The sequence below is a fragment of the Shewanella electrodiphila genome, from assembly GCF_023283985.1.
Classification (GTDB): domain Bacteria; phylum Pseudomonadota; class Gammaproteobacteria; order Enterobacterales; family Shewanellaceae; genus Shewanella; species Shewanella electrodiphila.
Genome location: NZ_JAKIKU010000005.1, coordinates 230,687 through 288,357 on the forward strand (window position 1 = coordinate 230,687; position 57,671 = coordinate 288,357).

Annotated in this window: 47 protein-coding genes (2 of these 47 running past the window's edge); 14 read left to right on the top strand and 33 right to left on the bottom strand. The window is 39.5% G+C overall.

What is annotated here, in order from left to right:
• Positions 1-588: the 5' portion of a sodium/proton antiporter NhaB gene (gene nhaB, locus L2737_RS11475; protein WP_248955783.1), read on the bottom strand. The gene continues 999 nt to the left of window position 1, outside the view; the window shows 588 of its 1,587 coding nt (coding positions 1-588); the start codon lies at positions 586-588; its stop codon lies beyond the left edge, outside the window.
• Positions 589-1,034: 446 nt separating this feature from the next.
• Here nhaB and fadR point away from each other — a divergent pair, with 446 nt between their 5' ends.
• Positions 1,035-1,766 carry a fatty acid metabolism transcriptional regulator FadR gene (gene fadR / locus L2737_RS11480; protein WP_102526276.1) on the top strand — a complete coding sequence of 244 codons (732 nt, stop codon included), beginning with the start codon at positions 1,035-1,037 and terminating at the stop codon, positions 1,764-1,766.
• Positions 1,767-1,862: 96 nt separating this feature from the next.
• Here the strand turns inward: fadR and L2737_RS11485 are convergent, their stop codons facing one another.
• The 4 genes from L2737_RS11485 to sodB form a co-directional block, all read right to left on the bottom strand.
• The gene (locus tag L2737_RS11485) at positions 1,863-3,425 is read right to left on the bottom strand and encodes a SpoVR family protein (RefSeq protein ID WP_248955784.1); all 1,563 of its coding nucleotides are present in this window, start codon (positions 3,423-3,425) and stop codon (positions 1,863-1,865) included.
• 10 nt (positions 3,426-3,435) lie between these two features.
• Positions 3,436-4,707, bottom strand: coding sequence for a YeaH/YhbH family protein (locus L2737_RS11490; protein WP_102526238.1), 1,272 nt, complete (start codon positions 4,705-4,707; stop codon positions 3,436-3,438).
• A 65-nt stretch (positions 4,708-4,772) separates the two neighbouring features.
• The gene (locus tag L2737_RS11495) at positions 4,773-6,707 is read right to left on the bottom strand and encodes a PrkA family serine protein kinase (protein WP_248955785.1); all 1,935 of its coding nucleotides are present in this window, start codon (positions 6,705-6,707) and stop codon (positions 4,773-4,775) included.
• A gap of 332 nt (positions 6,708-7,039) precedes the next feature.
• On the bottom strand, positions 7,040-7,624 hold the full coding sequence (gene sodB / locus L2737_RS11500; RefSeq protein ID WP_102526236.1) for a superoxide dismutase [Fe]: 585 nt from the start codon (positions 7,622-7,624) through the stop codon (positions 7,040-7,042).
• 235 nt (positions 7,625-7,859) lie between these two features.
• On the opposite strand from sodB, the gene L2737_RS11505 reads away from it, so the two are divergent.
• Positions 7,860-8,201: a Grx4 family monothiol glutaredoxin gene (locus L2737_RS11505; protein ID WP_102526235.1), complete on the top strand. Its 342-nt coding sequence runs from the start codon at positions 7,860-7,862 to the stop codon at positions 8,199-8,201.
• Between the two features lie 128 nt (positions 8,202-8,329).
• Here L2737_RS11505 and L2737_RS11510 read toward each other — a convergent pair whose 3' ends face one another.
• Entirely contained in the window at positions 8,330-9,565 is a 1,236-nt protein-coding gene (locus L2737_RS11510) for a uracil-xanthine permease family protein (RefSeq protein ID WP_102526234.1), read from the bottom strand.
• A 207-nt stretch (positions 9,566-9,772) separates the two neighbouring features.
• On the opposite strand from L2737_RS11510, the gene L2737_RS11515 reads away from it, so the two are divergent.
• Positions 9,773-10,867, top strand: a complete 1,095-nt coding sequence (locus L2737_RS11515) for a DUF2066 domain-containing protein (RefSeq protein ID WP_248955786.1) — start codon at positions 9,773-9,775, stop codon at positions 10,865-10,867.
• Positions 10,868-11,010: 143 nt separating this feature from the next.
• Positions 11,011-11,721 (top strand): DnaA inactivator Hda, encoded by a 711-nt coding sequence (hda, locus tag L2737_RS11520; RefSeq protein ID WP_102526232.1) that lies wholly within the window; start codon positions 11,011-11,013, stop codon positions 11,719-11,721.
• A gap of 86 nt (positions 11,722-11,807) precedes the next feature.
• Here the strand turns inward: hda and L2737_RS11525 are convergent, their stop codons facing one another.
• From L2737_RS11525 to bepA, 4 genes are all read right to left on the bottom strand, one after another.
• On the bottom strand, positions 11,808-13,808 hold the full coding sequence (locus L2737_RS11525) for a PKD domain-containing protein (RefSeq protein ID WP_248955787.1): 2,001 nt from the start codon (positions 13,806-13,808) through the stop codon (positions 11,808-11,810).
• A gap of 181 nt (positions 13,809-13,989) precedes the next feature.
• Positions 13,990-14,367 (bottom strand): DUF2069 domain-containing protein, encoded by a 378-nt coding sequence (locus tag L2737_RS11530; RefSeq protein WP_102526274.1) that lies wholly within the window; start codon positions 14,365-14,367, stop codon positions 13,990-13,992.
• An 8-nt stretch (positions 14,368-14,375) separates the two neighbouring features.
• The gene (gene arsC, locus L2737_RS11535) at positions 14,376-14,726 is read right to left on the bottom strand and encodes an arsenate reductase (glutaredoxin) (RefSeq protein WP_102526231.1); all 351 of its coding nucleotides are present in this window, start codon (positions 14,724-14,726) and stop codon (positions 14,376-14,378) included.
• A gap of 107 nt (positions 14,727-14,833) precedes the next feature.
• Positions 14,834-16,303, bottom strand: coding sequence for a beta-barrel assembly-enhancing protease (gene bepA, locus L2737_RS11540; RefSeq protein WP_248955788.1), 1,470 nt, complete (start codon positions 16,301-16,303; stop codon positions 14,834-14,836).
• Between the two features lie 128 nt (positions 16,304-16,431).
• Here bepA and L2737_RS11545 point away from each other — a divergent pair, with 128 nt between their 5' ends.
• From L2737_RS11545 to L2737_RS11555, 3 genes are all read left to right on the top strand, one after another.
• Positions 16,432-16,659 (top strand): sulfurtransferase TusA family protein, encoded by a 228-nt coding sequence (locus L2737_RS11545; protein ID WP_102526229.1) that lies wholly within the window; start codon positions 16,432-16,434, stop codon positions 16,657-16,659.
• A gap of 75 nt (positions 16,660-16,734) precedes the next feature.
• Positions 16,735-17,829, top strand: a complete 1,095-nt coding sequence (locus L2737_RS11550; protein WP_248955789.1) for an AI-2E family transporter — start codon at positions 16,735-16,737, stop codon at positions 17,827-17,829.
• 93 nt (positions 17,830-17,922) lie between these two features.
• A complete protein-coding gene (locus tag L2737_RS11555; RefSeq protein ID WP_248955790.1) occupies positions 17,923-18,957 on the top strand; it encodes a glycerophosphodiester phosphodiesterase in 1,035 nt (344 codons plus the stop codon).
• 75 nt (positions 18,958-19,032) lie between these two features.
• Here the strand turns inward: L2737_RS11555 and L2737_RS11560 are convergent, their stop codons facing one another.
• From L2737_RS11560 to L2737_RS11620, 13 genes are all read right to left on the bottom strand, one after another.
• Positions 19,033-19,242: a DUF2897 family protein gene (locus tag L2737_RS11560; protein ID WP_248955791.1), complete on the bottom strand. Its 210-nt coding sequence runs from the start codon at positions 19,240-19,242 to the stop codon at positions 19,033-19,035.
• A 27-nt stretch (positions 19,243-19,269) separates the two neighbouring features.
• On the bottom strand, positions 19,270-20,007 hold the full coding sequence (gene kdsB, locus L2737_RS11565) for an 8-amino-3,8-dideoxy-manno-octulosonate cytidylyltransferase KdsB (RefSeq protein ID WP_248955792.1): 738 nt from the start codon (positions 20,005-20,007) through the stop codon (positions 19,270-19,272).
• 75 nt (positions 20,008-20,082) lie between these two features.
• Entirely contained in the window at positions 20,083-21,153 is a 1,071-nt protein-coding gene (gene kdnB / locus L2737_RS11570) for a 3-deoxy-alpha-D-manno-octulosonate 8-oxidase KdnB (protein ID WP_248955793.1), read from the bottom strand.
• Positions 21,154-21,237: 84 nt separating this feature from the next.
• Entirely contained in the window at positions 21,238-22,422 is a 1,185-nt protein-coding gene (gene kdnA / locus L2737_RS11575) for an 8-amino-3,8-dideoxy-alpha-D-manno-octulosonate transaminase KdnA (protein ID WP_102526223.1), read from the bottom strand.
• A 289-nt stretch (positions 22,423-22,711) separates the two neighbouring features.
• Positions 22,712-23,341 carry a carbonate dehydratase gene (can, locus tag L2737_RS11580; protein ID WP_248955794.1) on the bottom strand — a complete coding sequence of 210 codons (630 nt, stop codon included), beginning with the start codon at positions 23,339-23,341 and terminating at the stop codon, positions 22,712-22,714.
• Between the two features lie 148 nt (positions 23,342-23,489).
• A complete protein-coding gene (locus tag L2737_RS11585; RefSeq protein WP_248955795.1) occupies positions 23,490-24,299 on the bottom strand; it encodes an alpha/beta fold hydrolase in 810 nt (269 codons plus the stop codon).
• 102 nt (positions 24,300-24,401) lie between these two features.
• Entirely contained in the window at positions 24,402-25,169 is a 768-nt protein-coding gene (locus L2737_RS11590; RefSeq protein WP_248955796.1) for a M15 family metallopeptidase, read from the bottom strand.
• Positions 25,160-26,293 (bottom strand): succinyl-diaminopimelate desuccinylase, encoded by a 1,134-nt coding sequence (dapE, locus tag L2737_RS11595; protein WP_102526220.1) that lies wholly within the window; start codon positions 26,291-26,293, stop codon positions 25,160-25,162. The genes L2737_RS11590 and dapE overlap by 10 nt, the downstream gene beginning before the upstream one ends.
• Positions 26,293-26,643: an arsenate reductase gene (locus L2737_RS11600; RefSeq protein WP_248955797.1), complete on the bottom strand. Its 351-nt coding sequence runs from the start codon at positions 26,641-26,643 to the stop codon at positions 26,293-26,295. Before L2737_RS11600 ends, dapE begins: the two co-directional genes overlap by 1 nt.
• Before the next feature lie 170 nt (positions 26,644-26,813).
• Positions 26,814-27,323 (bottom strand): PTS glucose transporter subunit IIA, encoded by a 510-nt coding sequence (gene crr / locus L2737_RS11605; RefSeq protein WP_248955798.1) that lies wholly within the window; start codon positions 27,321-27,323, stop codon positions 26,814-26,816.
• 100 nt (positions 27,324-27,423) lie between these two features.
• Positions 27,424-29,118: a phosphoenolpyruvate--protein phosphotransferase gene (ptsP, locus tag L2737_RS11610; protein WP_229369563.1), complete on the bottom strand. Its 1,695-nt coding sequence runs from the start codon at positions 29,116-29,118 to the stop codon at positions 27,424-27,426.
• An 11-nt stretch (positions 29,119-29,129) separates the two neighbouring features.
• Positions 29,130-29,387: an HPr family phosphocarrier protein gene (locus L2737_RS11615; protein ID WP_248955799.1), complete on the bottom strand. Its 258-nt coding sequence runs from the start codon at positions 29,385-29,387 to the stop codon at positions 29,130-29,132.
• A 175-nt stretch (positions 29,388-29,562) separates the two neighbouring features.
• Positions 29,563-31,200: a methyl-accepting chemotaxis protein gene (locus L2737_RS11620; protein ID WP_248955800.1), complete on the bottom strand. Its 1,638-nt coding sequence runs from the start codon at positions 31,198-31,200 to the stop codon at positions 29,563-29,565.
• Between the two features lie 293 nt (positions 31,201-31,493).
• Here L2737_RS11620 and L2737_RS11625 point away from each other — a divergent pair, with 293 nt between their 5' ends.
• From L2737_RS11625 to L2737_RS11640, 4 genes are all read left to right on the top strand, one after another.
• Positions 31,494-32,186 carry a DUF3334 family protein gene (locus L2737_RS11625; protein ID WP_102526214.1) on the top strand — a complete coding sequence of 231 codons (693 nt, stop codon included), beginning with the start codon at positions 31,494-31,496 and terminating at the stop codon, positions 32,184-32,186.
• Between the two features lie 84 nt (positions 32,187-32,270).
• Positions 32,271-33,311 (top strand): LacI family DNA-binding transcriptional regulator, encoded by a 1,041-nt coding sequence (locus L2737_RS11630; protein ID WP_248955801.1) that lies wholly within the window; start codon positions 32,271-32,273, stop codon positions 33,309-33,311.
• A 190-nt stretch (positions 33,312-33,501) separates the two neighbouring features.
• On the top strand, positions 33,502-34,482 hold the full coding sequence (locus tag L2737_RS11635) for a transporter (protein WP_248955802.1): 981 nt from the start codon (positions 33,502-33,504) through the stop codon (positions 34,480-34,482).
• A gap of 58 nt (positions 34,483-34,540) precedes the next feature.
• On the top strand, positions 34,541-35,473 hold the full coding sequence (locus L2737_RS11640) for a DUF808 domain-containing protein (RefSeq protein WP_248955803.1): 933 nt from the start codon (positions 34,541-34,543) through the stop codon (positions 35,471-35,473).
• A 27-nt stretch (positions 35,474-35,500) separates the two neighbouring features.
• Here the strand turns inward: L2737_RS11640 and L2737_RS11645 are convergent, their stop codons facing one another.
• The 5 genes from L2737_RS11645 to L2737_RS11665 form a co-directional block, all read right to left on the bottom strand.
• Positions 35,501-36,835, bottom strand: a complete 1,335-nt coding sequence (locus tag L2737_RS11645) for a GGDEF domain-containing protein (protein WP_248955804.1) — start codon at positions 36,833-36,835, stop codon at positions 35,501-35,503.
• The gene (locus tag L2737_RS11650) at positions 36,829-37,914 is read right to left on the bottom strand and encodes an ABC transporter substrate-binding protein (protein WP_248955805.1); all 1,086 of its coding nucleotides are present in this window, start codon (positions 37,912-37,914) and stop codon (positions 36,829-36,831) included. Before L2737_RS11650 ends, L2737_RS11645 begins: the two co-directional genes overlap by 7 nt.
• A gap of 224 nt (positions 37,915-38,138) precedes the next feature.
• The gene (locus L2737_RS11655; RefSeq protein WP_248955806.1) at positions 38,139-40,631 is read right to left on the bottom strand and encodes a glucan 1,4-alpha-glucosidase; all 2,493 of its coding nucleotides are present in this window, start codon (positions 40,629-40,631) and stop codon (positions 38,139-38,141) included.
• A gap of 130 nt (positions 40,632-40,761) precedes the next feature.
• Positions 40,762-42,345, bottom strand: a complete 1,584-nt coding sequence (locus tag L2737_RS11660; RefSeq protein ID WP_248955807.1) for an MFS transporter — start codon at positions 42,343-42,345, stop codon at positions 40,762-40,764.
• A gap of 628 nt (positions 42,346-42,973) precedes the next feature.
• On the bottom strand, positions 42,974-45,067 hold the full coding sequence (locus L2737_RS11665; RefSeq protein WP_248955808.1) for a glycoside hydrolase family 97 protein: 2,094 nt from the start codon (positions 45,065-45,067) through the stop codon (positions 42,974-42,976).
• A 463-nt stretch (positions 45,068-45,530) separates the two neighbouring features.
• Here L2737_RS11665 and L2737_RS11670 point away from each other — a divergent pair, with 463 nt between their 5' ends.
• Together L2737_RS11670 and L2737_RS11675 are read left to right on the top strand one after the other, a co-directional pair.
• On the top strand, positions 45,531-47,810 hold the full coding sequence (locus L2737_RS11670) for a molybdopterin-containing oxidoreductase family protein (RefSeq protein WP_248955809.1): 2,280 nt from the start codon (positions 45,531-45,533) through the stop codon (positions 47,808-47,810).
• A 24-nt stretch (positions 47,811-47,834) separates the two neighbouring features.
• Positions 47,835-48,377: a 4Fe-4S dicluster domain-containing protein gene (locus tag L2737_RS11675; RefSeq protein ID WP_248955810.1), complete on the top strand. Its 543-nt coding sequence runs from the start codon at positions 47,835-47,837 to the stop codon at positions 48,375-48,377.
• A 188-nt stretch (positions 48,378-48,565) separates the two neighbouring features.
• Here L2737_RS11675 and L2737_RS11680 read toward each other — a convergent pair whose 3' ends face one another.
• Complete coding sequence (locus L2737_RS11680) at positions 48,566-49,009, bottom strand: hypothetical protein (protein ID WP_248955811.1); 444 nt, start codon at positions 49,007-49,009, stop codon at positions 48,566-48,568.
• 181 nt (positions 49,010-49,190) lie between these two features.
• Between L2737_RS11680 and L2737_RS11685 the strand changes: the two genes are divergently transcribed.
• Positions 49,191-49,871, top strand: a complete 681-nt coding sequence (locus tag L2737_RS11685; RefSeq protein ID WP_248955812.1) for a TorD/DmsD family molecular chaperone — start codon at positions 49,191-49,193, stop codon at positions 49,869-49,871.
• A 155-nt stretch (positions 49,872-50,026) separates the two neighbouring features.
• On the opposite strand, the gene L2737_RS11690 is transcribed toward L2737_RS11685, so the two are convergent.
• From L2737_RS11690 to L2737_RS11705, 4 genes are all read right to left on the bottom strand, one after another.
• The gene (locus L2737_RS11690; RefSeq protein WP_248955813.1) at positions 50,027-52,096 is read right to left on the bottom strand and encodes an alpha-amylase family protein; all 2,070 of its coding nucleotides are present in this window, start codon (positions 52,094-52,096) and stop codon (positions 50,027-50,029) included.
• 62 nt (positions 52,097-52,158) lie between these two features.
• A complete protein-coding gene (locus tag L2737_RS11695) occupies positions 52,159-54,057 on the bottom strand; it encodes a glycoside hydrolase family 13 protein (protein WP_248955814.1) in 1,899 nt (632 codons plus the stop codon).
• 71 nt (positions 54,058-54,128) lie between these two features.
• The gene (locus L2737_RS11700; protein ID WP_248955815.1) at positions 54,129-55,625 is read right to left on the bottom strand and encodes a tryptophan halogenase family protein; all 1,497 of its coding nucleotides are present in this window, start codon (positions 55,623-55,625) and stop codon (positions 54,129-54,131) included.
• Between the two features lie 116 nt (positions 55,626-55,741).
• On the bottom strand, positions 55,742-57,671 hold the 3' portion of the coding sequence (locus L2737_RS11705) for a TonB-dependent receptor (protein WP_229369522.1). The gene runs 791 nt beyond the window's last position; the window shows 1,930 of its 2,721 coding nt (coding positions 792-2,721); its start codon lies beyond the right edge, outside the window; it ends in the stop codon at positions 55,742-55,744.

Sequence of the window (57,671 nt, forward strand, 5' to 3'; positions counted from 1 at the left end):
AGCTTCTAGCTCTTCGTCATTCAATTGTTCGCGAGTTTCAGAGGTATGGTCATGATCGCTGCTAAAGTCTTTACCTGAAGCGACTTTGTGGTATATCGAGTAAAAGCCAATAGCGACAGCGATAATAACTGCAATAACCGTTAGTGCATCTAAGAAAGCGGATAAAAATGCAGACGAGATACAAAACATCAACGAAACAACAATTTTAGAGCGCACCTTTGTGATCATTTTAGTGAACACAAACAGGAGTAATTGCTTCATGAAGTAAATACCGGCGACCATAAAGATCAGTAGTAGTAATACTTCTAGATTTGCTTCAATTTCATGTAAGACTTGTGCAGGCGAAGTCATGCCGATAATGACAGCTTGTATCGCTAACAGGCCACCAGGTTGAAGTGGGTAACACTTTAACGCCATTGCGAGCGTAAAAATAAATTCAATGACAAGTACCCATCCTGCGATGAATGGACTGACAAAGAAAAATAAAAGTGGATTGATTACAAGAAACGATAATATTGCATATTTGTACCATCTTGGGGAATTGCCCAAGAAGTTACTAAATAATGCAGCACCAGGGGTTGACGGCATAATAGCCTCTCCAGTTGTGAATTTGATAAGTGAACTTTTGAGGAAGGAATCTGACAGACAAATCGTAGCCGAAATGAGAGTTTGTAAGATAAAACCGATTCGACAGTGCTTAAACTATGTTGTTTATTAGCTACTTATCATCAGTTTAATCAAGTTGATACAATTATTTCTTAGCGCTTATTATTTGTATTTTCAAAATTCGTTAGTTGTGCCACTAACTTACATCCATTTTGTTTGGCGCGTAGTTTAGCGCAAACTTTTTATATTGTAATGCGATAAAACTTATCCTTCGACAAAAAGGTAACCAATATAACTATTGGCTCACAAAGTTTTTGCGACTTGTATAATTAATCGCCGTTGGCGCATCTAAATCGATTGTTTAACGACTCACAATGGTGTGAAATGACATGACCTCTGGTATGATCAGTTCATTGGGTAACCACGGGATGTTCAAGTTGACAATTATCAATGCAAAAGGTCCTGCAAGTTTTGCAGAGAAGTATATCGTTCGTTCGATATGGGAAAATAAGTTTCCACCAGGTTCAATTTTGCCTGCAGAACGCGAACTTTCAGAATTAATTGGTGTAACAAGAACCACGTTACGCGAAGTACTACAGCGTTTAGCTCGTGACGGTTGGTTGAAAATACAACACGGTAAACCAACTCAAGTTAATAACTTTTGGGAAACCTCAGGACTTAATATTCTTGAGACAATAGCGGATTTAAATCCAGATGGATTTCCGTTGCTTGTCGATCAGCTATTATCAGCAAGAGCAAATGTTAGCGCGATATATTTTCGCGGTGCGGTGCGCAATAACCCTGAAAAAGCACAAGAAGTATTAGCAAAAATACACCAACTAGAAGACAGTGCTGAAGCTTATGCTGAATATGATTATGAGCTGCACCATGCTTTGGCATTTTCGTCGGGAAATCCACTGTATGTCTTAATTCTTAATGGATTTAAAGGTTTATACAGCCGAGTAGGACGTTATTACTTCTCGAGTCAAGAAGCCCGTTCTATCGCATTAGATTTTTATAAAGCATTAGAGAAATTGGCGATTGATGGTAAGTACACTGATGTTCCTGCGTTAATGAAGACGAATGGTATTAATAGCGGCATTATGTGGCAAAAACTGCGTGATGATATGCCTGCAGAAATCGCACAAAATGATAAATAAATGCGATTAATATAGCCGTTACATCTTTGATATTGATATAAAAAACCAACCTGACGGTTGGTTTTTTTATGCTACAAACTTACGTAAGTACAACAACTACAGAGTGGTCATTTTTCCTTCTTCGTTAGGAGCAGGGCATTGGGCTAGTTTTACGATCTTTCCATTCGCATCAAGTTGCTCAAGGCTAACATCAAATCCCCATAGACGATGTAGATGCTTCAAGACTTGCTCATTACTTTCCCCTAAAGGGATCCGTTTATTAGGCACATAGCGTAATGTTAATGAACGGTCACCATTAATATCCACCCGTTGAACTTGGATGTTGGGCTCAAGATTAGAGAGATTATACTGTTGTGACAGTTTCTCGCGGATCAAATAATAGCCACGGTCGTCATGAATGGCAGATACCGACAATCTGTTACAGCTGTCGTCATCGAGAATACTGAATAATTTAAAGTCCCGAATAACTTTTGGTGACAGGTATTGGCTAATGAAACTTTCGTCTTTAAAGTTTTCCATGGCAAAGGTCACCGTGGTAAGCCAATCACTTCCTGCAATATCAGGAAACCACTTTTTATCTTCTTCAGTTGGGTTTTCACAAATGCGTCTAATATCGATAAACATATTAAAACCTAATGCATAAGGATTAATGCCACTGTAATAGGGACTGTTATAGGCTGGTTGCGCGACAACGCCGGTGTGGCTTTGTAAAAACTCTAACATAAACCTATCAGTCACGGTTCCTTCATCGAACATGTGATTGAGTATGGTGTAATGCCAGAATGTGGCCCAACCCTCATTCATCACTTGGGTTTGTTTCTGAGGGTAAAAATATTGCGCCATTTTTCTCACTATGCGGACGATTTCTCGCTGCCATGGCTCTAATAATGGCGCGTTTTTTTCGATGAAATATAAAATATTTTCTTGTGGCTCATCGGGGAAATTAATGCCTTCGTCTTGCTTGTGTTCATCAGGATTCTTAGGAACCGTACGCCATAAATCATTCACTTGGCTTTGTAAGTAACTTTCACGATCTTTTTGGCGCATCTTTTCTTCTTTAAATGACACTTCAGCAGGGCGCTTGTATCTATCAACGCCGTAGTTCATTAATGCATGACAAGAATCGAGAGTTAGTTCAACTTGCTCAACACCAAACCTTAACTCACATTCATGAATATAGTTCTTGGCGAAAACTAAATAGTCGATGATTGAACTGGCGTCAGTCCAAGTTTTAAAGAGGTAATTATTTTTAAAGAAGCTATTATGCCCAAAACTTGCGTGGGCCATCACTAACGCTTGCATTGTGATGGTGTTTTCTTCCATTAAATAGGCGATACATGGATCGGAGTTAATTACGATTTCATAGGCTAAACCCATTTGACCGCGACGATATCCTTGCTCGGTTTCAATGAAACGTTTACCGAAAGACCAATGTGTATAGCCGATAGGCATGCCGATCCCCGCATAAGCATCCATCATCTGCTCAGCTGTAATCACTTCGATTTGATTGGGGTAACTGTCTAGCTTATAAAAAGCTGCGACTTTTTCAATTTCTTCCATGTAGGTTTCAAGTAATGGAAAACTCCAATCAGGGCCGTCATCTAGTGGCATTTTTTTATTATCGTCAGCTTCGGTTGAATCAATATTTTCTGCTGTCATTGTGTTCTCCTTAGCTTGGCTGCTTTTTGAATAATTCACGGAACACGGGGTAGATATCATTAACCTCTTTAATATGTTGTACAGCGATATTGCCAAACTGCTCTTGTAAGGCTTCGTATTCTCGCCAAAGCGTTTGATGCGCGCGTCGGGTGATTTCGATATAACTGAAATAACGCGATACCGGTAAGATTTTATCCGCTAATAACTGTCTACACGCTGGGGAATCATCAGCCCAATTATCGCCATCAGATGCCTGTGCAGCATAGATATTCCACTCTTCGGCAGGGTAGCGTTCCTGTTGAATTTCATGCATTAAATTTAGTGCACTTGAAACAATGGTACCGCCTGTTTCTTGGGAGTAGAAAAACTCATGTTCGTCAACTTCTTTAGCTTGAGTATGATGACGAATATAAACCACTTCTAAATTCTTATAGGTTTGAGTTAAAAACAAATACAACAGAATGTAGAAACGTTTTGCCATATCTTTAGTGGCTTGATCCATCGAACCTGACACATCCATTAAACAAAACATCACGGCTTGGCTTGATGGCTTTTCACGTTTGGCAAAATTATTAAAACGTAAGTCAAAGCTATCTATAAAAGGCACACTGTCGATTTTTTTCTGTAAATCTTCTATTTGTTGTTTCAAATCCATGATGATTTCAGCTTGCGTACCAGGGGTATTTTCAAGCTCATTTAATGTGGATTTAAGCGCTTTCAGTTGCTTCTTTTTTCCGGCCGTCATGGCGATACGGCGGGCGTGAGACGAGCGAAGCGACCGAACAATATTAATGTTGGCGGGTACACCAACATTAGTAAAACCAGCACGATAGGTTTCAAATTCAACCATTTGCTTCGCATTTGTTTGCTGAAGATCTGGTAGGGCTAAGTCTTCAAATAATAATTCTAAGTATTCATCATTTGAAATTTCAAATAGAAATTCATCTTTGCCTTCACCAGAATTTGAAGCTTCACCTTCACCACTGCCATCACCAGCGCCGCCACCTTTAGGACGTTCAATTTGATCACCTTGATTAAATTGGTCGTTTCCAGGGTGAACACGCTCACGGATCCCACCTTGTCCTTGGTGAAAAATAGGCTCGCTGATATCCCGAGTGGGGATACTAATTTTTTCGCCTTTGTCGATGTCTGTAACACTTCGGCGGGTAACAGCGTCGCTTACTGACTTTTTAATTTGTTTTTTATAACGTTCAATAAAACGTTGTCTGTTAACCGTGCTTTTGCCCTTTGCATTGAGGCGTCTATCTATAAAATTTGCCATACACAACTCCTAATGGACTTTGACCTATACCGATTTATCGTAATACAGGTCAAAGTGAGCAAGATTTATGACGATTTACGCACTCTCAAGTACCATTCAGACAGTAACCTAACTTGCTTTTGGGTATAGCCTTTTTCCATCATTCGATTGATAAAGTCATCGTGTTTTCGCTGATCATCAGCAGATGTTTTAGCGTTAAATGAAATTACGGGTAGCAAGTCTTCGGTGTTGGAGAACATCTTCTTCTCGATCACAACGCGTAGTTTTTCGTAACTGGTCCATAATGGGTTGTTACCTTCATTATTGGCCCTAGCACGTAATACGAAGTTAACGATTTCATTACGGAAATCCTTGGGATTACTGATCCCCGCAGGTTTTTCAATTTTTTCAAGTTCTGCATTAAGTGCTGATCTATCAAATAATTGTCCTGTTTCAGGGTCACGGAATTCTTGATCTTGGATCCAGAAGTCTGCGTAGGTGACATATCTATCAAAGATATTTTGTCCGTATTCAGAGTAGGACTCTAAGTAAGCTGTTTGAATTTCTTTCCCGATAAATTCAACATATTTAGGGATGAGGTATCCTTTCAGGAATTCTAAATAGCGTTCACTCATTTCACTTGGAAATTGTTCTTGTTCAATTTGTTTTTCTAAGACATAGAATAAATGGACGGGGTTAGCAGCAATCTCTGTGTCATCAAAATTAAATACCCGCGATAAAATCTTAAACGCAAAACGAGTGGATAATCCTTGCATGCCTTCATCTACCCCAGCGTAATCTCGGTACTCTTGAAATGACTTAGCTTTGGGATCCGTGTCTTTCAGTGTTTCACCGTTATAAACACGCATTTTTGAATATATTGATGAATTTTCAGGTGCTTTTAAACGTGACAAGATACTAAACTGAGCAAGGGTTTCAAGGGTACCTGGTGCACAAGGCGCCGAAGACAGTTCAGAATTACTTAATAGCTTTTGATATATTTCAATTTCTTCTGATACACGTAAACAATAAGGCACTTTGACGATATACACTCGGTCTAAGAAAGCTTCATTGTTCTTATTATTTCTAAAGGTCGTCCACTCAGACTCATTCGAGTGGGCGAGGATCATGCCATTGTAAGGCAGTGCAGATAACCCTTCTGTGCCGTTGTAGTTGCCTTCTTGAGTTGCAGTTAATAGTGGATGAAGCACTTTAATCGGCGCTTTAAACATTTCCACAAACTCCATCACGCCCTGGTTTGCACGACATAACGCGCCAGAGTATGCATAAGCATCTGCGTCATCTTGTGAAAAATGCTCAAGTTGTCGTATATCGACTTTACCTACTAAAGCAGAAATATCTTGGTTGTTTTCATCACCTGGCTCGGTTTTCGCAATAGCTGTTTGATCTAAAATTGAGGGGTAGACTTTAACCACTTTGAATTTGCTTATATCACCACCAAATTTATGCAAACGCTTCACTGCCCATGGAGACATGATAGTTTTAATGTAGCGAGTGGGAATATTATATTCATTAGTTAATAGCTCACCGTCTTCATCTGCATCGAATAGGCACAGAGGACTATCATTTACAGGGCTACGGACGCCATTAGCAGTTAAGATGAAGATCGGTACTTTTTGCATCAATGATTTGAGTTTTTCAGCAAGCGAAGACTTACCACCACCTACAGGCCCAAGTAGATACAAGATCTGTTTCGATTCCTCTAAGCCTTGTGCTGAATGTTTGAGATAAGACACAATTTGCTCAATTGATTCTTCCATACCGTAAAAGTCTTTAAAGCTAGGGTAGTGGGTAATAAGACGATTTGAGAAAATACGACTCAACACCGGATCTTTCGAAGTGTCGATGGTTTCAGATTCACCGATGGCCAGTAGCATTCTTTCAGCTGCAGACACATATGCACTTCTATCTTCTTTACAGATTTCGAGAAATTGCTGTAATGAATATTCTTCATCTAGCTTTTGTTCATAACGTTGTTGGTAATGTTCGAATATGCCCATAAGAAACCCCTTGAAACTTAGCTGAAAGAAAGTGATTGATAGCGCATTTTTAATGACTAAAACTGAAAATAATTTCCATCATTTCTTGTGTGTAAAAACCATTTACTAGGTTAAGTCTAGGTCAGAGATTTGATATTTGCGAGGTGGGATAAATAAAAACTTCAATAAAAACAAAGATAAACAGTTGCATTTGCAACTGTTGCAAAAGTGGAGTTATAAATAAACGGATATTGCGAACAATTTTGAGAGTTAGAAGCTATCCCAATTTGAGTAATAAAAAAGGAGCCATAAGGCTCCTTTTGTCTCATCTCTTTTGTACCTAAATAGGTAGATTAACCAGCGAAGTTCGCGTTAACGAAATCCCAGTTAACTAATTCCCAGAACGCTGCCATGTAGTTAGGACGAACGTTACGGTAATCAATGTAATAAGCGTGTTCCCAAACATCAACAGTTAACAATGAAGTCACTGATTCGTCAGTTAAAGGAGTTGCTGCATTGCTTGTGTTCACGATTGAAACTGAACCGTCAGCATTTTTTACTAACCAAGTCCAAGCGCTACCAAAGTTGTTAACTGCAGAATCAGTGAACTTAGCTTTGAATTCTTCAAAAGAGCCGAATGCTGCATTGATTGCATCAGCAATGGCACCAGTAGGCGCGCCGCCAGCGTTTGGTGCTAGACAGTTCCAGTAAAAAGTGTGGTTCCAGATTTGAGCTGCGTTGTTGAACATGCCGCCAGTTGAAGTTTTAACAACTTCTTCTAATGTTTTGTTCGCAAATTCAGTACCTTCAACAAGACCATTAAGCTTAACAACGTAAGTGTTGTGATGCTTACCGTAGTGATATTCGATAGTCTCTTCAGAAATGTGTGGTGCTAGTGCGTTCTTAGCATATGGTAATGCTGGTAATTCGAAAGCCATTATTATCTCTCCATGGACATAGGTTATCGTTTTTATGAGTACCACTTAGGCATCATTGCTCTGCCGACATTGTACTTAAAATTTTTGTGATGTGAATCATTGTTTGATGAATAATGTCGATAGACGCAATCTAAAAAAGCTATTTTTATTATAACCCTACAAACTGTGGGATTTTGTTATTGCCCTAGCTCTTGTACAATGGGTGTAGATTATTAAGTTGCACTTAGGAATTACAATGGAAACAGTAGACAAGATCAAACAGCAAATCAGTGAAAACCCAATCATCGTATACATGAAAGGGTCACCAAAGTTACCAAGCTGTGGTTTTTCATCGCAAGTTGCACAAGTCATGATTAACTGTGGTGAGCAGTTTGCATTTGTTGATATTTTACAGCATCCAGATATTCGTGCTGAATTACCAAAATTTGCTAATTGGCCAACTTTCCCACAATTGTGGGTTGAAGGTGAGCTAATTGGCGGTTGTGACATCATCACTGAAATGTACCAAAAAGGTGAATTACAACCAATTATCAAAGAAACTGCTGATAAGTTTCGTACAGAAGAAGACGCTGAATAAGCCCTTTTTTATCGCCAATGATGAATAGCAACAGAGCCTGATGCTAATACGATTAAAGCGTATTAAAAAGCCCTAACAATTCGTTAGGGCTTTTTTATTGTGTAGAATATTTTTAATTGGATAAATAATTAATGAGCACTTTCCTCAGTGTCTTTAATTGTCTTTGGCAGAATAAGATTCATTAAAATAGCCACTAACCCACATAAACTGATACCAGTTAAACTAAACTCACCAATACCGAACGCCATCCCGCCAATACCAAAGACTAATGTAACCCCAACAATACTTAAATTTCTTGGTTCATTTAAATCGACTTGATTACGGATAAGAGCATTAAGACCTACGGCTGCTATAGAGCCAAACAGTAAGCACATAATGCCACCCATTACAGGTAGGGGAATGGTTTGCATTAACGCGCCTAACTTGCCAATGAAGGCTAGCGTAATGGCTGTTATTGCAGTCCATGTCATTATCCGAGGATCGAAGCTTTTAGTAAGCGTGACAGCGCCAGTAACTTCAGAATATGTCGTATTAGGTGGGCCGCCAAAAGCTGATGCGGCCATTGTGGCTATCCCATCACCTGTTAAGGTGCGGTGTAATCCTGGCTTTTTAAGATAATCTTTACCGGTAACATTGGAAATGGCGAGAAGGTCGCCGATGTGCTCAACTGCTGGCGCAATCGCGACAGGGATCATAAATAATATGGCTTGCCAATGAAATTCAGGTGCAACAAAGTTTGGCACTGCTAACCATGGCGCTTGGTTAACTGCTGTAAAATCAACAATACCGAACGCCATACTAAGGCCATAGCCAACGAGTATCCCAGCCAGAATCGGCATGACTTTTAAAATGCCTTTTGCAAAAACAGCAATTGCTACAGTGGTCGATAAAGACATAAGTGCAATAAAGAGCGCGATATTTTGATCGACTAAAACGGCGCTGCCGTCCCCAGTTTTACCCAGTGCCATATTAACTGCCATGGGAGCGAGTCCTAGACCAATAATGATGATGACGGGGCCAACGACTACTGGCGGCAGTAATTTATGGATAAAGCCACTGCCGTTAATTTTAACTAACGCACCCAAAATGACATAAACAAAGCCTGCGACCATTAATCCGCCCATCGTGGCGGGTATTCCCCAAGTTTGAACCCCGTACATTATGGGGGCAATGAAAGCAAAGGATGAAGCCAAAAAAATGGGCACTTGTCTTTTAGTGATAACTTGAAATAACAGTGTGCCAATACCTGCAGTAAACAATGCCACGCTGGTATCTAAACCACTCAGTAAAGGCATCAATACTAATGCACCAAATGCGACAAATAACATTTGCGCACCTTGCAATGGGATGAATAAACGTTTCATGTGTAGATAATTTTCCATTCAGGTATAAATTAAGCTGTAAGATAGGCCAATAATCGTTAAATGTCTGTAATGTAAATCAAGTTTAAGTCTAGATTTAGCATTATTAGTGGCAAATCTTGCTTGAAAATTGGTTAGGCAATGTAATTTTAGAAGCAAAATTAATATGCTACACTTCGATCACTTTCATCTATTGCTGCTTATTTTCTTATGCTAAAAATATTTTTACAAATCATTGTTATGAGTGCGCTATTCAATTTTTATAGCCCTAAAGCGATTTCTGCAGAAATCGGTCTTTTAGATGAGGCTGATATTGTTGTCACGTCAAGAGCACGCTCTGAGCGACAAGCTGCGTTGAAGACTGCTTTGTCTGCGGTATTTGTAAAAAACTCGGGTCTGCCATCTGTATTAGAACACCCGTTGGTTAAAGCGCAAATCAATAAGCCTGAAGTACTGCTTACTCAATACGGTTACAGTGAAGTTGATAATGAACTGATATTGAAAGCTAACTTCGATCATAAACGAATTATTTCTACGCTACGTCAAGCTGAACTCCCAGTTTGGGGGCGTCAACGTCCTCTAACTTTATTGTGGCTATCAATTGAAGATGAAGGTGAACGCAATATTTTATCTGATGCCTCAGAGCTCGATACGCGTTCACAGATTGATTTAGATTCAAGCAACAAAGGTATTCCTGTTATTTTGCCAATAATGGATTTAGATGATGTGATGAAAATAAGCGTATCTGATGTACGAGGCATGTTTACTGACGTGGTTGCAGAAGCATCTACTCGTTACCGCGCTGATTACTTTGCTGTTGCTGACATGGATAAAGTGGGCGGTTTTGTACGTTTTCAAGTGTCACTATTTGATAAAAGTAATAAAGGTGGATTAATGCAACCTTTGATTCATCAACAAGCTGAAGTGTTGGATTATCAACAAGCTACCGATCAGATTTTAAGCACCTTGGCTGAATACTTTGTGAGCCAATATGCTTTTGCGGACAGTGGCAATAGCGCAGAAACCTTGCTGTCTCTATCAGGTTTACAGAGCATGGCTCAATTAGTTGAAATTGAAGCTTACTTAAATCAGTTGAGTGCGATTAAAACAGTCAGTTTAAGTCAGTTTAAAGCTAATACGGTAACCTATAAACTTGAGTTATTTGGTGATGCTGACGATTTACAAAAACTTTTGAACATCAACAAGCGTTTAACTGAAAATACTTTTGTCGAACCTGTTATTGAACAAGAACCAACGGAAGTTTCAGCAGAACAGGTTACCACGCTGTACTACCAGTGGCATTAGTCGCTAGTTTTCTAGCCAATAGAGACGTGATCACGATCTAACTGATCACAGTTGAATGAGTTAGGCTAGTTAAACAACAGCAGACACTAAAACGATTGTGTTATACTAACTGTCGCTTGTTTACATTATTAGAGAATTTTTGAGTGACCCAAAACTCACCAAAACAATTATCATTACCCGTATACTTACCTGACGATGAGACTTTTCAAAGTTATTACCCAGCCATGGGTAACGATGAGTTGATTCAAAAGCTTCAAGCTGCTGCAGAAGGTAGCTTAGCGTCAAGTTTATACTTATTTGGCCCTGAAAAATCTGGCCGAACGCATTTAATGCATGCTGCTTGTGCTCATGCCAATGATCTCGATCGTCGTACCTTATATATTCCCCTAGGGATCCATGCCAGCATTTCTCCTGCTCTTTTTGAAGGTGTTGAGTCACTACAATTAATTTGTATTGATGATATTGATGCTATTGCTGGTCATCCTATTTGGGAAGAAGCATTGTTTCATCTATATAACAGAGTGACTGAACAAGAAGATTGTCGTCTTATTGTCAGTGGTAGTTCGTCGCCAACGGAAGCGGGTTTTGCCTTACCTGATTTAATCTCTCGTATGCAGTGGGGGTTAATTTATCAGCTACAACCTATGGCGGATGAAGAAAAGTTAGTGGCTCTGCAGCGAAGAGCTGCAATGCGTGGTTTACAATTATCTGATGAAGTAGGGCGCTTTTTATTAACTCGAATGGCACGTGATTTACGCACATTGTTTGATGTGCTTGATAAACTGGATAAAGCATCAATGGTCCACCAAAGAAAGTTAACGATTCCTTTTATTAAAGAGATGTTGAGATTGTAAATCGTTCTTTTTGAATTTTGTCAGTTAAATAAAAAGCCACCTTATCGGTGGCTTTTATGATCTCATGTACCTGACGAGTATCTCGCTTATCGTTTAGGGATTGGCATATCTCTGTGTTCACGACCTATTAGAACAGGGCGTCTTTCAACGCTTGTCTCTGAGCTACTTAAACTACTGACTTTAGACAGTGATTGAGCAATGCTAGGACTAATGTCAATATTTTCAAACCAATCTCGACCAGGCGTCATATTAATAGGTTCAGGTAAACCATTTAATAAAGTCTTACCGTCTATTTCTGGCATGATTTCATCAATGACGAATGCAGCTCTATCGAGTAACTCAGCAGAGCCCACACGACCTCGCTGCCCCCAGTCAACTATAAGATTAGTTGGATCGGTAACAGCTACGTCGCGTTGTATTTGATAACGATGACTCATAAATGACTCTTCAAATAACATGGCAGCATCTTCACGAGTAGAAGAGTAGGCATAAAAATCATTCGCATGATCAGATAAGAAAAAGCTGGTGACATCATCCGGCATATAGGCTTTTTGTGTCTCATTCGCTGTTTCACCTAAAAAGCTAACACCAGCTAAACCAAACATTTCACTACTGGTTAGCGGATCTACATTTTGAAGTTGATCAGAAATAAGGCCATTGCTGTCTGTACGACGGTAAAAGTCGTCTATTAATGTTGGCCCAGTTAACGTGCTATGAATCGAGCGCGGGAAAAAGTCATTTGCATGGGCTAATTCATGATAAAGCAAGCTGGCTAAACTAGGAGTGATATCTGCCAAGGTTCTTGTTGTTCTTTCTGTTTTTGCAATACGGCCATAGGCATAATCGTTATCTTTTACATAGCGCCATGGCATGATGAACTGTAAATCATTACCGAAGTCACTGCGATAATCTGGCGCTTCATTGATGCTGTCTCGCTGCTCTGGCGTGAACCACAAGTATTCAGGATCGAGATAAATAGCACCCGTCGCGACCCAGTAAAAAGAAGGTCTCACATCGTAGCTGATGACAACTGCCGTGACAGATTGCAGTAGCTTAATAAAGTCGCTATTGGGATCTGATTGCTTTAGGAAGGTTTCAAAATTCTCTCCCATCCAGTCATGAGATACCACAACACGCTCCATCACAGATTCAATATTCTCTGAATTTGAGACTTGGCCAATTAATGGTAAATCAGCAATATCACAAGTTTGGTTAAGTTGGTTTGAATATACGCAATCTGAAGCATTAGCAGAATAAACAGAAGCAGAATTATAGGAATAGGTTCGTGCAATGGGTTGATCAAAGTAAGGTGATGTGATTGCAGATTCATTGGTGACTAACACAAACACTTCATCGGAAAGTGTTTCTCCAGCAAACTGGCCTGTGGCCTTTAAACCGATGACACTGTCTGAACTCACTGATGGGGCGGTAAATAAGGGGCGTTCAGGATCGGTTAAATCTAATTCAACGGCTTGGTTAGAAAAGTAACACCACTCTATATCATCAACAGTTTGCTCATTGATACGAGCTACCCTGAGGCTGACGCCATTACCTTGGACAACTTGGTGGTCACTGTTGATATTTAATTGGTTAATTGCACTGCCTGCTGTAATTGAGACAGTTTCGCTGAGGTCTATTTGTGGGCCTGACACATTAACAGTAAAACTGTAGTTGCCATAACTCGGAATAATAAATGATAAAACAGGGCTATTTTCTGAACTCAGCGAGACGTCAGGGCCTGATGTTTGTTGCCATTGATAGGTAAGACCTGCTGAATCGCGATTGTTAATATTTGCAATGACTGTGGCAGATTGCCCCGCAGAATAACTTTGCTCAATATTAAAGTTTAAATCAGACGCTGTGTCGACTATTGTCAGGCCAGAACTTGAGTCACAAGTATTAATTGGCAAAGCATTATCTGGTGTAGTTTGACCATCACTGGACGAGTCACTTGAGCTGCCGCCACAGGCACTTAACATTACAGTTGCAATCACTAAACTGCTCATTGCAAATGTTTTTGTGACCCCTCGATAATTTTTTTGAATCGCGGCCTCAGCTGAAATACGCTTGTTAAACAAAGTCTTCATACACAATCTCCGTTGCTTAGCACTACACTCAATCAAATGACTGACATTTCACTATAACATGTGAATACTTGTACAAAAAGAATGAATTAACGACTCGTTAACAGCAATGTGGTAATGATTTTACACCAAGATAAAATGAAAAAAGCGCCATCAGGCGCTTTTTAGTGCTGTATTAATGAGACTAATCTGTTTTAGATTTCTTTTTTAAACCTAAGCCCAGTTCTCTACCACGCATACGTGCGTAATATGGAAATCCTATTAACAAGGCACTGATTAACACTGATTCTATTAATGCAAAATAAAGAGCGTCTTCAGTGATATACACTAAGGTTAAGCCATGTAATAAATATAAACACAGAATAAAACTGGCCCAAGCATAGGTGTAAGGGTTACCCGTTAATATGCCTTTGATAGGTAATAATAATGGGACGATCCACAGTAGACTAAATGCCATTGAGTATTCGCCGGTAAAGCCTTGTTGGATAAACCATCCAGAAAGCAACATGAGTAATGCTACATAACCTACTCGGCATAACTGAAATAAAGTGTGTGTTGTCATTTTTGGGCTCATAAAATCGCTAAGACGTTTTCTGGAGGACGACCGATAGCCGCTTTGTTGTTAGCTAGCGCAATGGGTCTTTCAATTAGCTTTGGCGTAGTAATCATCGCTTGGACTAACTGAGCATCTGTTAATGACTCGTCTGCTAAGTTCTGTTCTTTGTATTCTGTTTCTTTAGTGCGCATTAGCTCTCGTGGCGAGATAGCTAATAAGCTTAAAATCTGGTTAATGTCTTCAGCAGTAGGCACCGTCTTCAAGTATTCAACAATGGTCACCTTGGCATGGTTTTCTTCGAGTAATGCCAGTGTTTGACGGCTTTTTGAGCAGCGAGGGTTATGGTAAAGCGTTACGTTTGTCATAGGATCACTTCTTGTCTTTATTTTGGCGACAGTTTATCAAACTTTGAATCAGATGGTTAGCCACATCAGGGGGATGTGGCTAATTTGAGATTGAATAAGCTGAGCTGTTATTTTAATGCGTCTAAAGAGCGCTTAGCTTGTCTAAATTGACGTATACGCGCTTCAATTCTGGCAATTTGTAACGTTTGGCCTTCAGAGTGACGGTAAGCATAATTGAGTTGATCAATTGCACCATCATAATTTGCTGCAAGTGCCATAGCTTCTGCATTACTGTAATGCTCAAGCGCCTTATTACCCAGTTTACGGTAAGCTTGAGTCATAATTTGATAAGGTAATACGTTCTGTTTATCTAAGAAAATTAAATCTTCTAATAACGGAATGGCATTGCGCGGCTGGCCTGCTTCAACATAGATATTGGCTAAGTTAGCCGCAATGACTAATGACGTTGGTTTTAATCGATGATGATGCTTTAACAGCTCGATAGCCGCATCGTAATCGTCTTTTTGCGCCAGTAAATCTGTTTTAGTATCGATAAAAAACAGATTGTTTGGGTCGCCTGCTAATAACTCATCAATAATCTTTTCAGATTCTTCAAACTTCTTGATTCTGAATAAAGCTAAAGCTTTGCCGTACAATGCAGCACTTTTAAAGGTATAGCTTTTTTTGTTTAGTTGTTTGTCGAACAAAGAAATCGCAGCCTGATCGCTATAACTTGAAAATCTAATTTGAATACGGGCTTTAGCTAACTGGTAATTAAGTTGATCAGGTATATAACGATTAGGATATTGTGTGGCGCGGTTTCTTGCATCTGTAATACGCGACTCAGGTAATGGGTGAGTCAGTAGCATTTGTGGTGGTGTAGTAGTAAAACGGTATCGAATGGCTAATTTTTGGAAAAAGTCAGATGCACCATTTGGATCAAACCCTGCATCAGCTAGGATTTGCATACCAATTCTATCTGCTTCACGTTCATGTAAACGGGTGAAGTTGATTCTCGCTTGGGTTGATAAAGCTTGAGTTGTTGCAAGCGCAGCCATACCGGCTTGTGGCGCGGCAATGGTCAACAAAATAGCACCTAGCATACCAACGATAGTTGCTGTTGAACTCTTATCTTGCGCTTCTAGTGAGCGCGCTAAATGTCGTTGAGTAACGTGAGTAATTTCGTGGGCAAGCACTGATGCGAGTTCACTTTCAGTATCAGCGTGCAGAAATAACCCTGTATGAACGCCGACATGGCCACCGAAGAAGGCAAAAGCGTTAATTTCATCATTTCTTAATAAAAAGAAATAGAAGGGGGTTTTAACCCCTGTGGCATGAGCTACCAATTTGTTACCTAGTTCAGATAAGTATTGATTCAATACAGGGTCGCTTATAACCGGCGCAGATGAACGAATGACCCGCATGTAAGCATCGCCATACACCATTTCTTTTTCAAGACTAAAAGTGTTAACAGCAGCCGTACCGAGGTCTGGAAGGTCATTATTCGCGAAGCTTTTAGCAACACCAGCCGTGAGTAATAAACTAACCGCTGTGGTTACGACGCCTTTAGAAAACTGAGAAAACGATAATTTGCGCAAATGAAACCTTTATTATAATTATTTCAATAGGGTGGCGAGCAAAGTTAAAGCAACACTATAACGGTATCGCTTGTGGTTTATTGTCCTTGCTAGGATAATAGCCATAGAATGTGTAAAGCAAGTTCATAATGAAATTTATTGATTTAACTGCTCATCAATGTCCCTATCCCTTGGTGCAAACTAAATTAGCATTAAAAAAGATGCAACCAGGTGAAACGTTGGCAATTAGTATCTCTGACTCTGGTTCACGTCGAGATGTTCCGCTATTTTTAAAAAAATTTGGTTATCAAGTTCAAATAACTGAGGATAATGACAATTCAATGTCATTGGCCATCACAAAGCTTAACAATATATAAGTATAATTATATCTATCTACTGAGGTAGAATCCGATAATAACAACCACAACTGTGATTTCTTTTTAGGTAACACAATGCTCTCATTTTTAAGCGATTGGTATAAAGCCAGATTCAGTGATCCCCACGCGATTACATTATTGTTTATTTTACTTGGGATTGGATTATTACTGTATTTTGCTGGCGGTTTATTAGCGCCTTTATTAGTGGCGTTAGTTTTAGCGTTTTTACTAGAATGGCCTGTAGCGCAAATCGCGCGTTTTGGTATTAACCGAACTTTAGGTGCATCGTTAATATTAGTCTTGTTTATTGGTCTGATGGTCTTAGTTGCTTTTGGACTCGTTCCCAGCCTTTGGCGACAGGGGATTGCTTTAGCGACAGATTTACCGCAAATGATTGATACAGGTATGCAATCGCTAGTATCTTTTAGTGAAAACTATCCGCAATACATTAGTATCGAACAAATTGATGCCATGGTTGTTGAACTTAAAAAACTGGTCGACACTCAGCATCTTTTAGATATCGGTAAGCAATTATTAGGCTTTTCTGCATCATTACTCGTGTTAATGGTTTACGTGATTTTAGTGCCTTTATTGGTGTTCTTTTTCTTAAAGGATAAAGAGCAATTGATTAAGAGCAGTAAACGTTTCTTTCCTAACAACCGCGACTTAGCAAGAAAAGTTTGGTTTGAAATGGACCAGCAAATCTTCAATTATATTCGTGGCAAAGTCATTGAAATTGTTATTGTTGGCACAGTGAGTTATATCTTTTTTGCTGTTATGGGTCTTAGATATTCTGCGTTACTAGGGGTATTAACTGGGCTTTCGGTTCTTATTCCATATGTTGGTGCCACTTTAGTGACATTGCCAATCGCATTAGTCGCATTTGTACAATGGGGTGTTAGTCCAGAATTTGGCTACGTAATGATAGGTTACGGTATTATCCAAGCTTTAGATGGTAATGTGTTAGTTCCTGTTTTGTTCTCAGATGCTGTCGATTTACATCCAGTTTTGATTATTGCTGCTGTGCTTGTTTTTGGTGGGCTTTGGGGTGTTTGGGGCGTGTTCTTTGCAATACCTTTGGCATCTTTAGTCAAAGCAGTTATCAATGCTTGGCCTGATAATCGGCATGCTTTTGGGGAGAAGATAGATGATGAAGCTAAATCGAAATAGATAGCCTATAATTGTGCATTACTAGTTCAATGAGTAGATAAGTTTCAATTTTGAATCGTATTAATTTAATTATTGATGTGTTGAAGGTGAAAAATGCGAAAGTATATATTGTTTTTATTGGTTCTTGTTTTCTCTATTGCGCAAGCTAATACAGGACATAGACTAGGAGGGGATGTTTATTCTCCTGAAAATACACTCTATAGTTTTAAGTTAGCACTTCAGAAATTACAAAAAAATCCAAATTTCCATAATGCAGAATTTGATATTCAAGAATCAAAAGATGGTTATCCTGTTGTATTTCATGATGTAAAAAATATTTCTAGAGTCGTGCCCTATAATAATTTTAATCATGCAATTTTAAGTCGTTTGAATCAGAACATAATTAGTAATAAAAGTTTCGAAGATATATCGATTTCTAATTTATATTTACATGAAATTAAGGCTTTAAAGCTAGAGAATGATGCACGAATACCTGAGCTATTTGAAGTTTTGGATACAGCTGTTGAATATGGTTTAGTAAAACCAATGCAAGTTGAGATTAAGCACTTGAACACCGACAAATGCAGAATGGAAGTAATTGAAACTGTTAGTAAATATAAAGATAGATTGAATATTAACTTTTTGGCTTTTCAGAACAAATATAACAAGTCCTTTCCAGATCCGATTCGTTGGGGTGCTGAATTTCAAAAACACGACTTTAAAGTTTATACATCTACTAAAAGAAAAGTCCCTTCCAATGTACTTAGTGCTGGAATTCCCCTTGAAGCAACAAGCTGGAAGTTTACTACTTTAATAGACAAAAATGTTTATATTAATAATCCATCAACAAGAGTTATTGAATTTCCTATCTCAATAAATCATCAGAAAGGAAAAAGCTATGCATTAAATATTGGTTTAAGGCATGGGATAGATGATTCTGGTGATAAAGGGCTAGAAGTTCATCTTTATAATAAAAATAGAAATAAATTGAAATCATTTTTTTCTAAAAACAAAGGCTGGAAGTGGAAAACTACAGAGTTGAATGAATTTGAAAATTTGATTATTTCTATAGTTGACAAAGATACTAGTTTTAGCGGTAAATACCCTGGAAATAAAGCTCAGCTTAAAGTAAATTTAGTCGAAAAATAACGACGTTAACTACCATATAAAGAATTTAAACTTTAATAAAAAAGAGACTCAATTGAGTCTCTTTTTTTCGAAAATTTAATTCTTTTCTTTGGTTTCGCTATTATTGTCAGTGGCACTTTCTGCTTTATCAATACTGTTAGCGTTGTTATCACTGTTTGGTTTTTTGGGGGCACCAAACTGAGGCATCTTAAATCTAGCACTGTATTTCAGCACTGCTAAATTACTCGCAATGATGCCAACAACTAAGATAATAATAATCCATACTTCTATACCTGATAAATCCATGCCTACCTCAATAAATTACCAACAAGTTTAATCAACAGCTAAACGTTGCTCACATTTGCGAATATCTTCAGGTGTATCAACTTCTGGTGAATCAAAAGCACTGATAGCAACTTTAATTTTATGACCGTATTCTAATGCACGCAGCTGTTCTAACTTTTCTAAATCTTCTAAACGACCCAAAGGTAACTTAGCAAAAGCATTGACGAAACGACGAGTATAAGCATAAACGCCAAGGTGCTTATAAACTGGGAAGTCATCCGTATCACGACCGAATGGAATACACGATCGTGAAAAATACAATGCATTAAACTCATTATCGAAAACCATCTTAACGTGCAGAGGATCGTCACGTTCTTGCTTATCAATGATTTCAAAGCCTAAAGTTGCCATTTCAAACTCACCAGGGTGACGCTCAAAAAGACTGATAATTTGTTCAATTGAAATAGGGTCAATAAGTGGCTGATCACCTTGAAGGTTTATCACCAAATCATCATCTGCTATACCAAGTTGGCTAATCGCATCGTTTATTCGATCGGTACCAGAGGCCGCGTCAGGGCTCGTCATGACAACTTGACCACCAAATGACTCTACCGCTTCTTTAATTCGGTCATCATCTGTAGCAACATAAATATTATCTAATCCTTTAGCTAATGAAGCACGTTCGAAAACGTGTTGGATCATTGGCTTACCATTAATAGGTGCTAGCGGTTTGCCAGGAAAGCGGCTAGAACCATATCTAGCAGGGATTAAAAGAGTAACTTTCATCAATAAACCTACTTATCTTAAAACGATAAACAAAAGGGCTCTAAAGAGCCCTTAAAGATAGCTTTTAGGGCTAAACTATATGCGACGGAATAACTTAGTTAGCATTTCATCGGTAACTTTTTCTTCCCAGCCCGCGCCGTAAACATTATCCCATAATGGGCCCATGCTCTTGGTGACAGCAACCATCTTAGCAATAGTTTCATCTGGTAAATCTTTACAGATGTTTTTTGGCAACGTGATGTTATGGACTTCCATCATTTTACGGAATTCTTTAACGCCTTCAGGGTAAAACTCTTCAAGTACGTCAAATGCCAAACAGTTGCCGATACCGTGATGGTAACCCAACACGTAACCTAAGCCATATGATACAGCGTGACAGGCACCCACTTGGCTGTAAGCGATACTCATGCCGCCCATGTATGATGCCATCATTAGCTTGTCATCTTTTTCTTCGTGATTATCAACGAAGACTTCACGACATAAATCCATAGACTTTTCAGCGAATGCTTTAGCAAATTCGTTTAGGTATGTACCTTCTAATGACTCAACACAGTGGATGTAACAATCCATACCTGTGTAGAACCACTGATCAGTCGGTACGCCAGCAATGAGCTCAGAATCCATGATGATTTGGTCAAATACTGTGTAATCTGAATTCAAACCAAGCTTACGAACAGGACCACAAAGTACAGCGGTGCGAGACGCTTCAGCACCTGTACCTGAAACTGTAGGGATACCAATATGGTGTACCGCTGGGTTCTTAATCAGATCCCAACCTTGATATTCAGCACTGCCACCTTCATTAGTCAGCATTAGCGATACCGCTTTAGCTAAATCAAGGGTAGAACCACCACCAAGACCGATTACACTTACAGGAAGTTTAGTATTAAATGCTTGAACTTGTTCAGTTAGGGCATCAACTTGCTTCGTTGTAGGTTCATCATCAACATTGACGTAGATTAATAAATCATGGGCTTTAGCAGGTACACGACCAGCTAAAGGCTTATCTTGGTGTACGTCATCAACTAGAAATACGACGAAGTCATTTTCAACCTGGCGTTCTTCAGCTAGTACGTCATCTAATTGTGCAAATGATCCGCGACCAAAAATCATTTTTGGTACACATTTGAAATTTTTGAAACTCATTACAACTTCTCCGTTGAGATTAGTACTGTAAAAAGTACTATCGCGCCAATGTGATAAATGGCGCGATAGAAATAATCGGGTTAATTAAGCAAAAGCACGTTTGATGTTTTCAATACGCTGCGCTATTTCTTCTTCTGTCCAAGACAGTTTGATTAACATTGAAATAGTACGGCTCATGATGGCATCAGACTTAGGTGTTTCAACCTTAGTGTAATCTGGACGATCTTGAATTAATGTGATCGGCAATGCAGCAGGAGACTTAAGCTCTTGGATATGCTTCCAGTTATTCAGGTAATGCCAGTTGTTAACATACCAGTAAAAACAACCATCTACGCCGTTTTCAGCTAATTTTTTGTTAATTTCTACTGTGCGTTCTTCAGTCGGCATTAAGAACGTTAAGAAACCTGCTGAATCACCCTCTGGATCAGGGATTTCACGGAAAGTTACTTCTGGGATATCTGCCATAGCATCTTTGATCAGCTTTTTATTGGTACGCTGAATATCAATGATTTTGTCTAGCTTACGTAATTGAGCAAGACCCATTGCTGAGTTCATTTCAGAAATACGGAAGTTTAGCCCCATAATAGGGTGGCCTTCAGCGCCGCGGTCATTACCTACATGGTCATGGCCGTGATCTGAGAACATATGCGCGTGGTTATAAATGGTTTCGTTGTTAGTCATGATCGCGCCGCCTTCACCACAAGTGATGGTTTTAACAGAATCAAATGAGTAACAACCTACGTCACCAATAGTACCTAGTGCTTGACCTTTATAGCTGCCACCAATTGCTTGGCAAGCATCTTCTAAGATCACTAAGTTGTGCTTTTTACATACCGCTAAAATTTCATCCATTTTAGCCATAGAACCACACATGTGAACAAGATTAATTGCTTTAGTGCGTGGAGTAATTGCAGCTTCAATACCTTCTGGAGATAAACAAAGTGTTTCATCAATCTCAGCAAAAATTGGCACAGCACCGGCCATAAATACGGCTTCTACAGACGCAACAAAGGTAAACGGAGGAACGATAACTTCATCACCAGCGCCGATACCAGCTGCAGCCATAGCTGTTTGTAATGCGGCGGTGCCACTAGAAACAAGATGTGCATGCTTAGCATTCATCTTTTCGCAAAGAAGGGCTTCCATCTCACGAGTCTTCCAACGATCATTACGCATGTGATCGAAGTTATAACGAAAGGTAAAACCATTTTCCATCACATCAGCGACTTCTTGCTTTTCCTCTGGACCAAATAATTCAAAACCTGGCATGGAAATTATCTCCTAAAAAATGCAGTGCGCGAGGTCGCGCTAAATAAACCCGAAGATTATAACTGGGTTAGGGCGTTAATTGCATTAACTATATGACCTTTCGCTGTGATTGTATGGCCGTTACAGTGCTTTATATTCATTAATCGCTAATTTTTATGTAAAGCAGACTAAACAAAGCGCTATAACTGTTTCTATATATGAGATAAAAACAACAAAACCCACATATAAGGTGGGCTTTGCTATTTGCTTATTTCAGCATGAACGGCTTATTAATTTTAGTTAATAAGCATTATTCTTCTGTTTTATTGGCATTATTATTTGCATGTTCGCTGAAGACTGTTACGTCTAGATCGGTTAATAAACCGTTGTTGATACCGTAAATCCAACCGTGAATTGCGACTTCTTGACCACGATCCCAAGCATCTTGAACAATTGATGTGCTGGTAACATTAGCCACTTGTTCCATCACGTTCAGTTCACATAGACGATTAAAACGTTGTTGTTCATCAAGCTTCTCGAGATCTGAGCTATGTAAGCGATAAATATCTTTTAAATGACCAAGCCAGTTATCAATAAGCCCAAAACGTTCGTTACTCATTGAGGCTTTAACGCCGCCACAACCGTAGTGACCAACAACCATAATGTGCTTAACTTTAAGGACTTCAACAGCATATTGGATGACCGATAAACAATTTAAATCAGTATGGATAACCATATTGGCAATGTTGCGATGAACAAACACTTCACCTGGCATTAAATCAATTATCTGATTAGATGGTACGCGGCTGTCAGAGCAACCAATCCACAAATATTCAGGATTCTGTTGTTCTGCCAGTTGCTTGAAGAAATCAGGGTCTTCTTCGTTTATACGCTCAGCCCAGCGGCGATTGTTATCAAATAGAGGCTTAAGTAATTTCATTTATTGTTATAGACCCAAATAAAAGTGAAAGATGTAGAGTGTATTTTGAACAGCTATTTAGCAGATGTTCATCATTTTCAAGAGTATATCAGCAAATTTGATTATGCTGGTCTATCCATTTAATTTATAAATTGAAATCATTTCCCCCTTAACGGAGAAATGATTCCAAGGTTTGATTCACTTTTTCTGCTTGTTCAATATTTGAAAAGTGTCCCGCTTTAGCGATTTGAAGCAAGCGACTTCCTGTAATGCAGTCTTGCATTAAATAAGCCTCTAGCATTGTGCGTAATTGGTTTTGCTCTCCAATCATAATCAAACAAGGCAGTGAGAATTGTTCTACTAATTCAAGGGTGTCACGCTTATAGAAAGCCAGCGGACTGAATAAGGCGAGTTGCTCTATTTGTGTGGGCGACAAATGAATTAACTTGCTAATGAAAGCTGATTTAGCCGTTGACGTTTGTGAATTAACAAAGAACATATCAGCAATGGTGTTTGCTAGTTGCTCATGACATTGCTTCTGTTCACTGATTTGATCGACCCATGCTTGGTATTTTGCGCAATTCACTTGCGGTTCAAAACCAATGAAACTATTCGCCATGACTAGTTTTGATATCTGAGCAGGCTTTGCAAGTACCATTTCAGCAGCAATCGCACTACCCGTACCATTACCGATCACACAACATTGATGCACATTTAAATAATCAAGTAATGATAAACAATGGTCAGCGATTGTAATAAGAGAGGTTGTACCCGTTGGCATTGAATCTGACTGTCCATGGCTCCACAAATCAACACTAATACAGCGATAGTTTTCAGAAAGTTGAGCGATCTGTGGTTGCCACATCGTGTTGTCAGCTAAAAAACCATGTACAAAAAATAGAACAGGTCCTTGTCCTACATCAGTGAAATGAAGACGTTGATTGTCGATGCTAAAGCTGTTTGATTTTGGTTGAGTCATGGAGGTCTCTAAAACATTAAAATTAAAAAATCGTAAAACTGATTGAGTCAAAGTGCTTATGATAAATAACCGTTATTATTTTGAATGCGAATCTACTATCTATTACAGATTAGGTTTCTCTAGAAGGTTATTTGAGTACTTGTTACTTGATTTGGGCGCGCTTGCGACATAAAAAACATAATGCTCGACTAATTTGTCGAGTTGTTTAAGTAGGGCTGATTGTAAAGTGATTTCAGCCTGTGACAAGAGAAGTCTTAATGATTCGGCTCGATATTGTGATAAAAACAACGAAGACTCAGGATAGTAACTGATATGCCAAGCCTCAGGGCTAACACCACTTTGGTCAGGCTGATAAGGTAAGTAGAAACCGAAGCGGGCAGCGTTATCAACTAACCACTGGGCTAATAAGGCGCATGGACCATTGTCTATGTACTCTGCAGTGACTAACTGTAGCTCTGCTTTACTGATGTTATTGGCATCAAATACATCGATATCGGTTCCCCAATGATGCCGTGATGCACCTGGAAGAGCAGACCAACATAATATTGCATCCACTAATTGCTCATCGGTTAAATTGGCAGAATCTACAGGGATATTATTGATATCAAGTAACGGCCGCTTTCCTTGTGCCTTACCATCCCAAATGGCCATTTGACGTTCAAAGTTACGATAAGCAGAACAAATTTGAATATTAATACCGTCACTTTGCGCTTGTTGCTGCATATTTTTAAACGCTGTAGCAGTCGCTGAGGTCAGTAAAAACTGTTCAAATGGTACAAGGTGAGTCTCATCCAACCCATAAAGGGCTGGATGAGCTATTTCAGTCAGTTGAGACTTAGATAATTGCTCTATTTGACGAGTTACTCGCAAAGTAGCTTTTCCAATATAGATTCATAGCATAAGGCTAGAATTTCTAAATCAGAGATTTTCACACACTCATTTATTTTATGAATAGTGGCATTGACTGGGCCAAGCTCAATCACTTGTGCACCGGTTGGCGCGATAAAACGCCCATCAGATGTACCACCTGAAGTTTGCGGGTCAGTTTCATATCCGGTGACATCTAAAATAGCGGCTTTTGTCGCCTCTAATAAAGGCCCATCTCCAGTTAGAAACGGCAAGCCATTAAATACCCAATCAATATCATAATCTAAACCATGGGCATCAAGAATATTAAGGACGCGTTTTATTAGCTCATCTGCAGTCACTTCAGTTGAATATCTGAAGTTAAACATCACCTGTAAATCACCAGGGATCACATTTGATGCGCCAGTGCCGCCATTGATATTAGCAATTTGAAAGCTGGTTGGTGGAAAAAACTCGTTACCATTATCCCAATGCATTTGAGCAAGCTCTGCTAAAGCAGGAGAGGCTTTGTGGATAGGGTTATCAGCTAGGTGCGGATAGGCAACATGGCCTTGGATCCCTTTAACCGTTAAATTCCCTGTTAAACTACCACGTCGGCCATTTTTAACCACATCACCCAGTTTATGAGTTGATGAAGGCTCACCGACTAATGACCAAGTGATTTTTTCATTACGGGCCTCGAGCGTGTCAATGACTCGCGTTGTACCATTAATAAATGGTCCTTCTTCATCACTGGTGATAAGAAATGCAATTGAGCCTTTATGGTCTGGATGCTTAGCTACAAAGCGTTCGGTCGCAACGACCATCGCTGCTAAAGAACCTTTCATATCAGCTGCACCGCGACCATGAATATAATCATCAATGACGGTAGGTTCAAATGGCGGAGTATGCCACTTGCTTAAGTCGCCCGTTGGCACAACATCGGTGTGGCCAGCAAAACAAAATACTGGGCTTTCAGTGCCGCGTCTTGCCCACATATTAGTGGTGTCATCAAACACCATTGATTCAATGTTAAACCCTGCGGTTGCCAGTCTGTCAGCCATCAGTTTTTGACAGCCCTCATCAAGTGGAGTGACTGATGGACGAGAAAGTAAATCTTTTGTGAGCGCTAATACTTCTTGTGTCATTACTTAAACCACGCTTGGTAATCGGCAGCTTTAAAGCCAATAAGAATTTGATTGTCTTGAACAAGCACAGGACGTTTGATTAATGTTGGAAACTCCACCATTAATTGCAATGCTTTTTCTTTGGTAATATCAGCTTTTTGAGCATCGGTTAGATTTCTAAAACTGGTGCTGCGTTTGTTAAAAAGCAATTCCCAGTCTGCAAGTTCAAACCATTGATTAATGATGTCAGCGTTGATTCCTTGTTCACGAAAATCATGAAATGTGAAAGCTTGCTCATCAGCTTCTAACCATTTACGTGCTTTTCGAACGGTATCGCAGTTTTTAATGCCATAAATAACGCTATTACTCATTGTGGTCTTATTTCCTTGGATCTTGTTATTGTGATTTAACCAACTCTGTTTTAATCATTACTTGTTTACAGTTGACTTAAATCCCATTGAAAATTGTAAGGTTTTGCTAAATTTTTTACGCTTATTTTATAAAGCTTTTTACTTATATTGGTTACATAACTCTTTGTTAGTTAAAGCTCTACAGTAAAGATGACATCTTTACCTGCAGTGACTTGTCCTTGTGCTTTTACTAGGTATTGCACATCTTCCATATTGGCCAGTACTACAGGGGTCAACAAACTCTCAACTTGATCGGTTAAGTAGTCTAAGTCAAATTGCAAAATTGGATCGCCCACTTTCACTTGCTGTCCTTCTTCGGCCAAACGTTTAAAACCGTTACCACGAAGTTCAACCGTACCCACACCAAAATGAACAAACAGCTCTAGCCCTTGATGAGACTCAATACTGAATGCATGATTGGTTTCAAATATTTTTCCTATGGTGCCATCAATTGGCGCTAAAACCAGCTTGCCTGTTGGGTTGATAGCTAATCCATCACCGACAATCTTTTCTGCGAAAACAACGTCGGGGACTTGTTCAATTTCTACTAGGTCGCCAGAAACAGGAGCATAAATTTCGATACCGCCAGTTAAAGCGGGTTGTCCTGAAATAAGTCGGCGTATACGGCTTAAAAATCCCATGAGATATAGCCTCTTTTTATAATGTTTTTATGGTTTTATTCTAGTGTTGTCTGATTTTTTTATAAACAATAAATATTGAAAAATACTAAATAAAGTCAAATTAACTGAATAACTGGTTTAATTGTTCTATGTGACTAAAGCCTAAAGCTTGCTGTGCTTGTCGGTAAAATTGCTGATATTGGCCATTACAGATAGTGGCCTTAACGTCTAATAAGCTTGCGGTGTTTACACTTAGCTCATCAATTCCTAGACCGACCAATAAGCTAATTAGTTTCGTATCACTGGCTAATTCCCCACACAAACACACTTTGATTTGATGAATTTTACAGGTATCAACGGCCATCTTTATCAAGCGGATCATTGCAGGAGAGACAGGAGGGTAATCTTTTACAAGTTCAGGATTTCCCCTGTCAGCGGCTAAGGTATATTGAGTTAAGTCATTACTACCAATACTAATAAAGTCTAACTTAGGTAAAAGGTGAGGTAAGTTAAGAACCGCTGCTGGTGTTTCAACCATGATACCAACATTGAGCTCTCCAAAGCCTTTTTCTTCTTCTACAAGTTGTTGCTTACACCAATCAATGAGTTCAAAAGCTTGTTCTAGCTCTTCTATTTGGTTCACCATTGGAAATAACAAACGGATTCGACCATGGTTTGCGGCGCGCAGTACAGCTTTAATTTGTGTGGTAAATAACGTTTGATGTTGAAGGCTGTAGCGGATCCCACGAACGCCCAACGCTGGGTTATCTTCATATTGCTGACTCAAGCAAGGAATTTCTTTATCTGCGCCGATATCAAACGTACGAATAGTGAGGACTTTTCCATTGAGGCTATGTAATGCATCACAATATTGTTGATATTGTTGTTTTTCATTGGGAACAGAATCAACTTGCATCAATAGAAACTCAGTTCTGAACAGTCCAATGCCCGCTGCGCCGCTGTGCTCAATTTGGGTAATGTCATTCATGCTACTGACATTGGCAAGTAAACAAACAGGGTGTCCATCACGGGTAACACTGGGTTTATCGACGTATTGTAATAATGCATCACGTCGTTTTGATTCCTGCTCTGATTTCTGCTGTAGAAGCTGCTGAGTATCAGGCGCTGGATTGATATGAAGCTCACCACTAATCGCATCGAGAATTAACGGGCTACCATCTAAAATATCATGAGTATTGAACTGACAACTGAGTAAAGCAGGTATGCCTGCCGCTTTGGCTAAAATGGCAGTGTGACTGGTTAACCCACCCGTTTGAAGCACGATACCTTTAATTTTATTTAACGGAATGGTAGCAAATTCAGCAGGTGTAATGTCTTCAGCCAGTAAAATACTGTTGTCGGTAAGCTTTGATACATCCCATTGCAAGGTGCCGTTAACGGCTGACATTAGTCGCTTGCCTAAACAAAGCACGTCATTGCTTCGATTAGCCATGTAAGGATCGTCGAGTTGGGCTAACTCTTCTGCATGCTGAGCAAAAATTCGTTCAACTGAAACGACCGCAGAAAATCTAAAACGGGTAATATAATTTTTGAGCTGCTCAGCTAAATCATCATCTTCGAGCAGCATGATATCAGCATCAATTAAATGAAAATGCTCACTATCGGGTTCTATCTGTGTTTGGCAATGGCTCAAATGACTGGTTAGAAAGCGAATGGCTTTCGTGGCTTTTTCACACTCTTTAGCAATGTCGGCAACAGGAAGTAAACGGTAATCTACCGTTTGGTTATGCAGGTTAATATGAACTGCTTGACCGAATGCAATTCCGGGGGAGACAACAATACCTGTTACTGCCATAAGCCTTCCTGTTAGCTAAGTGTGATAAGTAATTCAGAGACAGTTTCTACTGCTTTTTCAGCCTGTTCTCCGTCAGCAAATATCTTAACAGATTGACCTTGATATAACCCTAATGTTTGTAATTTAAACAAACTTTTGGCACTTGCTTGTTTACCATTACATTCGACAATGACGTCGCAGTCAAAGTTTTTTGCGGCTTTGACTAATAAAGCTGCTGGGCGGGTGTGGATTCCGTGGGGTGCAATAATGGTAACGGTTTTTTCGTACATCTAAGCTAACTCGTTCATAAATAATAGTCAGAATAATACCGTAAACCATGGATTGCTAACAGTGAGTTTATGTTATTACTGAGCTTTGGAAGTTAAATATGATTCATCTAGCGAAGAAGTATGCGTGAGCAAAATCACTCACGCATAAAAGCTGAACAAAATTAGAGAGGTAAGATTAGTTAGTTTTGAATTGGCTTAAATTTTCAGTAACGCTCTGGCTAATGGTTTGTAGTGATTGCGCTGCTTCAGAGTTCGTTTCGTTAGTTCTGACTGCAATTTCAGTTAATTCAGAAATAGTGGTGATATTGCGGTTGATTTCTTCGGTAACTTGAGACTGTTCTTCTGTTGCACTCGCCAGCTGGGTATTCATGTCACTGATATTAGCAATGACGGCTAAAATTTCAGTCATCGCTTCTTGTGACCGAATCGCTTTAGTTTGTAACTGAATAGATTGTTCTTGGGTTTCAGTGTTGCTCTTAATCACGAGTTCAACGCCATCGTGAATATTAGTAATGATTTTATTGATCTCATTGGTTGAAGCCTGTGTGCGAGTGGCAAGGGCCCTAACTTCATCAGCAACAACTGCGAACCCGCGGCCATATTCTCCAGCACGTGCCGCTTCAATTGCTGCGTTCAACGCCAGTAAGTTGGTTTGATCAGCAATTCCGCCAATGGTGTCTAAGATTGAACTGATTTCAACTGATGATTTGCCTAAGTCATGGGTGACATTTTCTGCATTTTTTAGCTCAGTGACTAATAAATCCGTTTCGTGTACGGTTTCTTGCATAAAGGCATGTGACTGCTGAGCTTGCTGTTTCACATTGTTGGCGCCATCAGCTGCTTGATAAGTGTTTTGCGCCATATCATGGGTTGTTGCAAGCATTTGATTTACTGCTGTGGCAACACTTTGGGTTTCACTGTGGATTAATTCTGCGCTTTGATTTGACTCTTCAACGGCGACTAAAAGCTGCTGCGCATCGGTATCAAGTTCTTTGCCTAATGGTTTTAGTTCTGATACTACAGCGGAAATTTTAATCACAAAATCATTAAAGGCATCAGCCATTTTGGCCACTTCATCTTTTCCACTATTATCTAAACGTTTAGATAAATCGCCTTCGCCTTTTGCGATGTCTTCCATTGCTGCAATAGCAGCGTTAATCGGCGATGTGATAGAAATATTCAGTAGTACAAAAAAGCCAAAGATAGGAATAGAAATCAGCATCATGATGATCAGGTAATTAATCACTACACTGCCCATGCTGTCTATGACATCACTGGAACTGCCATGCGCAATAATAGTCCAACCCCATTCAGGGTAGTATTCCGAACCCGCTAAAATCGTTTCTACACTATTCGTTGATGATAAATTGCCTTGGTATTCAGATTGGCCTTTGGTCATTCTTCTAGCATTACTGACAAGCTCTATCAAAGGCTTCGTTCCGTCAGCAGCAATATAACTGTCAGATGAACGTCCTTCTAACATGGTATTTTCAGGAAAACTGATAATGACGTTATTTTGGTCAACAACAGTGTAAGATTCATTCGTGCCATAACGTAAATCTGCTATTACTGATAAGGCTTGTTGTTTTATTTCTTCTGCATCAGTTTGTTGATTACTTTGGCGGGTTAATGCATTGAGAAGGGAAGTCGCGGTGGACACTTGCGCTTCAATTTGAACCTTCTTTTGATTGATGAGGTTGTTGTACTGTTCATTAATAGAAAAACTGGCAAAACATACGGTTCCTATTGCCGCGAGCGCTAACATTATGATGAGACGTTTCAAGATAGTTAATTGTCTGAGGAAGGCGATCATAGGTACTCTTTAAAATTTTTCAGCAATGTATTTTGCAAATATAGACAGTTTTAGTTCTAGAAAGAACATCTTATTAGTAGAAGTGTGATCAGCTGATATAAATTTACAAAATGATACATATAGTGAGTGTTTTCAAGCACTATGACCAACTTTAGAAAAGCTTAACTATCAAACTGTTAATGCGAAGTATGTTATGTGTGTTTTTTATTTTTGCTAATGAGTTGTTTTGGCTTTGATTTATTATTCGATAAGGCTCAGAATGAAGGAAAAGTAAAACTAGGTAATATATTGTTATGAATTCAGTCCAAATTGTTACAACAGATGACATCCTACTCAAGTTATGTCATTCCGTTTCCCACGTTCTTTCAAGCACCAGTGACAGCCAAGTGACCCATGCTGGTATGGTGCAGAATATTACTCGTACTTGTTTAAAGCCTGACTTAGGTTGCTTTTCGATATTTGACGGTGGTTTTTCTGGCTTAGTGGTTATCAATTTTTCAAAAGAAGCCGCCATAGAGATTTATCGCAGATACATGATTAACATGGGAATGCCTGAATCTGAGCTCGCTTTTTCACACACATCTGATGATGTTGGAAACGTGATGGGTGAGTTGATGAATCAAATACTGGGTGATTTCATCAAAACAATTTCAAAAGAATTACAAACATCAATCAGCCAAAGTCAGCCAAAAATGTTAACTATCAATAAAGAGTTAACGATATCGATTGATACTAATTTAGATGAAGCAGTATCAAGAAGAGTGTCATTTAAAACAGCTGATAATCATATATTTTATCTAGAGTTTGCCATGGATAAAACAGAATTCATTATGCTGAAAGAGTTTGAATTAGATGAAGAATTTGATCCTGATTCATTGATTGAAGCACATGGCAGTAACAATCAATCTAAAACGGCGACTAAAAAAGATGCGCCAGTCATAGTGGCAGACGATGCTGATGATTTATTGAATGAGTTAGGTTTATAAATTAAAACGGTGAAAACTGTCGTTATTTTAGGTATAAACAAGGTGTGAGTACCTAAAATAACTATAAAAAGGCCTGATGCTAATATGACATCTAAAGCTACTTCCATCGACATCGCTTACCGAGCCGGTGTTTCGCAATCGACGGTTTCTCGCGCATTGAGAAATAGTCCCTTAGTTAACCTCGAAACCAGGCAACGAATTCAAGCCATTGCCAAAGAACTCAATTATAAAGTCGATAAAAACGCCAGTAATTTACGGACTCAAAATAGCCACACTTTGGCGTTGTTGATCTGTGAAGATCCCACTAATGATGAATCATTAATTAACCCATTTTTCCTGTCTATGCTTGGCTCGATAACCAGAGCAACCGCTCAGCAGGGTTATGACTTATTGGTTTCTTTTCAGCAACTATCCAGTGATTGGCATGCTGACTATGAGGATAGTAATAAGGCCGATGGCATCATATTACTGGGCTACGGTGACTATGTAGATTATGAACATAAGCTACAAAAATTATTAGAGCAAAATACCCACTTCATCATTTGGGGCGCTGAGCATAACAATAAAGAAGTGCTCTCCATTGGTTGTGACAACCATCAAGGCGGCGTGATAGCCACTGAACATATTATATCGCTTGGATTGAATAAAATTGCTTTTTTAGGCGATGCATCTGAACACAGCCCTGAATTTCGAGACCGCTATTTAGGTCATGCAGAGGTGTTGAAAAAAGTGGGTATTAAACTGAATAAAAAATGTCAGTTTGATGCTATCAGTACCGAAAGGTCAGGCTTTGATGCTGCAATGAAATTATTGGATAGTGGCCATGAGTTTGACTCTATCTTCGCTGCTAGTGACTTGATTGCTATTGGAGCAATTCGTGCCCTTAAAAAACGCGGTGTTAGAGTGCCAGAAGATATTGCTGTCGTAGGTTATGATGACATCCCAGTCGCAAGCTTTGCTAATCCATCTCTCACCACGGTTAAGCAAAATACTAAACTTGCTGGTGAAATTTTAGTTGAAAGTTTATTAAAGCTCATACGCGGAAAAGAAGTGGGGCCACAGCTGATACCTACCAATATGGTTGTAAGACATTCTTGCGGCAGCAACCCAGAGGCAGACAATTAGATTTTCTGTTGTAATAAATTGATATCTATTAATTGGATTTACATGGTCATGCCAATATATAAAGCCGATTACCTTTAAAAGTGACGGCTTTGTTTGCATCGATATGAAGTGATGGTTTATCCAGTTAAATAACCTTAACTTCATGACTACTTTGTAATGAGAGTTAACCTTAGTCATTATGGATAATGCTTTGAATCAAGATACTATACGCCCAAATAGAGTTAACATTTTACACCTTCATTTATCGATGTATCTTGGTTTAAACCGTCTCGTATACAAAACTAAATTATTGATAGCGTTTATCCTATTAAGCCTCATTTCCTTTCAAGTTAAATCGCAAGATTTAGAGCCTCGCAGTTATACCAATATCCCGATCGACATGCATTTTATGGCAGCAGGCTATCTGCACTCTGAAGGTGCATTGTCTCCATCTCCATCTGTTCCTTTAAAAGATGCTCATCTAACATTGGATGCAGCAGTGTTAGGTTATGCCCATTCATTTGGCTTAGCAGACAATTCTTCAAAATTTGATATGTCATTATCGCGTATCTGCATGAAAGGGTCTGCTGATTATCAAAATGAAATTGTGACAGCTGATCGTTGTGGCTATGGCGATCCTAAAGTGAGGTTAACATGGAATTTTTACGGTGCTCCAGCGGTTGAAGCAAAAGAATTTGCAAAGTATCAGCAAGGCTTAGTCATCGGTACCAGTTTACAAGTTAGCCTTCCCATTGGTACTTATGACGAAACTAAGTTAATCAATGCTGGAGCCAACCAATGGGTCTTTAGACCAGGCATAGGAATGTCTTATCGCGTTGGTGATTGGTATTACAGCGCAATGACATCGATTCGTTTATACAGTGATAATGATGAATTCTATAATCAAGTGCAGCTTAGCAAGCAAGCCCAATATACTTTTCAGGGGCATATTATTTACAGTATTGCACGTGGACAATGGCTGTCGTTAAGTGGCAATTACTTCATCGGTGGTGAAACCAGTAAAAATGGTATTGATGCTGATGATGACCAAAAAAATTCACGATTTGGATTAACATATTCATTAGCATTTAATCGTCATCACAGTATGAAATTGTATGCGAGCACAGGTGTAATAACCCGCATCGGCAATGATTTTGATACCTTAGGCTTAGTATGGCAGTACGCCTTTTAACACGCGTACAAAGCAATGAAGCAAAATGATAATAATTAACCGTTAACAAGGAAAGCATATGGCTGGTGCAAGTTTACTAATGTTGTTGGATGATATCGCTGCAATATTAGATGATGTTGCTGCTATGAGTAAAATTGCTGCAAGAAAGACTGCAGGGGTGTTAGGTGATGATTTAGCCCTCAATGCTCAGCAAGTATCAGGTGTTGCATCAGAACGTGAATTACCGGTTGTTTGGGCTGTAGCGAAAGGCTCATTCATGAATAAATTAATCCTTGTACCTGCAGCCTTATTAATTAGTGCATTTATGCCGTGGGCGATTACGCCTTTGTTGATGTTTGGCGGGCTTTTTTTATGTTTTGAAGGATTCGAGAAAATTTATCACTCCTATGTTCACCGAAAAGATAAAAAGTCCGAAATATCAGAAAAAGAAATTATCCAGAAGTCTGAGCAAGACATTAAGGCGTTTGAGAAGAAAAAGGTCAAAGGCGCAATCAGAACGGATTTTGTTTTATCTGCTGAGATTATTGCCATTAGTTTAGGTGTAGTCGCACAAAGCAGTTTGTTAAGCCAGTTTCTTACCTTAAGCGTGATTGCGATCATTATGACTGTTGGGGTATATGGTTTGGTGGCGGGTATCGTCAAAATTGATGACTTGGGACTTTATCTAACTCAACGAAAAGGTGAAGGGCCGCTGGTTGCCGTTTGGCATAAAATAGGTTTTGGTTTGCTAACTTCAGCGCCTTATTTAATGAAAGGGTTAACGATTGTGGGCACGATTGCCATGTTTATGGTGGGGGGCGGTATTCTCACTCATGGCATTCATGCCATAAGTGCTCAGATAACCAATATTGCCCTCCTGGTGAGTGACATAGCTTATTTAGGTGGATTACTAGCAGCGCTAACGCCGAGTCTGTTAAATGCGATATTTGGCGTAATAGCAGGGGCAATTGCAGTCATGACGATGACTGCAATAACAAAACTCAGAAGTTAATAAAAAGCTTGGCTTGAGTTTACAGTCTCAGCCGTGAGCCTTTATATTGGATTGAGCAAGGACTTCTTGGCCGTCATAACAACAGCTTCCTTTGAACTGCTTTGCTTTGTACATGTATTGGTCTGCTCGCTTAATTAAACTGTCTCTTGATCTGGCTTGAAAAGGAAAATAACTGACTCCCATACTTGTCGTAATTGACAATTTATTACCATTAAACTCAATCGGTTGGCTTACTGAGTCAAGAATTGATTGCGCTTTGTGACCGATTTGATCAAAATCTTCAATAGTCCCTAAACAGACTAAAAATTCATCGCCGCCAAGGCGGCCAACAATATCAGCTTTACGGGTACATTCTTGTAAGCGCTGAGCCACTTGCTGTAATACCGTATCACCCGCATCGTGACCTATTGAATCGTTAATAATTTTAAAGTTATCGATATCGAGAAAAAATAATGCCACTTTACTACCTGATATATGGGCATCATTAATCACGTTATCTAAAGCTCTTTCTAGTGCTCTGCGATTCATTAAGCCCGTTAAATGATCTTTTTCAGATAACACTAACAGTTGTTGTTTTTGCTTTTCCAGTTCACTGGTTTGTCTGTTCACTTCTTGTTCTAATTCTTGTTTTGAAACCATAGTGGTTTCAAGCTTTTTGGTCATCTGATTAAAAAATGAAGCGAGCAAGCGAAACTCTTCATCTAAGTTTTTAGCATGTATTTTATGATTTATTTCTCCTTTTGAGAGTGCATGAATCCCTAATTTCATTCTATTGAAACCAATTTTAAAGCGTTGGTATATCGAGAAGTTCATCGCCAACACTATAATTGCGGCTAAGATCAACCCAAGGGAGGAGTACAACATGACAGATGTAATTGCGATTTGATTACTGTCTAAAGTTGTTTGATTTAAATAAGCGACTTCTTCTGACATGTTCTCAATCAATATATTATATCGGTAGCGCAATAATTGCTGAGCTTGAGTGACATGGCTATTTTCTGAGGTGCTAGATTGTGATGAAAGGGCTTGCTCTTGTGTTAGCAAAGATCCCATATCGTCAGTTAACTTTTGAAGGTTAAACACACTCTGTGTGTAGATGTTTTGTGTTATTAACAACTGAGATAAAGATTCATGAGATAAAACGACTTGTTGTAAACTGGCTTGATCTTGCCGTTGCGAAAACAACCACAACTGGCTACGTAAGGCATCTATATTCTCCTGTAAATCTGAAAAATAGCGCAGCGTCTCAGTGGTTTTATGTTGAGCTGAGTGGATTTTTAAAAATGAAAAACTGAGCAACAAGGTAAAAATAAAACTAATGCAGAGCAGAATAATCAGTTTTCCATTAATGGACTTTACCATGACACTTCCTTGGAACTTTTTGCTTGTTCAAATGGCTGTTTGTAAATGACATCACGAAATTCTGGCTCTTTACCTTTGACTAAGCCCTGTTGCTTAGCCCAGTGGGATTGGGTTTGTAAACTCGACAAAAGTGAGTTGCCAATAGACAACCTAAAAATATAATCATTCCATGACCATTTTATCTGATTTAGCGGAACATCTAAGTGTTTGGCCACTATCACCATAGCAGTCTCAGGGTGTTGATTAATCCATTGAATTGCTTGTTCCAGTACATCAATGATGACAGCAGTTTGAGCTGTTTTCGTTGATGACGATGGGCTAAAATACGATTTTTTGGATATTAGGTTAAAACTGAGCTGATAAATCCCCTGAATGCCTAGATTGGTTATCGTATTATTGGTCAGCATTTTTACTTGATATCCGTATGGCTCCCATATTGAAATAGCATCGACTTGACGGGTGATTAAAGCATCGACCAACGCTTTTGGTGAAAGGTAGACTTTTTCGATATCGCGCTTATTACCTCCTTGAGCAACCAATAAAGTATCGAAATAATATTCACTGGCACTGCCTTTGACGATGCCGACTTTTCTAAGGTTATTGTTGCTATTGCTATTGCTATTGCTATTGCTCTCTGTACTGATTGATACGCTTTCTTTAATCGTTAAATTTTCATTAAGAGTTAATAGCTTTAAATCGTTTGAAGACTGCACAAAACTGGTTAATAAGGCGATGTCATGGGTTTGATAGCTTTTAAACATCACTACAGATTCAGAAGCCGTTGCAAAATCTACTTGATCGTTAATTAACGCTTCACTGCACTCAACGCCGCCAAAACACGCTATAAGTTCAACATCAAGGTTTGCTTTTTCGAATAATGATAAGTGTTCAGCAATAATAAATGGCGCACTGAGTGGGGTTTGTGAAACGCCAATTTTGAAGGGGTTATCTTCAGTTTGAATTGCCACTTTTGTGGGTGATAGCAGGAGTATTAGTGAAAGGGTGACACAGCTAATGAAAAGGATGGCCAACTTGATAGAACCTTTATTTTTTCTAACGTTATTGAGCAGGCTGTTCAAAGTCCGATCCTTAGACAAATTATTCACTTAAGGTTAATTCTAGATTAAGTATTAATTTTTGTAGGGTTATTTAGTTAATATTTTTAGTATTGATATCAATAGCGTTAAAAACAACTGTGTAAGTGCTTAATACAATGTCATTTGAAAAGCATAAAAAAGGCCACTTAAAGTGGCCTTTACTGACGTCTTAACAAGACTAGTTACATCGTATTACAGCATCAAGGTTACTGGTTTAGTTTTTCTGCAACTACAGGGTAGAAGTCCCAAACTGCTTTATCAGTCATAGAACGTACGAGTTTAACGTACTCAGCATGCGTCCAAGCAAGTGGTGTCGCCGAGTTAGTGCCTTGGCCCATTTCATAGTTGTATCGTGTTGGGTTACCCACACCATCCCAAGCTTGTTCTGGTAGCATTAATCCTTCATTAGCAAAGGTTTCCATACCTTGAACGTATGTATTGATCAATTGCTGATGCACTTCAGGTGTCAAGGTGTCGGTAGATTTTGCTAATGCGAGTTCATAATGTCCGCGTTCACCAGTAAAGAAAGGCCATACACGACCACGTTGATCTTCGGTATTGCCTTTCTCTGCATAACTCAGACCCGTGGTGATATCTTCACCGTAACCATCATTACCATAGCGTCGATAACCAGGTATTTTGCTGCCATCTTTAGCGGTAAACTCATACTTAACTCGCAAGTTATGCTCAAGTTCAGTGTCATCAATTAGCATCACACTATTTTGAATGACGCTGTCGTTAGCATTCTTAACGCCATATCGTACTAACTCTAAGAAACCACCATCCAAAATAGTACGCTGATCTAACCCTGGCTTACCATTGTTATCCAGTAGCTTGTCGTCATTATTCGGATTACCATTTGGGCTAATACGCACGTAATAAGGTTTGTTGTCTTTCGCTAATTCACCGTTATTAGTGACCATGGTACTTTCAAGACTGGCTTGAAGTTTCTTAGCAATAGCTAAGTACTCTTCGGCTTCGCCATCTTTAGCAAGTTTGCCTAAATCACTCGCAGCAACGAGCCCGGCAATAACTGCCGCTGTGGTTGAAGGTGAGACCCCAGCTTGTTCTTCCCAGCGTTCTTGTTGAGTACTTGGCGGGATAATTTCGGTGTCATTCCAGTCGAGTTTCACTTTGCCGCCTGTGACTAAAAACTCTGCCGCAGGTTTTAACATTTCTTGATACCACTGAGTAATTTCGGTATCGGTTAACACGCCAGCTTGCCATAATTTCCAACCCAACATGATTGGCATGGCGGTTTGGTCTAGCTGTACTCCGACCCATTCAATCTCGCCATCCACATGGGTTTTTTGTAAGAACCAACCAGGGGTACCGACGTATTCAGGTGTTTGTTGACTGACCTGAACCTTTTTTAAGTATTCAAAGGCTACTTTTGGTGTTTCAGTATCGCCCATCGCAAGAAATGCCATTGCGCATTGATAGAAATCACGTGGCCATACAGCTTTATAACCAGTACTACCAACTTTTGCCGAAACTGAGTCGCCCCAAGGGTTTGATAGCGAAGCGATTAAAGCTCCTGCATGGGTTTTATCTTCCTGGGCTTTTAGTACAAGTGCGCTGGTATAGAGAAGTTGTCCATCATCTGTTGTGTTTGCGCTCATTGCATTAATTGCAGGTAGTGAGGCTAAATAATCTTTCCAACCTGTGTGTTTGTCGTCGCCCAAATAGGCGCTTAAGACTTTGTCATAACCCGTCGCTAATGTTGCATCTGTATTGGCTAAACTGCTTTGCTTATCAGCGCCAAAACCGATGGCTACATTCATCTCAAGGGTATTACTGCCTTGAGCTTTATTGAGGGTTGGATATTGCGCTGTAAGGGCAATGTTACCCGCTGAAGCTTTATCGGCGCTAGTACTGCTATACAGACTATCTAACTTTCCATTGTCTTTTAAATCACTTAAGCCATCAGATGTGCCGACAAAACCAGCGCTCGCTTGGGTGAAAGCAACATTAGATTTAATCGTCATCACTGATGACTCAGCCTTATCGGTGAATGCAACCAATGCTTGTTCTTCAATGACTGCAATGTCATTTGCACCGCTGTTATCAATATGAGGGTTAGCGTAAAGGTGGGGGGTAATGCCATCTGCATAGGCGGTAAAAATAACTTTCATCATCATACTGTCGCGGTTTGGATCAGTAAAAAAGTGCTTTTCTATTTGATATTGGCCATTTTTAGCTTTGTTAGTCACTTTGTAAGCTAACGAAAGTGGACGTCCTTGCTCATCTTGATGAAGATATTCAATGGTACTGATGGTGTCTTCTTTTTCTGTATCAACAAAACCTTCACCCGTTACGATGAATTGCATTTCTTTAAGCTGCGCATTATGGATCATGCCATACATGGTTTCAGTTAAAATACCTTGCGCTAACGAGAACCATACTTTACTGACTGGGTTTTCTGCACTGCTTTGGTATTGGCCATCGACATAAGGTTCATAAGAAGTACCAATACCCGTTTTACCTGAGAATGCCCAAGTTGGATCGATACCAGGTGCACCAGGTGCAATGCTGTTTGTTGTCGTGGTTAATTCTTTAGCCTTGCTAGTACCTGTGTCGGTAGTACTGGTATCAGAGCATGCGGTTAACGCAAAGATTGATGCACCTATGACCGCAGCATTGACTGCATGAGCGATGACTGATTTTTTATGTGTAGTCTTGTGTAATACGGTTTTCATTTATGACTATCCCCAAATTAAATTTTTATTTTATCAAACTGTTATTAACTTATTTGTAATTAGCGAACGTTATTGCTAGCAAGTTCAGCTATTTAACTTCTGATTTTTTGAATTTGTATCGTGAGTTTAATTAAACATCACTGCTAGGTTGGTCAACAAATAGCACTGCAACACCGGCAATAATCATAAATACACCACCCGTTATTAATGCGAAAATTGGCTGACCGTCAAACAAGGTTTTTAAAATCACGCCTAATACACTGGCAGCAAGTAGCTGGGGAATAACAATAAAGAAGTTAAAAATCCCCATGAATACGCCCATTTTTTTCGGTGGTAAAATCCCCGATAACATTGCATAAGGAACTGAAAGAATTGATGCCCACGCGATACCAACCCCAATCATTGGGATCCATAACAAAGCCGGATCTGTAATAAAGAAGAAGCTGATTAAACCAAGCCCACCTAAGGTAAGGTTAATGGTGTGAGCAAAACGAATACCGACGGCTTTAGCTAAAAAGGGAATGGCAATCGCGGCTAATGCAGCAAAGCCGTTATAAGAGGCAAATAACATCCCAACCCAATCTGCACCATCATTGTATGCTTTGGTTAATACATCTGATGTGCCGTAATGGTATGAGGTCACGGCTGAGGTGGTATAAATCCACATTGCAAATAGGGCAAACCAAGAGAAAAATTGCACAATCGCCAGTTGGTGCATGGCTTTGGGCATATGAAATAAATCATCTACCACATTAAAAACCATTCCGAGTGACTCTCGTTCTGCAATGTTGGTGCTCGTCACTTTTTTGAGTGCCATTGAGCAGTACAGCTGAAGTGGACCAAAAGTGAAAATACCTATGGTGAGAATATACAGTTGTTTGTCCAAGTCAAAACCCATGACCAGGCCGGTTGCGATAGCGCCAACAGCCATCCATAAAAGCGCCGCAAACTGATACTGGCCAGCAGTACGCGAGCGTTGTTCGTCTGAGGTTTCTTTGCCGCTTTGGGCTTCATCTTGAGCTTGAAAAGCACTGATTTCTTCAGGTGAGTATTCTTTTGAAGAGATTACAGTCCAGCCAACAGCAAGAAATAGCACCGCGCCACCAAAGTAAAATGCATAGCGAACTGAGTCGGCTATTTGTCCTTCAGGTGCAGTATTCGCGACGTCAAAAAAGTTGGTTAAAATATAAGGTAGGGCAGAAGCAACAACGGCACCAATACCGATAAAGAAACTCTGCATTGCATAGCCTTGTGTGCGTTGGCTTTTTGGCAGGTTATCGCCTACAAATGCTCGAAAGGGCTCCATAGCAATATTAATTGATGCATCCATAATCCATAGCATGCCAGCAGCAACCCAAAGTACGGGTGAGTGCGGCATGATGAATAAGGCTAGTGTGGTACAGATTGCACCGATGAGAAAGTAAGGACGACGTCGCCCAAGACCATTCCATGTATTATCACTTAAGTACCCAATAATAGGTTGTACAATAAGGCCCGTAAGGGGAGCTGCAATCCATAGAATTGGTATTTCGTCTATTTCTGCGCCTAAGGTTTGAAATATGCGACTGACGTTGGCGTTTTGTAACGCAAAACCAAATTGGATCCCCAAAAATCCGAAGCACATGTTAAAAATTTGCCAGAAGCTTAATTCCGGTTGTTGACGACGCTGGATCTGTGTAGAAGCCTGAGGCTGGTTACTATTATCGACAGACATGATTATTCCTTTATCTTCCATTTTAAATGGCTCGTTCAGCATCAAGGCTGAATTCTTATTTTACTAGTGGCTATCGCTAGGTGCTTAATACGTCTGATAAAACGATAGTTAAAAAAATGGCGAATACTCATCTCCCTTAGACGGGTATTCGCCAAAGACCTCGTATTGATATCTTCGGTTGATAATGAAGTTATCAAAGGTACTCAAAACCTGACACAATCCGATGAAGGTGATGTGTCAGTAACGACCTAGCCCAATCCATCCCCACAAGCAGAGGAAGAAATTTAGCAGGTTTTATATTAGCCTTGAGGCGGAATTTGGCACAACTCATTACATACGTATTCATCATTTATGCACAACGAAAAGTGATCATACTTGTAACAGATAGGCAGCAGTGTTGGTGCTAGCATTGTATTTAAGAATGAAATATAAGGCACTGTAAATGAAGAAAAACCTGAAGGCAATGAAGACATTGCACAACAGGCTTTTGGGGGAGATTGTTAAATTAATTGGTTCGTTAAACAATATAACGAGTAAAGCATTGATAACGGGTTTAACTAACGATGCAACCTAGCCAGCGATGTAAACTAGCAAGCGATGTAAACGTAAGTCATGAGCCTAATCCAAATCACAAAGCTTTGAAGCGAATCGCAGTGCCGCCACTGCTAGCAAGTGATAAGCTCAATTCATCTTTTGCGGTGACAGTCTTGGTTTCAATCACATAATCATAGGGATTGGCTTCCCAATTCGCTTTATCACCATCACGATAAATTTGCGCTTGATATTGTTTATCTGCTCCTAAGAAATCGAGCTTAATGACGACTTTACGTGGACTTTCGTCTGTCAGCGCACCGAGATACCAATCTTCTGATGCACGGTCTTTGCGGGCAAAGGCGACATAATCACCGATTTCTCCCGCTACAGCGATACTCTCACTCCAATCCGTAGGTACGTCCTGAATAAACTGAAATGCATCTAATCTTTCTACATAATTTCTTGGTAAATCAGCGGCCATTTGAATCGGGCTGTATAACACCACATACAAGGCTAATTGTTTTGTAAGGGTGGTTTGTACGCGGTTCACTGCATCTAAGCCCTTAGGAGCTAAGTCGAAAATACCAGGAGTGAAATCCATTGGGCCTGACAACATACGGGTATATGGCAAAATAGCGGTATGTTCTGGATTGTTAGGCGGTGTGCCCCAAGCATTAAACTCTTGTCCACGGGCACCTTCTCTGGCAATCCAGTTCGGATAGGTTCGACGAAGACCGGTATCTTTTACTGGTTCATGAGTATTGATACTGATCCCGCGTTTAGCGGCCTCAGTGACGCTATGGAGGTATTCGTTCACCATAAACTGACCATCGTGCCATTCGTGGCGAGTTATACCATTTTCGTCGATACGCTTAATATCACCGCCATCAGCAACGTAACCTGTTTTAATTTGAGTCACATCGTGCTTTTTATACAGGTCGTAAGCGTCGCTCATCTGGTTACGGTAGTTGGTAACTGAACCAGAGGTTTCATGGTGACCAATTAATCGCACATTTTTGCTCGCGCCATATTCACTTACTGCGTCGATATCAAAATCATCATAGGGTTTAGTAAAGCTGAAAACATCGCCATTATGAAACCAGCTACCATCCCAACCGATATTCCAACCCTCGACCAGCACGCCATCAAAGCCATATTTGGCGGCAAAGTCCATATAGCGTTTAGTCTCGCTGGTGGTTGCGCCATGTTTTTCACCCGATCCCCAAGTGTTTTCATTCAAATGCATGCCCCACCAAATACCAACATATTTTCCTGGTTGCACCCAAGAGACATCGCCGAGTTTATTGGGCTCGTTAAGGTTGAGGATTAAATCTGAATTGAGCAAGCCTGTCGCTTTATCGGCTATTTGAATCGTACGCCATGGGGTGGTAAATCCGGGTGCTGTTTTAACTAATATACCGTCAGACCATGGGGTTAAATCAGCTTTTAATGTGCCGTCTCTGCGTTGATCTAGCACCATAGCTGCGTAATCGGTTAAGGCGGCTTCATGAATACTTAAATGGGTGCCACTCTTTAGTTTGTATGTGAATGGTGTATGTGCGCGGTCGACCTTATTAACACTTGTGGTGTTATATAAATATTCGTAACGGTTCCAACCACGCCCAGGGATCCACCAAGCTGTTGCATTATGGGCATCAGGTACTGAAAATTCAGTGAGCTCGTTAATTATATTAAGCGATGTAACATCGGCGAGAGAGGCTTGTTTAGGGACGGTATATCTAAAGCCAATACCGTCATCAAAGGTTTTAAATTCAAGCGTAAACTCATAGGTGCCATTTGAAAATGTTGTGGTGAGTTTATTGTGCTGATCAAGTACCCATTCTCGTTCGCCCCAGGGCTGCTGCCAACGGGTAGAGGATGACTCAATATCAGATGACTTAATTTCAAAACCGCTGCCGAATTCCCCCAAAGACTGAAATACCAAACCTAAACGTGAATTTAATACTGCATCTTGGCCATTAAAGCTGACTTTATACTCTGGTCTATCACCATCATCAGTAAGGCTGACAAGAATTTTTTTATCAGGCGAGCTGACGGTTACAGTTTGGGCATGCACATGAGTATGGGTTGCAAAGAGTGTTAGGGCGCTCAATGTCGTTAGTAGAGCTCGCTTACAGTTGATGTTTGATGTAATTGAATGCTGCTTGTTATTTGAAGCGAATAACATTGTGACTCCATTTTATTATTTGTATTTCCTTAACCCATAGTAGAGCTGTTAATTATTCAGCTGCAATTTATTGCATACGTATTCAGATAAGCGCCTTTTAAATTATGAGTATTTATATTAATAAATACGAATTTAGCAATTTACTTTGAGTACAGTTTGCTAAAAAAATAACTGTTAAAAAACATAAGTATGTAAGATTTTTATTGTTGTATCAGGGGAGGTGTGTTAGTGAGTTGATGGGTAGAGGTGTTGACTGATACGAGTGTTACTAACATGTATGAGATAGTAACGTCTTTGTGATTAAAATTGAGAAATTTACATTGTCAAATTTGTAAATGATTATTGCGGTTGAAGTCTTGGATTTTGTTAAATCTTTGAACTGTTAGTGTTTTTTGTATGTTTTTTTACGTAGTTGATTTTGTGATTGTTATGATTTTTTCGAGAATAAAAAAAAGGAAATACCATGGCAATGAACAGACGCAGTTTTATAAAGGGCAGTAGTGCTTTTGCATTTTCAGCCAGTATCATGGGGTGCTCTAATAGCAGTGATGATGACATTGTTGAAGAACCGCCAGTAGTTGAGCCACCAATCGAAGTGCCACCTGAAGAAAGTATTCCAGATGGTGTTTATCATACGACATGTCCACGTAACTGTGGTGATCGATGTAGCCTTATGGTTACAACAAAAGATGGTGTTGCAGTATCAATTACGGGTGATACAACTCACCCTGTAACTGCTGGTACACCCTGTGTGAAAGGTCACTCTTACCTCCAATCAGTTTATAGTCCAGATCGTATCCAGCAACCAATGAAGCGTGTAGGCCCTCGTGGACCTGGCGCAACATTTGAACCTATTTCATGGGAAGATGCTTACGCTCAAATAGCAAGCCGTTTAAACGAAATTATCAACACAGATGGCGGTAATGCAATCGTTCCTTATTCTTATTCTGGTTATAGTGGTATCAGTGCAGGAACAGGTGCTAATCGATTTTTTAACCGCATCGCAGGTCGTAACTTGCAACGCAATATTTGTGCAAGCGCTGGCTACTCTGGCATGAGTTCGATATTGGGTGAATTTAATGGCCCAAGCCCTGAAGACTATGCGAATACAAAATGCTTTGTTTCTTGGGGTACCAATGAGCAAGCAACCAATATTCATCACCTTAAATTTATCAATGAAGCACGTGATAACGGCGCGAAAGTATTAGTTGTTAACCCAGCTCGTACCCCATTAGCATCGCAAGCTGATATTTGGTTACAGCCAACCCCTGGTACTGATGCGACGTTAGTTGTGGGTATTAGTAAAATTATCATTGAAGAAAACCTTCATGACACAGCATTTATTGCTGCAAACACGCAAGATTATGATGCATTAGTTGCACGTCTTGCTGAGTTTACTCATGAAGAAATTGAATTAGAAACTGGTGTATCTAAAAGCGAATATCAAGAATTTGCCAGAGCATATGCACAAGCAGATTGTGCAATGATCCGTATTGGTTATGGTATACAACGTACATTGAATGGCGGCCGTATGGTTAAAGCTATTCCAACAATAGCAGCTTTGACTGGCAATATTGGTAAAGTCGGTGCAGGCGTTGTGTACTTGAATGTTATGTCAGGCGGTTTATTTGATTGGGGTTATAGCGGCGCAAGCCATTTGACGCCAGAAGGTGCTGAACGTGGCACTGTCAGTATCAATGAAATCGGTAAGTTCTTGTTACCTGAAGATTATCAACATGAAAACGGTTTAGTTGGTCCAATTTCTTATGGTGAGCCTTCAGATCCAATCAAAGCGATGATTGTTTACTCTAGTAACCCTATGGCCATTGCACCAAATACTGATTTAATTGAAAAAGGTCTAATGCGCGATGACTTATTCTTAGTCGGTATTGATTTGTTCCAAACAGATACTATGGATTATGTAGATTACTTATTACCTACATCTAGCTACATGGAACAGTCTAACTTAATCGATAGTTACCAATGTTATTACGCTAAGCATAGTGCAAAAGCGATAATGCAATTGCATGACTCAAAACCAGATACCGTTATCTTTAACGAATTAGCGAAAGCAATGGGCTTTGATGATGTTGAGTTTGATGAATCTATTGATGACATCTTGCGAAACACTTGGAAAGGTAATATTAGTTACGACGAACTTCTAGTTCAAAAATGGGATAGCCCTATTGTTGATTACCCATACCGTAAAGATTTAGTTTTCCCGACAACAAGTGGCAAGATTGAATTTAAAGATACCAGTAATAAGTATTTTGATTCTGAGAAATTCAACCCTGTCATCGATACAGGCACTCCAGAAAGTAATGAGTATGACGATAAAGGAATGACCGATGCTGAAAAAGCACGTGAATTCAGATTGTTATCTCCAGCGCATGCTAAGTTAAGTAACTCACAATGGGCCAATGTTAAGTACATTGCAGGCACATTCCCACAACACACTGTTTATGTACATCCGTCAGATGCAGGTGCTAAAGGCATTAGCGACGGTGATGAAGTGATTGTAACTGCTAGTCGCTATGGCAGTGCGGACGTTCAAATTCAGTACGTTGCAAGGGTTGAAGAAATGACACCTAAGGGCACAGTATTTATTTGGAAAAACGCTTGGAAAAAACTTAATGAAAACGGAAGTAACACATCAGTTAACCAGCTAACAAACTGTGACTTAACCGATATGAACTATGGTTCAACTTTCCATGCAACCCGTGTTGATATCGCACTGGCGTAATTATAATCATTAAGGAATTTTCTAATGACTGAACAAAAAGTTTTTGTATTTCGCCAAGAAAACTGTGTTGGCTGTGAAGCGTGTACAGTGTCATGCCAAGCGGGTAAAGATGCGAATGAATTTGTAACGCTAAGAGATGTATCTCAAGGCGAGAAAACTAATAACTTAGGTAGAGAGGTTGCCGTTTTTCTATCGCAATCTTGTCATCACTGTGAAGACCCTGTTTGTGTGGCAAAATGTCCTCAAGGTGCAATGAAAAAGCGGGAAGATGGTATTGTTTACATCGATGATACTCTGTGTGTTGGTTGCGGCATGTGTAGTTTAGTATGTCCATACGATGCACCTAAAATTGATGCTAAGCGTGGCATTCTTTCAAAATGTGACATGTGTAAAGACAGACTTGATGCCGGAGAAAAGCCTTTCTGTGTTCAAGGTTGTCCTGTGCAAGTACTCGATGTTATGGACCAATCTGAAGCATTAAGCTTACCTGGTGCAAGTCTAAGTGGTGATGGCCATGAAGATTTAGGTACAGGACCAACTACTGTATTTATTAAATTAAGAAATTAGTATCACAAAGATATTAACAGCCTAAAGTATAATTACTTTAGGCTGTTCTTAAATAAATTGATAATAAAAATCCAGCTAATGCTGGATTTTTTGTTCAGACAAGTGTTATTTAGAAAACTGTAATGAGGTTGGCTGTTATATAATTTACATTTCTATAAAGTTATAACTAGTCATCAATTCGTATTAGTTTATACCTTAAAGCGACTACTTCTACGTTGATTGATATTTTTTATATGCTTATCCCAGTTATTTGCTACTTGAATAACAGAGCTTGCATGGTCTAATAACTCTTGGTTATGTGATAAATCAATATCTAAAGCAAACTCCCTTGCTAAGGCAATGATAGAGTAATCTATTTTATTCATGGTTTGTTGATTAACGCTTTTATTGATTAGCATACTGAAACCAGAAAAGAATGCGCCTAACAGCTCTGCTTCTGTTAACGTAGTAGGTAAGGGGTTAATTCGTCTAAAGTCAGTAATAACAAGGCTGGCTAGCTTTCTACTTATGTCATCAACAGACTTTGCTGGGTTAGATGATGATTTCCAGACAGATTCATTAACTAAGCTTTTTTCTATCGCGCTAGCTAACTCTGCTGCGCGCCACCTTTCTTTAAAACTCATTATTAACATAAATCTACCTAACATGTTTAATAGCAATCATTTCATCATACGAGTTATTGAAAATAGAATGATGATCTAAGTCACTGTATTAAATAAATCGTACTAATTGTTTTATATAAATTGGAACGTATCACAGATATAAATAATAACCTGAAATACTATGAAGGTAAGTAAATAATAAGGAAATAACATGACTAATGCTGATAACGTTAAATCTAAGGCGTTAATGTTTAATCTTTTGGCTGAAATCTTTTATAGAATTCCTGATGAAGATTTAAAGGAAACGATATCTGAACTGAATACTTCATTATTCATAACAAATCGAAATAATTCGCAAGAACGAGCTTTCATTTTGTTAGGTGAAATTAAAAGGCTGGCAATTGAACAACCTTTAGTGGAGTTAAAACAGGATTTTAACCGGCTATTTATTCAGCCAAAAGGTAAGACTGCTTACCCATGGGGCTCAGTGTATCTCAATAAGCAAAATCGTTTATTTGATCTAACCACAGTGGCATTTATGGAATTTTGTAAGACACACCAATTAAACTTTACATTAGAGAAAAATGAACCTGTGGATCATTTTAGTTTAATGCTGGTGGCATTGATCCATTGTATGGAACTTGATGAGGCCGAGGATAATAGTAGCTTAAATGACTTCAATGAGTCGTTATGTGAACACCCAGAAGCTAATCGAACGGCAACACTGTTAAAAATGCACTTGTTACCTTGGAGTGGACGTTTTCTTGAGCTAGTTAATGAACACAGTACGTCTGGTTTGTATCGCGCAGCAGCAAAGCTCAGTCAGCTTTTGCTTGACGAATTGAAACATGAGTACAAGATAACTTTGGAACCTGTTGAGTTATACAAGTAAACACTCAGATAGCCTGTTGGCGAATATGATGAAGTTGGTTGGTTAATTTGATGAAGAAGCCAGAAGGTCATTTAGGATGACGTTCTGGCTTTTTAGTTTAATTTTTACCCTGTCTTTAAAACCAAGAATCTACTATAAAATCTTGAGTTTAAGGCTTATAAATCAACGGCTAAAACTTGCGATTCAAGCGGATTCAGTTTGATGCTGATTGTGCCAGCCGCTGCTTGATTGATACTAAGTTGTTGTGATTGCTTTTTATCGTCAAGTAAATCGACTAATTGATATTGAGCAGCAGTTAATTTGGCAGCGCTGATTAATTCAGTCGGTAGCGATAAAGTAAAAGATGCCTTATCTGAAGAGCTAAAGTTTGTAACCACAATGATGAATTGTTCATCGTTATAACGACTAAAAGCGAATGTGCTGTCATTGTATTGATTATTGGCATTTAGACTAAGACTATCAGTTGAGCTATTAACTTCATTTTCAGCTTGTTCACTCAAACGGTTTATACTATCTAGCTCATAATACTCGCCTGTAAGTGCAGGGGCGGTATGGCTGAGGTTTAATAGGGTTTGGTAATACTGACGAAGTGATTTTTCACTTGCTGACGATTGACCGCCATCAAAGGCACCATTGTTCATCCAGCGCTGGTGTGCTGGCACGCCCACATAATCAAAAATACTGGTTCTTGTAGCTTGTCCAAAGCCTGCATTTTCAGCGCCTTGTTCACCAACATCTTGACCAAAATATATAAGGGTTGGAGAGCGACTTATGGTTGTAGACACAACCATAGCTGGCAACGCTGCCTCTGATGTACCAGCAAAGTCATCAGTATGAATACGTTGCTCGTCATGGTTTTCTAAAAAGTGCAGCATATGTTGTTCAATATCCATCACTTTAGCTTGATCAACCGCGATTTGTGCGGTTGATGTTTTGCCATGAATAATGTCTTTTAATGTGTCGTATAAATCGACTTTATCGTACAGATAATCCATTTTTCCTAAATGAATAAAATCGCGATAAAGGCTAGGGTTATAGACTTCAGCCAGTAAAAATGCATTAGGTTTGATATGTTTAATATTACTGTTTAAGTAACTCCAAAACTCGACGGGCACCATTTCGGCCATATCATAACGAAATCCATCAACGCCTTTAGCTAACCAATATTGTGTGATGTCTTTAAATTTGATCCAAGACTCTGGTATCTCAGCGGCATTTTGTGATTGCCAAAATGCATAGTGCTCAGTAACACTTTTGTCTGCAAAAACTTTTGGTAGAGCTGGGAAGTCGTAACTGCCGTCTGGTTTAACACCGTAGTTTACCTTAACAGTTTCATACCAATCATTTGCATGAGGTTTAGCCAAACGGGAACCGTTACCTGTCCATTTAGCTGGTTTTTCTTCAAACATTCCATCGGCCAGAGGGTGCTGTTCACCTCCTAGCGGCTGATAGCCATTAATGGCGTCGGGTACGGCAAACTCTGAATCAACCACATAATAGAAGTTATTGTTTTTGTCGTATTCAACTTGAGTATTATCATTTTGGCCAAATTGACGATTTTTAGGTAACAGGGCTGCTTGAGTCGGATCATTTGCGTCTAATGATTGGTAATCTCTTGCTACATGATTCGGCACAATATCAATAATAACTTGCATGCCATTATCATGAGTTCGTTTGATTAATGCTTCAAATTCGGCTAAACGTTGCTGTGGGTTATCTGCTAAGTCGGGATTAACATTGTAGTAATCCTTTACTGCATAAGGTGACCCCGCACGACCTTTTACGACATCAGGGTCGTCATTACTAATACCAAATTCAGTGTAGTCATTGATTAATGCATGGTGCGGAATACCCGTATACCAAAGGTGAGTAGTGCCTAATGATTTGATGTCTTGTAGGGCTATGTCGGTAAAGTCGCTGAATTTACCCACACCATTTTCTGCGATGGTTCCCCAAGGCTTATTTGTGGTGTTGGTATTACCGTATAAACGGGTGAAGACTTGGTACACCACGGGTTTTCCTGTTAAAGGCTCAGACATCAATTCCTTTTCAGTTTTAGCTGACGATGAAGATTCCATTAATGAATTTTCTACTGGAGTCTGCTTAGTGCAGCCGACCATGAATAATGCGGCAGCGCACATGCTTAATCTTATAATAGAAGATTTCTTGTTTGCTAATGCATTCGTGTTATGTAATAAACTTATGCTTGGTAATAAAGTCGACATAGTTATCTCTTATGACAGCGTTATAATTTTAGTTGTTTCTGCGTTATCTCAAAGGAAAGAGATTATTTTGATAGCGTTAAGATAATGACACCTTTCTCTTTTAATGTGAGCGACTTATCTAATGAATACGAATGTTGTGAGAAGATATTTTCGCCGTTTTTATTGTCACCAATAACATCTTTAAAACGAGATAGATCCAGTTGCTGTGGCTGGTCGTTTTTATTGTAAATTATCAGTACGGTTTCATCTCTATTAGCAGCTTTGTAACGTCTTGCTTGTATATAAACCCCGTCTTTAGGCACGTAGTGAGATAACGCACCTTGCTGCAGCGCTAATGAAATTTTTCGAAAATTAAGTAAGGTTTTATTAAATGCTAATGCATCTGCTTGGCGTTCAGATAAGTTTTGCTGTTTGAATACGTTAACTTCATCATTTGCCCATCCGCCTGGGAAATCACCACGCACGAGACCGTCATTACGATCTTTTGTCGGGCTAGTCATCAATACTTCAGAGCCATAAAACATTTGCGGGATTCGGTTGCTGGTCATTACATATGTCATCGCCATTTTATACAATGCAATATCATCATTCATTAAACTGAAAAGGCGATTAGTGTCATGATTACCTTCAAATAACACTAGGTCGGTTGGCTTTGCATAAACCACATCATTAGCGAGCATTTCATATAAGTTTATAAAGCCGCTGCCCCAGTCTTCATTTTCTGTCAGGCTTGAAATAAGAACTTCATACAATGGAAAGTCCATCATGCTAGGTGTGTGTGATACATAGCCGTCGGCGTTTTGTTTTCCTGCTTGCCAGTAGCTGACTGTAATTGGGTTATCAGTCCATTCCTCACCGACAATATTGAAGTTTGGGTATTCATTCATAATAGCTTTGGACCAACGAGTCAAAAATGCCTTGTCTGCATAGGAATAGGTGTCTTCTCGAATGCCACTTAAGCCAGCATATTCAACCCACCAAATACTGTTCTGGATAAGGTAAGTTGCCATAAATGGATCAGTTTGATTCATGTCGGGCATAGTGTCAGTGAACCAGCCATTTTCAAACTCAGATCTATCATCGGCTATGGCGTATGGGCCTTGAACTGTGGTTCTGCGATGGCTGGTGTAGATGATGTCTTGAGGGTTTTGTTGCCATTGTTTTTGGCCATTAATCCAGGTTGACGTTGGGAAGTCAGCCATCCACCGATGCCCTGAACCCATATGGTTTACAATGACATCCTTGATGATCCCAATACCAAACTGCTGTGCTTCTTCCACTAATGATTTGTATTCTTCATTACTGCCAAAGCGAGGATCTATGTTGTAAAAATCAGTTGTTGAATAACCATGGTAGGAATATTGAGCTTGGTTATTTTCTAGTAACGGGTTTATCCATAATTGGGTGACACCTAAGTCTTGTAAATAAGGTAGCGATTTACGTATTCCCATAATATCACCGCCATGACGACCATCTTTATCGCTGCGATTGACGCTTTCAAGCATTCTAGGGTGATTATCATTATCAGGGTTGCCATTAACAAAACGGTCGGGGGTGATGAGATAAATGACATCTTTGTTGCTAAAGCCTTGTCTATCACGTGAGCCAACTTCACGAGCTTGTATTGAGTAATCAAAGCTTTGAATAAATGTGTCGTTATCATAAAGACCGAACTGCAAGGTTTGAGGTTGAGCATTTTTCAAATCAAGGTCGATGAAAAGGTGATTTGGGCTAGTTGATTGATGAGTTTGCTTTAGTTTTACACCCTGAGATTGATCTAACTTAACCTGCATTTGACTAATGCTCTCGCCATATACCAGTATTTGTAAGCTGCTATTTTCCATATCAGCCCACCATGATTCTGGTTCAACAGAAAAATTGGTAATTTCGGCAAATGAAGGAGCTGAAAACATCAACGTAGCCAGTAGAGAATAGGTAAATTTGTTGGGTTGATAAGTCATGTTGAAACCTTTTATTCTTTTTTAATAATTACTGTTTGCTAGAGAATATCTGTTAGAAACTGCGAGTAAATTTATAAACGCTTGATGAAATCATCATGGCTTGGCATTTGACTGACTGCTGTTGTAATGATTTGCTTCACGTTAGCTAAAAACTCCTTAAGATCACTATCGGTAATATTGTTAGCAAGAGGATTATAATCATCTGGTTCAATACCTTGGCCTAGCAGCACTTGGACCCAAGCTGCCTCAGTAAAAAGCTCATCTTGGTGACGAGTAACCGTTCCAGTTGCACGAAACAATTCAATTTTTTGCTCTAATGAATCAGGTATTTGCATGTCACGACATTGTTGCCACAAATCTGGATTATTTGAAGAATTGGCTCTGTTATTGACGTGATAATGCAGAATGATGAAGTCGCGTATTTGTTCAAATTCGAGTTTTGATTGTCGGTTATATTCATCAACATTGGCTTGCTGTATGCCATTGTGGGGGAAAAATTTAGTGAGGCGGATTATTGCAGATTGAACTAGATGTAAACTTGTCGATTCAAGCGGTTCTAAAAAACCACTTGATAGGCCGATCGCGATACAGTTTTTGTGCCACTGCATTTCACGACGACCGGTTTTGAAGTTGATTTTTTTAGGTTCTGCTAATGCTTTACCATCAAGATTATCAAGTAATATTGCTTTTGCAGCCTCGTCAGATATATGTTTACTGGAATAAACCAGACCATTTCCTGTGCGATGTTGTAATGGAATACGCCATTGCCAGCCGGCATTATGAGCAATTGAGCGAGTAAAGGGCACTAATGGTTCAGATCGTTCACAAGGAACTGCATATGCGCTGTCGCAAGGTAGCCAGTGTTGCCAGTTTTCATAACCAACATTAAGTTGTTTTTCGATAAGTAACGCTGCAAAACCTGAGCAATCAATAAATAAATCACCGTTAATTACCTGATTATCCTTTAAGGTAACAGACTTTATGTTGCCTTGGGAATTGAGCTGAGCTGAGGTAATTAAGCCTTCAATTCGATTAACGGACAAATTTTCGCTGTATTGCCTAAGCATCTTGGCATATAAACTTGCGTCAAAATGGTAGGCATGGGTAAGACCAGCTAATGGTGAACCTGCAATTTTATCTATGTCCGAGAACTTGTTTTCTTTAGCAGCCTGATAATTTAACGAATAGTCCCAAAATGACATGGCATGTTTGGGTTGTGACTTCTTCCAATAATGATGGAATTGGGTGTAGCCAATATCTTTCCCCACATCGCCAAAGGTATGCATATAGCTGTCTTGCTCTTTACCCCAGTTCTCAAACTGTATACCGAGTTTATAACTGGCTTGAGTTTGCTTGATAAAATCGGCTTCTTTGATGCCTAAAACACTATTGAATATTTGCAGAGGAGGTATGGTCGCTTCACCAACCCCAATAGTGCCTATTTCTTTAGATTCAATAAGGGTAATACTTAATTGATTTTTGAATAATTTACTGAGCATGGCAGCAGTCATCCAGCCAGAAGTCCCGCCACCTACAATTACAATGTTTTTTATTTTGTTATTTTCCATAGTAATCGCCTTAGATTAGTTATTTTAAAATATGAGTTTTCTATTTGGATTATGGATAGTCATAAAGTAAAAAAGCCCCTGTAACAGGTTACAGAGGCTTTATTGTCGTCGTTAGATTAGAACTTGTAGTTCGCACCTAACATGTAGTTACGACCATAGTTTTGGTAGTCACGTACATGACGAGCATCATCACCTGTGTAAGATGTGAAAGGCTCATTAGTTAAGTTATTCACCTGGAATAATACTGATAAGCCGTAAAGGGCATCAATACCACTTTCAGAGAAGTCATAACCCACTTGTGCATCGACTACAGTTTCAGCTTTCACGTTAACATTTTGACGAGTCAAACTGATTGCGGTGACTTCACCTAGGAAATCACTACGGTAACGAGAGCTCACTCGTGCTTCAAAGCCTGAGTTTTCATAGTAAACAGTCGCGTTGAATGTTTTCTCAGATAAACCAGGTAACGTTGTTGGGTCGCTATCTGGGGTTTCTTTCACTTCACTATCGTTATAAGAACCACTCATTACAGTACCAAAGCCACCCAGTACATCAGCAAATTGACCGAAATCTAATGAGAATGATGCTTCAATACCTTGAACATAACCGCCATCACCATTTTGTGGTTGCGTGACTAATCCAATTGGGTTATCACCCGGATTTTGCGGTAAAATAGTACTGAAATCAAAAGCAGATTGTTGATCATAAACGTAGTTTTCTAAGTCTTTATAGAAAACGGCAACAGCAAAGTAACCTTGATCACTGAAGTAGTTTTCGTAACTGATGTCATATTGACGTGCCATCCAAGGACGTAGTTCAACATTACCTGCGCTACCTGACCAGTTAACGCCGTCGTTAGGGTTTTCGTTATAGCTAAAGTTAACGTTTGCATTCATCTTATCCATACGAGCACGGGTAAGAGTACGTGCAGCAGCAAAGCGAAGCATTTGGCCATCTGCGATGCTCAAACCTAAGTTGATACTTGGTAACCATTCAACGTAGTCGTCACCTGCAGTACGTGGAGTGAGAACCACTTCACCATTTTCTACAGTTGCAACAGTACCATCTGAACTTTGATCACTGTGAACCGCCTGTAGGCCGACGTTACCAGTTAATGGTAGGTCAAATATTTCAGTATCAAGGTTTGCCATGACGTATGCTGTTGAAATTTCTTCGTATACGCCCCAAGAGTTGGTCGCACGAGATAAGTCTACGTTTGCTACGTCAGTTTCTGTGTAATTTCCGTCATTATAAAAAGCTAATGAATCGTAACTTAACACATCACCCATACCAAAGAAGTCAAGCGAAGTAGGGCTAAGTAAGTATTGATCCGGTACAGTCATTACATAATTAGGATCAGTGCCGTCATAACCTTTAAGCGTTAAATAGTAACCTTTATCTAGCTTGGTTTTATCACGGTCTGTACGGTTAACACCAAATTCGATACTACGTACAACACCTTCGTCAAAGATGTATTCAGCACTTAAACGGAAAGATTTTAGTTCATCTTCAATTTCAGGTTTGTTGATGAAACCATCTTGAGTGTTAGCACCTAATGGACTACCCCAACCAAGTGGATCGCCTAATTTAATAACGTTTGGATCTGAATAATCTAAACCGTGAGTAAAGTTGTAGCCACCATTGCCGTTGTAAGCAAAGCCTAAATCATCGACCGCGCCAACACCTGTACCACGACCTGTGCCGCTGTAGCTTTCCATACCGATATCAGTACGTTCAGCTTTTGAAAGGGCAATATCAGCTTCAACAGACCAATTTTCACTAATGGTAAATTTGTTATTCCAGCCTACTGATAGTGATTCAGCATCACGTTTATTGACATCGTTACGAACGACAACTTCAGCACCTCGGATAACACCTTCAGTGACTAAACCATCTTCAGTAGTAATAGCTTCAACACCACCGTTTGCGCCCCATGCAGCAGGGATTTCAATACCACGTAAACGTTGATCATCAGTAAATTTAGAGTAATAAAGATCAACAGTTGAATGGAAAAAATCATTCGGTGCATATTCAAAGACTGCTAAC

Excerpts from the sequence above, each read along its gene's own strand:
- fadR (WP_102526276.1), top strand. The coding sequence starts at position 1,035 with ATGTTCAAGTTGACAATTATCAATGCAAAAGGTCCTGCAAGTTTTGCA.
- L2737_RS11485 (WP_248955784.1), bottom strand. The coding sequence starts at position 3,425 with ATGACAGCAGAAAATATTGATTCAACCGAAGCTGACGATAATAAAAAA.
- L2737_RS11490 (WP_102526238.1), bottom strand. The coding sequence starts at position 4,707 with ATGGCAAATTTTATAGATAGACGCCTCAATGCAAAGGGCAAAAGCACG.
- L2737_RS11495 (WP_248955785.1), bottom strand. The coding sequence starts at position 6,707 with ATGGGCATATTCGAACATTACCAACAACGTTATGAACAAAAGCTAGAT.
- sodB (WP_102526236.1), bottom strand. The coding sequence starts at position 7,624 with ATGGCTTTCGAATTACCAGCATTACCATATGCTAAGAACGCACTAGCA.
- L2737_RS11505 (WP_102526235.1), top strand. The coding sequence starts at position 7,860 with ATGGAAACAGTAGACAAGATCAAACAGCAAATCAGTGAAAACCCAATC.
- L2737_RS11510 (WP_102526234.1), bottom strand. The coding sequence starts at position 9,565 with ATGAAACGTTTATTCATCCCATTGCAAGGTGCGCAAATGTTATTTGTC.
- L2737_RS11515 (WP_248955786.1), top strand. The coding sequence starts at position 9,773 with ATGCTAAAAATATTTTTACAAATCATTGTTATGAGTGCGCTATTCAAT.
- L2737_RS11525 (WP_248955787.1), bottom strand. The coding sequence starts at position 13,808 with ATGAAGACTTTGTTTAACAAGCGTATTTCAGCTGAGGCCGCGATTCAA.
- L2737_RS11530 (WP_102526274.1), bottom strand. The coding sequence starts at position 14,367 with ATGACAACACACACTTTATTTCAGTTATGCCGAGTAGGTTATGTAGCA.
- arsC (WP_102526231.1), bottom strand. The coding sequence starts at position 14,726 with ATGACAAACGTAACGCTTTACCATAACCCTCGCTGCTCAAAAAGCCGT.
- L2737_RS11545 (WP_102526229.1), top strand. The coding sequence starts at position 16,432 with ATGAAATTTATTGATTTAACTGCTCATCAATGTCCCTATCCCTTGGTG.
- L2737_RS11550 (WP_248955789.1), top strand. The coding sequence starts at position 16,735 with ATGCTCTCATTTTTAAGCGATTGGTATAAAGCCAGATTCAGTGATCCC.
- L2737_RS11555 (WP_248955790.1), top strand. The coding sequence starts at position 17,923 with ATGCGAAAGTATATATTGTTTTTATTGGTTCTTGTTTTCTCTATTGCG.
- L2737_RS11560 (WP_248955791.1), bottom strand. The coding sequence starts at position 19,242 with ATGGATTTATCAGGTATAGAAGTATGGATTATTATTATCTTAGTTGTT.
- kdsB (WP_248955792.1), bottom strand. The coding sequence starts at position 20,007 with ATGAAAGTTACTCTTTTAATCCCTGCTAGATATGGTTCTAGCCGCTTT.
- kdnB (WP_248955793.1), bottom strand. The coding sequence starts at position 21,153 with ATGAGTTTCAAAAATTTCAAATGTGTACCAAAAATGATTTTTGGTCGC.
- kdnA (WP_102526223.1), bottom strand. The coding sequence starts at position 22,422 with ATGCCAGGTTTTGAATTATTTGGTCCAGAGGAAAAGCAAGAAGTCGCT.
- can (WP_248955794.1), bottom strand. The coding sequence starts at position 23,341 with ATGAAATTACTTAAGCCTCTATTTGATAACAATCGCCGCTGGGCTGAG.
- L2737_RS11585 (WP_248955795.1), bottom strand. The coding sequence starts at position 24,299 with ATGACTCAACCAAAATCAAACAGCTTTAGCATCGACAATCAACGTCTT.
- dapE (WP_102526220.1), bottom strand. The coding sequence starts at position 26,293 with ATGACACAAGAAGTATTAGCGCTCACAAAAGATTTACTTTCTCGTCCA.
- L2737_RS11600 (WP_248955797.1), bottom strand. The coding sequence starts at position 26,643 with ATGAGTAATAGCGTTATTTATGGCATTAAAAACTGCGATACCGTTCGA.
- crr (WP_248955798.1), bottom strand. The coding sequence starts at position 27,323 with ATGGGATTTTTAAGCCGTATACGCCGACTTATTTCAGGACAACCCGCT.
- ptsP (WP_229369563.1), bottom strand. The coding sequence starts at position 29,118 with ATGGCAGTAACAGGTATTGTTGTCTCCCCCGGAATTGCATTCGGTCAA.
- L2737_RS11615 (WP_248955799.1), bottom strand. The coding sequence starts at position 29,387 with ATGTACGAAAAAACCGTTACCATTATTGCACCCCACGGAATCCACACC.
- L2737_RS11620 (WP_248955800.1), bottom strand. The coding sequence starts at position 31,200 with ATGATCGCCTTCCTCAGACAATTAACTATCTTGAAACGTCTCATCATA.
- L2737_RS11625 (WP_102526214.1), top strand. The coding sequence starts at position 31,494 with ATGAATTCAGTCCAAATTGTTACAACAGATGACATCCTACTCAAGTTA.
- L2737_RS11630 (WP_248955801.1), top strand. The coding sequence starts at position 32,271 with ATGACATCTAAAGCTACTTCCATCGACATCGCTTACCGAGCCGGTGTT.
- L2737_RS11640 (WP_248955803.1), top strand. The coding sequence starts at position 34,541 with ATGGCTGGTGCAAGTTTACTAATGTTGTTGGATGATATCGCTGCAATA.
- L2737_RS11645 (WP_248955804.1), bottom strand. The coding sequence starts at position 36,835 with ATGGTAAAGTCCATTAATGGAAAACTGATTATTCTGCTCTGCATTAGT.
- L2737_RS11655 (WP_248955806.1), bottom strand. The coding sequence starts at position 40,631 with ATGAAAACCGTATTACACAAGACTACACATAAAAAATCAGTCATCGCT.
- L2737_RS11660 (WP_248955807.1), bottom strand. The coding sequence starts at position 42,345 with ATGTCTGTCGATAATAGTAACCAGCCTCAGGCTTCTACACAGATCCAG.
- L2737_RS11665 (WP_248955808.1), bottom strand. The coding sequence starts at position 45,067 with ATGTTATTCGCTTCAAATAACAAGCAGCATTCAATTACATCAAACATC.
- L2737_RS11670 (WP_248955809.1), top strand. The coding sequence starts at position 45,531 with ATGGCAATGAACAGACGCAGTTTTATAAAGGGCAGTAGTGCTTTTGCA.
- L2737_RS11675 (WP_248955810.1), top strand. The coding sequence starts at position 47,835 with ATGACTGAACAAAAAGTTTTTGTATTTCGCCAAGAAAACTGTGTTGGC.
- L2737_RS11680 (WP_248955811.1), bottom strand. The coding sequence starts at position 49,009 with ATGTTAATAATGAGTTTTAAAGAAAGGTGGCGCGCAGCAGAGTTAGCT.
- L2737_RS11685 (WP_248955812.1), top strand. The coding sequence starts at position 49,191 with ATGACTAATGCTGATAACGTTAAATCTAAGGCGTTAATGTTTAATCTT.
- L2737_RS11690 (WP_248955813.1), bottom strand. The coding sequence starts at position 52,096 with ATGTCGACTTTATTACCAAGCATAAGTTTATTACATAACACGAATGCA.
- L2737_RS11695 (WP_248955814.1), bottom strand. The coding sequence starts at position 54,057 with ATGACTTATCAACCCAACAAATTTACCTATTCTCTACTGGCTACGTTG.
- L2737_RS11700 (WP_248955815.1), bottom strand. The coding sequence starts at position 55,625 with ATGGAAAATAACAAAATAAAAAACATTGTAATTGTAGGTGGCGGGACT.